Origin of the sequence: Burkholderia sp. MSMB1835 (assembly GCF_001526365.1) — a bacterium.
Lineage (GTDB): Bacteria > Pseudomonadota > Gammaproteobacteria > Burkholderiales > Burkholderiaceae > Burkholderia.
Genome location: NZ_LOYP01000014.1, coordinates 1 through 57,671 on the forward strand (window position 1 = coordinate 1; position 57,671 = coordinate 57,671).

At 66.9% G+C, this 57,671-nt stretch carries 47 protein-coding genes and 3 pseudogenes; 24 read left to right on the plus strand and 26 right to left on the minus strand.

Annotated features, from left to right (window positions below):
• Positions 1-77: pseudogene (locus WS96_RS33570) on the minus strand (sel1 repeat family protein); the annotation flags it as partial.
• 357 nt (positions 78-434) lie between these two features.
• Between WS96_RS33570 and WS96_RS06200 the strand changes: the two are divergent.
• From WS96_RS06200 to atsR, 3 genes are all read left to right on the plus strand, one after another.
• Positions 435-1,307 carry a response regulator gene (locus WS96_RS06200; protein WP_034205623.1) on the plus strand — a complete coding sequence of 291 codons (873 nt, stop codon included), beginning with the start codon at positions 435-437 and terminating at the stop codon, positions 1,305-1,307.
• 63 nt (positions 1,308-1,370) lie between these two features.
• Positions 1,371-1,874 (plus strand): molybdopterin-dependent oxidoreductase, encoded by a 504-nt coding sequence (locus WS96_RS06205; RefSeq protein WP_034205624.1) that lies wholly within the window; start codon positions 1,371-1,373, stop codon positions 1,872-1,874.
• Position 1,875: 1 nt separating this feature from the next.
• Complete coding sequence (gene atsR / locus WS96_RS06210) at positions 1,876-3,687, plus strand: hybrid sensor histidine kinase/response regulator AtsR (protein ID WP_059831244.1); 1,812 nt, start codon at positions 1,876-1,878, stop codon at positions 3,685-3,687.
• Positions 3,688-3,723: 36 nt separating this feature from the next.
• Here the strand turns inward: atsR and WS96_RS06215 are convergent, their stop codons facing one another.
• Positions 3,724-4,143, minus strand: a complete 420-nt coding sequence (locus tag WS96_RS06215; RefSeq protein ID WP_059831245.1) for a secondary thiamine-phosphate synthase enzyme YjbQ — start codon at positions 4,141-4,143, stop codon at positions 3,724-3,726.
• Between the two features lie 10 nt (positions 4,144-4,153).
• Positions 4,154-4,480, minus strand: a complete 327-nt coding sequence (locus tag WS96_RS06220; RefSeq protein WP_059793617.1) for a thioredoxin family protein — start codon at positions 4,478-4,480, stop codon at positions 4,154-4,156.
• A gap of 863 nt (positions 4,481-5,343) precedes the next feature.
• On the opposite strand from WS96_RS06220, the gene WS96_RS06225 reads away from it, so the two are divergent.
• The 9 genes and pseudogenes from WS96_RS06225 to WS96_RS06265 all read left to right on the plus strand — a co-directional run bounded on the left by WS96_RS06225 (position 5,344) and on the right by WS96_RS06265 (position 16,601).
• Positions 5,344-6,756, plus strand: coding sequence for an undecaprenyl-phosphate glucose phosphotransferase (locus tag WS96_RS06225; protein WP_059831247.1), 1,413 nt, complete (start codon positions 5,344-5,346; stop codon positions 6,754-6,756).
• A 52-nt stretch (positions 6,757-6,808) separates the two neighbouring features.
• Positions 6,809-7,955: pseudogene (locus tag WS96_RS06230) on the plus strand (polysaccharide biosynthesis/export family protein).
• The gene (locus WS96_RS06235) at positions 7,952-8,449 is read left to right on the plus strand and encodes a low molecular weight protein-tyrosine-phosphatase (protein WP_059831248.1); all 498 of its coding nucleotides are present in this window, start codon (positions 7,952-7,954) and stop codon (positions 8,447-8,449) included. Before WS96_RS06230 ends, WS96_RS06235 begins: the two are co-directional and overlap by 4 nt.
• Positions 8,446-10,743, plus strand: a complete 2,298-nt coding sequence (locus tag WS96_RS06240) for a polysaccharide biosynthesis tyrosine autokinase (protein ID WP_059831250.1) — start codon at positions 8,446-8,448, stop codon at positions 10,741-10,743. Before WS96_RS06235 ends, WS96_RS06240 begins: the two co-directional genes overlap by 4 nt.
• Positions 10,740-11,975 carry a glycosyltransferase gene (locus WS96_RS06245; RefSeq protein WP_059831252.1) on the plus strand — a complete coding sequence of 412 codons (1,236 nt, stop codon included), beginning with the start codon at positions 10,740-10,742 and terminating at the stop codon, positions 11,973-11,975. Before WS96_RS06240 ends, WS96_RS06245 begins: the two co-directional genes overlap by 4 nt.
• A complete protein-coding gene (locus WS96_RS06250; protein WP_059831253.1) occupies positions 11,972-13,129 on the plus strand; it encodes a polysaccharide pyruvyl transferase family protein in 1,158 nt (385 codons plus the stop codon). The genes WS96_RS06245 and WS96_RS06250 overlap by 4 nt, the downstream gene beginning before the upstream one ends.
• A gap of 16 nt (positions 13,130-13,145) precedes the next feature.
• Positions 13,146-14,423 carry a polysaccharide biosynthesis protein gene (locus WS96_RS06255; RefSeq protein WP_059831341.1) on the plus strand — a complete coding sequence of 426 codons (1,278 nt, stop codon included), beginning with the start codon at positions 13,146-13,148 and terminating at the stop codon, positions 14,421-14,423.
• On the plus strand, positions 14,413-15,567 hold the full coding sequence (locus WS96_RS06260) for a hypothetical protein (RefSeq protein ID WP_257127944.1): 1,155 nt from the start codon (positions 14,413-14,415) through the stop codon (positions 15,565-15,567). The genes WS96_RS06255 and WS96_RS06260 overlap by 11 nt, the downstream gene beginning before the upstream one ends.
• On the plus strand, positions 15,564-16,601 hold the full coding sequence (locus tag WS96_RS06265; RefSeq protein ID WP_059831255.1) for an acyltransferase family protein: 1,038 nt from the start codon (positions 15,564-15,566) through the stop codon (positions 16,599-16,601). Before WS96_RS06260 ends, WS96_RS06265 begins: the two co-directional genes overlap by 4 nt.
• A 476-nt stretch (positions 16,602-17,077) precedes the next feature.
• Here the strand turns inward: WS96_RS06265 and WS96_RS06270 are convergent, their stop codons facing one another.
• From WS96_RS06270 to WS96_RS06325, 11 genes are all read right to left on the minus strand, one after another.
• The gene (locus tag WS96_RS06270; RefSeq protein WP_257127945.1) at positions 17,078-17,737 is read right to left on the minus strand and encodes a hypothetical protein; all 660 of its coding nucleotides are present in this window, start codon (positions 17,735-17,737) and stop codon (positions 17,078-17,080) included.
• A 149-nt stretch (positions 17,738-17,886) separates the two neighbouring features.
• Positions 17,887-18,858 carry a hypothetical protein gene (locus tag WS96_RS33575; protein WP_156443590.1) on the minus strand — a complete coding sequence of 324 codons (972 nt, stop codon included), beginning with the start codon at positions 18,856-18,858 and terminating at the stop codon, positions 17,887-17,889.
• 69 nt (positions 18,859-18,927) lie between these two features.
• Positions 18,928-19,473 (minus strand): hypothetical protein, encoded by a 546-nt coding sequence (locus WS96_RS06280; RefSeq protein WP_059831258.1) that lies wholly within the window; start codon positions 19,471-19,473, stop codon positions 18,928-18,930.
• Between the two features lie 103 nt (positions 19,474-19,576).
• Positions 19,577-20,056, minus strand: coding sequence for a hypothetical protein (locus WS96_RS06285; RefSeq protein WP_059831347.1), 480 nt, complete (start codon positions 20,054-20,056; stop codon positions 19,577-19,579).
• Positions 20,056-20,742 (minus strand): pilus assembly protein, encoded by a 687-nt coding sequence (locus WS96_RS06290; protein ID WP_156443592.1) that lies wholly within the window; start codon positions 20,740-20,742, stop codon positions 20,056-20,058. Before WS96_RS06290 ends, WS96_RS06285 begins: the two co-directional genes overlap by 1 nt.
• Positions 20,739-22,907, minus strand: a complete 2,169-nt coding sequence (locus WS96_RS06295) for a TcfC E-set like domain-containing protein (RefSeq protein WP_059831259.1) — start codon at positions 22,905-22,907, stop codon at positions 20,739-20,741. The genes WS96_RS06290 and WS96_RS06295 overlap by 4 nt, the downstream gene beginning before the upstream one ends.
• A 229-nt stretch (positions 22,908-23,136) precedes the next feature.
• Positions 23,137-23,664 (minus strand): CS1 type fimbrial major subunit, encoded by a 528-nt coding sequence (locus WS96_RS06300; protein WP_059831261.1) that lies wholly within the window; start codon positions 23,662-23,664, stop codon positions 23,137-23,139.
• A 684-nt stretch (positions 23,665-24,348) separates the two neighbouring features.
• Complete coding sequence (locus tag WS96_RS06310) at positions 24,349-27,444, minus strand: hybrid sensor histidine kinase/response regulator (protein ID WP_059831264.1); 3,096 nt, start codon at positions 27,442-27,444, stop codon at positions 24,349-24,351.
• A 69-nt stretch (positions 27,445-27,513) separates the two neighbouring features.
• Complete coding sequence (locus WS96_RS06315; RefSeq protein ID WP_059831266.1) at positions 27,514-28,188, minus strand: response regulator; 675 nt, start codon at positions 28,186-28,188, stop codon at positions 27,514-27,516.
• A gap of 357 nt (positions 28,189-28,545) precedes the next feature.
• Positions 28,546-28,734, minus strand: a complete 189-nt coding sequence (locus WS96_RS06320) for a hypothetical protein (protein WP_179949009.1) — start codon at positions 28,732-28,734, stop codon at positions 28,546-28,548.
• Between the two features lie 119 nt (positions 28,735-28,853).
• A complete protein-coding gene (locus WS96_RS06325; RefSeq protein WP_059831267.1) occupies positions 28,854-31,931 on the minus strand; it encodes an ATP-binding protein in 3,078 nt (1,025 codons plus the stop codon).
• Between the two features lie 368 nt (positions 31,932-32,299).
• Between WS96_RS06325 and WS96_RS06330 the strand changes: the two genes are divergently transcribed.
• The 3 genes and pseudogenes from WS96_RS06330 to WS96_RS06335 all read left to right on the plus strand — a co-directional run bounded on the left by WS96_RS06330 (position 32,300) and on the right by WS96_RS06335 (position 33,569).
• Positions 32,300-32,632: a DUF2322 family protein gene (locus tag WS96_RS06330; protein ID WP_059831349.1), complete on the plus strand. Its 333-nt coding sequence runs from the start codon at positions 32,300-32,302 to the stop codon at positions 32,630-32,632.
• Between the two features lie 42 nt (positions 32,633-32,674).
• Positions 32,675-32,827, plus strand: a pseudogene (locus WS96_RS31955) ((2Fe-2S)-binding protein); the annotation flags it as partial.
• 109 nt (positions 32,828-32,936) lie between these two features.
• Positions 32,937-33,569 (plus strand): LysE family translocator, encoded by a 633-nt coding sequence (locus tag WS96_RS06335; protein WP_059831269.1) that lies wholly within the window; start codon positions 32,937-32,939, stop codon positions 33,567-33,569.
• Positions 33,570-33,858: 289 nt separating this feature from the next.
• Here the strand turns inward: WS96_RS06335 and WS96_RS06340 are convergent, their stop codons facing one another.
• Together WS96_RS06340 and WS96_RS06345 are read right to left on the minus strand one after the other, a co-directional pair.
• Complete coding sequence (locus tag WS96_RS06340) at positions 33,859-34,428, minus strand: hypothetical protein (protein ID WP_034205640.1); 570 nt, start codon at positions 34,426-34,428, stop codon at positions 33,859-33,861.
• A 218-nt stretch (positions 34,429-34,646) separates the two neighbouring features.
• Positions 34,647-35,105, minus strand: a complete 459-nt coding sequence (locus WS96_RS06345) for an Lrp/AsnC family transcriptional regulator (protein ID WP_006486309.1) — start codon at positions 35,103-35,105, stop codon at positions 34,647-34,649.
• A gap of 124 nt (positions 35,106-35,229) precedes the next feature.
• Here WS96_RS06345 and WS96_RS06350 point away from each other — a divergent pair, with 124 nt between their 5' ends.
• The 3 genes from WS96_RS06350 to surE all read left to right on the plus strand — a co-directional run bounded on the left by WS96_RS06350 (position 35,230) and on the right by surE (position 37,232).
• Positions 35,230-35,964: an AzlC family ABC transporter permease gene (locus tag WS96_RS06350; RefSeq protein WP_059831270.1), complete on the plus strand. Its 735-nt coding sequence runs from the start codon at positions 35,230-35,232 to the stop codon at positions 35,962-35,964.
• Positions 35,957-36,265 (plus strand): AzlD family protein, encoded by a 309-nt coding sequence (locus WS96_RS06355; RefSeq protein ID WP_059831272.1) that lies wholly within the window; start codon positions 35,957-35,959, stop codon positions 36,263-36,265. Before WS96_RS06350 ends, WS96_RS06355 begins: the two co-directional genes overlap by 8 nt.
• Positions 36,266-36,452: 187 nt before the next feature.
• Positions 36,453-37,232 (plus strand): 5'/3'-nucleotidase SurE, encoded by a 780-nt coding sequence (surE, locus tag WS96_RS06360; protein ID WP_059831273.1) that lies wholly within the window; start codon positions 36,453-36,455, stop codon positions 37,230-37,232.
• A 115-nt stretch (positions 37,233-37,347) separates the two neighbouring features.
• Here surE and WS96_RS06365 read toward each other — a convergent pair whose 3' ends face one another.
• The 6 genes from WS96_RS06365 to WS96_RS06390 all read right to left on the minus strand — a co-directional run bounded on the left by WS96_RS06365 (position 37,348) and on the right by WS96_RS06390 (position 42,054).
• Positions 37,348-38,169 carry an SDR family NAD(P)-dependent oxidoreductase gene (locus tag WS96_RS06365; protein ID WP_059831275.1) on the minus strand — a complete coding sequence of 274 codons (822 nt, stop codon included), beginning with the start codon at positions 38,167-38,169 and terminating at the stop codon, positions 37,348-37,350.
• A 74-nt stretch (positions 38,170-38,243) separates the two neighbouring features.
• Positions 38,244-38,612, minus strand: a complete 369-nt coding sequence (locus WS96_RS06370; RefSeq protein WP_059831277.1) for a hypothetical protein — start codon at positions 38,610-38,612, stop codon at positions 38,244-38,246.
• A 56-nt stretch (positions 38,613-38,668) separates the two neighbouring features.
• On the minus strand, positions 38,669-39,136 hold the full coding sequence (locus WS96_RS06375) for a cupin domain-containing protein (protein WP_059831278.1): 468 nt from the start codon (positions 39,134-39,136) through the stop codon (positions 38,669-38,671).
• Between the two features lie 186 nt (positions 39,137-39,322).
• On the minus strand, positions 39,323-40,675 hold the full coding sequence (locus WS96_RS06380; protein WP_059831279.1) for a pyridoxal phosphate-dependent decarboxylase family protein: 1,353 nt from the start codon (positions 40,673-40,675) through the stop codon (positions 39,323-39,325).
• A gap of 20 nt (positions 40,676-40,695) precedes the next feature.
• Positions 40,696-40,995 (minus strand): ArsR/SmtB family transcription factor, encoded by a 300-nt coding sequence (locus tag WS96_RS06385; RefSeq protein WP_059831281.1) that lies wholly within the window; start codon positions 40,993-40,995, stop codon positions 40,696-40,698.
• Positions 40,996-41,172: 177 nt separating this feature from the next.
• Complete coding sequence (locus WS96_RS06390) at positions 41,173-42,054, minus strand: LysR family transcriptional regulator (protein ID WP_059831283.1); 882 nt, start codon at positions 42,052-42,054, stop codon at positions 41,173-41,175.
• A 127-nt stretch (positions 42,055-42,181) separates the two neighbouring features.
• Here WS96_RS06390 and WS96_RS06395 point away from each other — a divergent pair, with 127 nt between their 5' ends.
• A complete protein-coding gene (locus WS96_RS06395) occupies positions 42,182-43,219 on the plus strand; it encodes an aldo/keto reductase (protein WP_059831284.1) in 1,038 nt (345 codons plus the stop codon).
• On the opposite strand, the gene WS96_RS06400 is transcribed toward WS96_RS06395, so the two are convergent.
• Together WS96_RS06400 and WS96_RS06405 are read right to left on the minus strand one after the other, a co-directional pair.
• Positions 43,197-44,918 carry an ABC transporter ATP-binding protein gene (locus WS96_RS06400; RefSeq protein WP_059831286.1) on the minus strand — a complete coding sequence of 574 codons (1,722 nt, stop codon included), beginning with the start codon at positions 44,916-44,918 and terminating at the stop codon, positions 43,197-43,199. The two genes, WS96_RS06395 and WS96_RS06400, sit on opposite strands and share 23 nt — an antisense overlap.
• Before the next feature lie 149 nt (positions 44,919-45,067).
• Positions 45,068-45,793, minus strand: coding sequence for a class I SAM-dependent methyltransferase (locus WS96_RS06405; RefSeq protein WP_059831288.1), 726 nt, complete (start codon positions 45,791-45,793; stop codon positions 45,068-45,070).
• A gap of 194 nt (positions 45,794-45,987) precedes the next feature.
• Here WS96_RS06405 and WS96_RS06410 point away from each other — a divergent pair, with 194 nt between their 5' ends.
• Positions 45,988-46,992: a hypothetical protein gene (locus WS96_RS06410; protein ID WP_059831289.1), complete on the plus strand. Its 1,005-nt coding sequence runs from the start codon at positions 45,988-45,990 to the stop codon at positions 46,990-46,992.
• Positions 46,993-47,534: 542 nt separating this feature from the next.
• On the plus strand, positions 47,535-48,344 hold the full coding sequence (locus tag WS96_RS06415; RefSeq protein ID WP_059831291.1) for a TlpA disulfide reductase family protein: 810 nt from the start codon (positions 47,535-47,537) through the stop codon (positions 48,342-48,344).
• A 265-nt stretch (positions 48,345-48,609) separates the two neighbouring features.
• Here the strand turns inward: WS96_RS06415 and WS96_RS06420 are convergent, their stop codons facing one another.
• Positions 48,610-49,620, minus strand: coding sequence for a hypothetical protein (locus WS96_RS06420; RefSeq protein ID WP_156443593.1), 1,011 nt, complete (start codon positions 49,618-49,620; stop codon positions 48,610-48,612).
• A gap of 720 nt (positions 49,621-50,340) precedes the next feature.
• A complete protein-coding gene (locus WS96_RS34750; protein WP_059831294.1) occupies positions 50,341-54,513 on the minus strand; it encodes an ESPR-type extended signal peptide-containing protein in 4,173 nt (1,390 codons plus the stop codon).
• Positions 54,514-54,703: 190 nt separating this feature from the next.
• On the opposite strand from WS96_RS34750, the gene WS96_RS06430 reads away from it, so the two are divergent.
• Genes WS96_RS06430 through WS96_RS06440 form a run of 3 tightly spaced genes read left to right on the plus strand, consistent with a single transcriptional unit; the run spans position 54,704 to position 57,625 of the window.
• Positions 54,704-55,558, plus strand: coding sequence for an ion transporter (locus WS96_RS06430; RefSeq protein ID WP_059831296.1), 855 nt, complete (start codon positions 54,704-54,706; stop codon positions 55,556-55,558).
• Between the two features lie 13 nt (positions 55,559-55,571).
• Positions 55,572-57,005 (plus strand): sensor histidine kinase, encoded by a 1,434-nt coding sequence (locus WS96_RS06435; protein ID WP_059831298.1) that lies wholly within the window; start codon positions 55,572-55,574, stop codon positions 57,003-57,005.
• On the plus strand, positions 57,002-57,625 hold the full coding sequence (locus WS96_RS06440) for a response regulator transcription factor (protein ID WP_059831299.1): 624 nt from the start codon (positions 57,002-57,004) through the stop codon (positions 57,623-57,625). The genes WS96_RS06435 and WS96_RS06440 overlap by 4 nt, the downstream gene beginning before the upstream one ends.
• The last annotated feature ends 46 nt before the right edge of the window (positions 57,626-57,671 follow it).

Below are 57,671 nucleotides of genomic sequence, written 5' to 3' on the forward strand. Positions count from 1 at the left end.
CCGGCGGTGACCGACGGATCCTGCGCGCACGCGGCCAACAGCAACAGCAGCCCCGGTGCGAGTAAACGGCGATACATTGGTACTTTCCTCAAGTTTTATTGGCGCCGCAATTCTTCGCGCTATCCCATCCCCGCGAGCGCTTACCCGGTTGCGTGCGGCGCAGCGGATACAATCCGCCCACGCCGACACGCTGCCAAGGCTCTCTCAGGCTCTCTCTTCGAATCGTTCGGTCACTGCTTCAGTGTTGCCGCTTGTCGCTGCTCCGACTGTGCCGGTATCGATCTCCAAACATGACGCAACAAACAATAGTGACGTGGTGAGCAATAATAATGGAGAAAAATGGCATGTCAAGGCCATTCGCGTGTTTGAAGTTTGCGTAGCGCGTCAGCTTTGATATGCTCTTCCTCGCCAAAACCCCTGGAGACCCCATCGAGATGTCCACCACCGAGCAGGCCAACGTCGATCTCATCACCGCCAACAAGGTGCGCGATCTCCTGAACCGGAACGGCATTCCGCCGCGAAGTCACAACACGACGATCGCGAACGTGCTCGGTCTGAGCTTCTCGGTCGTCACGCGCAAGATGAAAGGCCTGATCCCGTGGAACCTGTCGCAGTTGCAGGACATCGCGACGCACTTCGGCGTGCCGCCCGCGATCCTGCTCGACGACAAGGGCACGCAGCCGGCCGCGGCGGAGATGATCGACGCGACGTTCGTGATCGAGTCGAAGCGCTTGCGCTGCCGCGCCGCGATCTCGACGAAGGCCACCAGCCAGATCGAAACGGACTTCGTCGCGCTGCAATGGCAGGGCGAATGGATCGTCACCGAACGCCAGCACGCGCGCGAGGGCCGCACGTATCCGGTCGACGTGATCGAGCTGCGCTCGGCGCAGCCGAACGTGTATGCGGCGCGGATCGCCGTGGTCGACGATTCGCACGACGTCGCCGAAACGGTCTGCGAATATTTCATCGAGAAAGGCGTGAACGCCATTCCGTACTTCGACGGCGCGAGCTTCCGCAAGGCGCTGGAAGTCGAGGATTTCGACGGCTACATCCTCGACTGGATGCTCGGCGACCAGACGGCCGCCGAACTCGTGCGCGGCATCCGCTCGAGCGAGAACAGCGGCGCGCCGATCTTCCTGCTGACCGGCAAGATCTCGACCGGCGAAGCGAGCGAGGACGAGATCGCGCACATCGTGTCGCACTACAACGCGCGCTGCGAAGAAAAGCCGGTGCGCCTGCCGATCCTGTTCGCGGAAGTCGCCCGCGAACTGAAACTCACGCTGCCGGCCGCGGCGGCCACGAACTGAGAACCGGAAACCGACGCTGGGACGACAACCGGCTACACCAACCACCAGACCGAGGGGAAAGACATGCGCATTTCAACCATCTGGACCAAAAGCCTGCTGACGGCCTGCCTGCTCGGGATGGCCGCCGCGGCATGGGCCGCTTCGTCGTTCACGTTCACCGTCGACGGCAAGATCGGCAAGAGCAACCAGCAGGGGAAAATGACCTACGTGTTTTCCGAGCAGGCGCTGATGGCGCTGCCGCAGCATACGATCGTCACGTCGACGAGCTGGACGCCGAAGGCGACCTTCACCGGCCCGCGCCTGTCCGACGTGCTGAAGACGGTCGGCGCGCACGGCACGCAAATCGAATTCCGCTGCATCGACGAATACACGTTCACGATTCCCGTGTCCGACGCCGACAAGTACGGCGTGATCCTCGCGCGGACGATGAACGGCAAGGTGCTCGGCAACGACAACTACGGCCCGCTGTGGATCATGTATCCGCGCGACCAGTATCCCGACGAGCTGAAAACGCCGCTCGGCGAAGCCAAGTTCGCATGGCAGATCATCGGTCTGACCGTGAAGTGAAATGACGCGGCGGCGATGGAAAAATAGAAAAATCATCCTGGTCCTCGGCTCGCTGTGGATCATGGGGTTCGCCGCGTGGGCGTTCCTGCTGTGGGATCTTCTCGCCACCTCGGTCAACGAGGGCGTGCTCGAGGGGCCGCGCGAAGGCGTGTTCTGGACCGCCGCGCAGTACCGCAACGTCTACACGCGCTTCGACCGGCAATTGATTCTGTACGCGACGCACGAGGACGAAGACTTCGATCACGTCCAGATGCAGCTCGACAGCCTGTCGGTGTCGTTCGGATTCCTGCAGCGGCCGTCCGAAGTGTCCGAATACTGGCTGCGCATCCCGCGCGCGCGCAACGAGATCGACGCGCTCGGCGAATTCATGACGCGCCTGAAGCGCGAGGTGCCGCTGCTGCGCGATTCGCCGCAGCAGGCGCGGCAGGTGATCGACGAAGTCACTGCGTACTGGCCGAAGGTCAACGGTCTCGCGAACTACTTCCGCGCGATCGAAATGGCGCAGCGCGATTTCACGTTCCATCAATTGAAGGACAAGCAGCGCGCGATCCTGATCCTCGGCATCGTGCTCGGCGTGATCCTGTGCGCGCTGTTCCTGCTGCTGTTCTATACGATGCGCACGCGCGACGACCTGCTCGAACGGCAAAAAGCGGCGCTCGATGCGGAACGCAAGGCGTCCGACCGCGCGTTCGAGATGATCGAGGCGAAGAACGCATTCCTCGGGATGGTCAGCCACGAACTGCGCACGCCGCTGCAGGCGATCTGCGGATCGATCGAGATCCTGCTCGCGCGAGCGCAGTCCGACGCGAACCTGAAGACGATCCGGCGGCTGCAGAATTCGGCGCTGTCGCTCGAAGCGCTCGTCAAGGACCTCACCGACTACATCAAGCTGCGCTCGACGAAGCGCATCGCCGAACTGGATACCGTCGGCGTCGCGCCGCTGCTGGCCGAAGTGCTCGAACCGCTGCGCGAGAAGATCGTGGCGAAACGGATCGCGGTCACGCAGCTCGTCGAGCCGCCCGGCCTCGCGATCCGCTCCGATCGCAAGCTGCTGCGGCAAGTGCTGTCGAACCTGATCGAGAACTCGGTCAAGTACACGGTCGGCGGCTCGATCACGGTGGCGATCACGCTTGCCGACGCGCCGGCCGGCAGACAGGTGAGGATCGTCGTGCGCGACACCGGCGCCGGCATCGCGAAGCAGCATCTGCCGAAAATTTTCGAGCCGTTCTATCGCGCGAACGACGCGGTCGGACTGCACGTGGACGGAATCGGCATGGGGCTCGCGGTCGTGCGCGAAATCGTGACGACGCTGCGCGGCCATGTGGACGTGCGCAGCGTGGTCGGCGAAGGCAGCGAGTTCGTCGTGACGCTGCCCGTCGAAGTACCCGGCGTCGATACGGGCGCGGGCGGCAGCGCGGCCGACATGCCCGTGCCGGCGCACCTCGGGCGGCGCGCGCTGGTGGTCGACGACAACGACAACGCGCGCGAAACGCTCGGCGCGATGCTGTCGGCGCTCGGCATCGAGGCCGATCTGTGCGGCACCGGGCAGGAAGGCGTCGCGCGCTTCGGTACGGGCCGCTACGACCTCGTCGTGCTCGATCTCGAACTGCCGGATCTGAGCGGATTCGACGTGGCGCGGCGCATCCGCGCGGTGGCGGAACCGGACGACGACGGCCGGCATCCGGCGATCCTCGGCGTCAGCGCGTATGAATCGGCAGCGCTGCGCGAGGACCAGCGGGTGTTCGACGCATTCCTGCCGAAGCCGGTCCACCTGCGCGAACTCGGCGCGCTCGTCGAGAAGCTGCTCGCCTGAGCCGCGCCAACGCGGCATCGCGCGTTCCCTGCTCGTCTACTCGCCGATCAGATGCAGCACGACGTCGCGCCGGTGCGCCGCGCGCCGATGCTCGAACAGATAGATCCCCTGCCACGTGCCGAGCACCATGCGCCCGTGCTCGACCGGAATCGACAGCTGCACCTGCGTGAGCGCCGTGCGCAGATGCGCGGGCATGTCGTCGGCGCCTTCGGTGTCGTGCTCGTAGCGCGTGTCGTCCTCGGGCGCGAGCGTCGCGAAATAGCGTTCGATATCGCGCTGCACCGACGGATCCGCATTCTCCTGGATCAGCAGCGACGCCGACGTATGGCGGCAGAACACGGTGAGCAGGCCGGTGCGGATCGCCTGCTGGTCGACGAACGCTCGTACCTGCGGCGTGATTTCGACGAGGCCGCTGCCGCGCGTATCGACGCCGACGTGCGTGACGGCCTGTTGCATTGCCATGACCTCAGCCCAGCGCGGCGAAGCCTTCGGCTTCGATCTGCTTCGCGTCGGCGGGGCGCACGACCCGCGCGACTTCGACCCCATCGCGCAGGAATACCAGTGTCGGCCACAGCTTCACGCCGAACGAGCGACCGAGCGGACGGCCGGGGCCGTCCTCGATCTTCAGGTGCCGCACGGCAGGATGCTCGGAGAACGACGCCGTGATCGCGGGCTGCGCGCCTGCGCAGATCCCGCACCAGTTCGCGCCGAATTCGATGACGGTTGCGCCGCTCAATGCGTCGACTTCCGCGCGGGTCGGCGCGTTGGCGGTGTAGCGTTGCTCGGTGTCCATCAGTCCCTCGTGTACGTTGGCGGAACGTGACTGCGCGCGCCAGCCCGATGCAGGCGCGCGCAGCCTTCGATTTCCTACTGTAGCGGAAAAAATCGCGCGCTGCCGGGCGGTCCGGCGCAGGATCGGCGTGCCTTTGCGCACCTGTCGGAACGACGCGACTCGGAGTGCCGCGCCGTCGCGACGGGATCGGCATGCGAACCGTTCCCGCCAGCGAAGGACTCGACCATGAATGCGCCGCACTGCATCGCCGAACCGAATCGGCTTCGGCAACGCAAAGCCGTGTCGGCATCAAAGGCATCCGACCTGTAAAAGCGCACGGAAATCACAGGCCCCTGCATCGCGACATACAGGCCGGCCGGAGCGGAGATTGTCCGTATCGAGACGCATCGCTTTGCGACCTGACGCTGATCCACCCTGTGCGCCGCCCATCCCGCGCCGCGTCCCGCATCGCGCGTCGCTGTACTCGCACGCCCCGTCACGCCTGGCGCCCGCTTGCGACGTCACGAATTGGCTGCATCAAAAAATGACGATGCGGGCCCATCGCCGATCATTCGTACATGTACCAAACCATCCAACTCCCATTTAGTAGACGTTCTATTTAAATCGGTACCCCACTTACCGAAAATTGACCCGGTCGATTCGATCGCAACGTTTTGCAAGCATTCGTGCCACGCAAACGCGATCCGAAAGCACCGGCGCAATGCGTCCGACCGACAGCAAGTCAAGCAGCGCTCCCGTCCATCGATTGCCAATTCCGCGCAATGAAGCCGTCGCATCCGGTATTCACCGGATGGGCCGCCTTGCGTGCGGAATCGGGATGGCGGCCGGCGCAGGGCCAAACAGAACGATAGCAACAGGGGTATATGGATACGTCTTTCGAAGGGCGACGCTGGCAGGCGTCGCAGAACGCGGGCGGCTCGATCGCGAGGGCATCCGACGTCGTGCTGATTTCGGCCGGCGCACTGGTCGCGGCGCTGGCCTTGCCCGAGCCCGACACCGGCGGAGCGGCCGAACTCGCGAACGTCGCCTGCGCCGCAACGTTCGCGCTGGTGCTGTTTCCTGCATTCCGTCTCAATCACCTGTCGCTCGGCCGTTCGACATACCGCACCGCCGCCGTCACCGCTTTCGCGTGGCTGCTCGCCCAGGCGAGCGCCGCGCTCGTGATGCGGGCCCTCCTCCCCGCGCTGAACGTTTCGCCCTACTGGCATCTGCTGTGGACCGCGACGAGCGGCGTCGCGCTCGTTGCGTCGCGGCTCGTCGCCCGCACGACGCTCGAGCGGATCGCGCGCGCTCGGGACGGCGACCGCCTCGTCGCCATCGTCGGCGCGGGCACGCATCGCGACGCACTGCTCGAGCGCATCGGCGAGTTGCCGTCGGCCGGCTTTCGCGCGGCCGCGACGCTCGACTTCGGCGGCGTGCCCCGCGAGCACGGCATCGACGTGCCGTCCTTTCGGTCGCTCGACGCATTCGCGCGGCATGTCCGCGCGCACGCGATTCCCGAAATCTGGCTTGCGTTGCCGATCGACGAAGCCCGCACGGTGATGGCCGTGCTCGACACGTTCCGCGACGATCTCGTCAACATCCGGCTCGTGCCGGACATCGGCCGGCTCGCGATGTTCGACGGCCAACTGATCGATCTGGTCGGCACGCCGGCGATCAACTTGGTCGCTTCGCCGCTGTCGTCCCGCGCGCTGCTGCAGAAGGCCGTGTTCGACCGGCTGTTCGCGGCCGCGGTCCTGATCGCCACCGCGCCGCTGTTGCTTGCGATCGCGCTGGCGGTCCGGCTTTCGTCGAAAGGCCCCGTCCTGTTCCGGCAGCAGCGCCAGGGCGCCAACGGCAAGACGTTCACGATCATCAAGTTCCGCACGATGCGGCTCCACGACGACCACGACGCCGTGCGGCAGGCGACGCGCGACGATCCGCGCATCACGCGCGTGGGGGCATTCCTGCGCCGTACCAGCCTCGACGAGATGCCGCAGTTCATCAACGTGCTGCGCGGCGAGATGTCCGTCGTCGGGCCGCGCCCGCATGCGCTCGAACACGACGACCTGTACCGGAAGGTCGTCGACGGCTACATCCATCGCTATCGCGTCAAGCCGGGCATTACCGGCTGGGCGCAGATCCACGGCCTGCGCGGTGAAACCGAACGCGTCGAGAAGATGCGGCGCCGCGTCGAAGCCGACCTCTACTACCTGCGCAACTGGTCGTTCGCACTCGACATGCGCATCGTCATGGCCACCGTCCTGCGCGGCTGGACCCACAGCAACGCGTACTGATACGCACGCGGCGCCCGCTTCCCCGGTTGCCGGCACACGATAAGGAAACCTCATGAAAACCGCACTGAACGCGCAGAGCGGCTTCGCGCATCCCGCCGTCGCGCGCCGGCTGCTCACCGCCACGCTCTGCATCGCGCTGTCGGCCTGCGCGTTCGCGCCCGGCATGCGCATGAGCACGGCGCCCGGCGCGGCCGACGGCACGGCTGCCGACGGCGCGCCGCCGTTCCGGATGACCCGGATCGACGCCGGCCTGATCCGGCAACTCGCCGCACAAGCGCGCGAGCAGCACATCCGGCCGGACCAGCTCGCCGCGCCGGCCGGCCCATACCGGATCGGCATCGGCGACGTACTGCAGGTCACCGTCTGGGATCACCCCGAGCTGGCCGTCGCAAGGCGCGGCGCCGCAGGGCACCCCGCGCGCGGCCGATCCGGTCGCCGGCTTCGTCGTCGATCCGCGCGGCAACCTGTCGTTTCCGTTCGCGGGCGACGTACCGGTTGCGGGGCTGACGACCGAGGCCGCGCAGGCGCGGATAGCCGGCGCGCTGTCGCGCGTCTATCGCGATCCGCAGGTGACGCTGCGCGTCGCGTCGTTCCGCTCGCAGCAGGTCTATATCGACGGCGAGGTTCGTACGCCCGGCAACCAGCCCGTCAACGACGTGCCGATGACGCTCTACGAAGCGCTCGGTCGCGCAGGCGGCCTGAGCCCGGCCGCCGACCAGAGCCGGATGACGCTCGTGCGCGACGGCCGCAGCTATCCGCTCGACCTGAGCCGGATGCTGCGCGACGGCCGCAACCCGGCCGACGTCGTACTCGCCGCAGGCGATCTGCTTCACGTGCCGTCCCGTAGCGACTACGGCGTATACGTGATGGGCGAAGTCAACAAGCCGGCGCTCGCGGCACCGCTGCGCGACGGCCGGCTGACGCTGTCCGACGCGTTGTCGCAGGCCGGCAGCGTGAACGCCGCCACGGCCGACGCGGCCCAGATGTTCGTGATCCGCGGCGCCGGCACGGACACCCCGCAGGTGTTCCACCTCGACGCGCGCTCGCCGGTGTCGATGGTGCTCGCCAACGAGTTCGAGCTGCAGCCGAAGGACATCGTCTATGTCGACGGCAACGGTCTCGTGCGCTTCAGCCGCGTGCTCAGCCTGCTGCTGCCGGGCGTCAACACCAGCGCGACCGCCGCGCTCGCCGTCAAATGAAGCCGGTCGCCACCCTGCTCGTCGTGTGCATCGGCAACCTCTGCCGCAGCCCGATGGCCGAGGCCCTGTTTCGTGCGCGGTTACCGGGTGTCGACGTGCAGTCGGCCGGCATCGGCGCGCACGACGGCCAGCCCGCCGATCCGCATGCGGTTCGGTTGATGCGCGCACGCGGCCTCGACATCGCCGCGCATCGCGCACGCCGCCTGCCGACGGGGCTCGCGGCGCGCGCCGATCTGATCCTGACGATGGACCTCGCGCAGAAACGCTGGCTCGAGCAGTGTCAGCCGGCGCTGCGCGGCCGCGTGTTCCGGCTCGGCCTGCCCAATTCTTCGACCGGCCTTCCGTCCGGTTTCGACGTGCCGGATCCGTATCTCGGCACGCGTGCGGCGTTCGAGCACAGCTTGCGGCTCATCGAGCGCGGCGTCGACGCATGGTGCACGCGCATCGTGCCGCCGCCTCCCCCTACTTCTCCGCTTTCGGAATCGAATCGATGACATCCACACCTCTTCACGAGCGGTCGCACGATCGCGACACGGAGCTCGATCTCGCCGGCGCGATCGACGTGCTCGTCGCCCAGCGCTGGCTGATCGCCGCCGTCACCGCGGCGTGCGTCGGCGCGGGGTCGCTGTACGCGTTCCTCGCGCCTCGGCAATACCAGGCCGACATCATGGTGCAGGTCGAGGACAGCGGCGACACCTCCGCCGCCAAGAGCGTCCTCGGCGACGTATCGTCGTTGTTCGACGTCAAGTCGAGCGCGTCGGCCGAAGCGCAAATTCTGGCGTCGCGGCTCGTCGTCACGCGCGCGGTCGACGAATTGCGCAGCTACATCGTCGTGCAGCCGAAGCGCTTCCCCCTCGTCGGCGAGTTCGCGTCGCGCTTCAATGCCGGCGTTGCGCGCCCCGGCGTGTTCGGTCTGGGCGGCTACGCATGGGCGAAAGAGTCGGCCGAACTCGTGCGCTTCGACGTGCCGAAATCGTTCGAAGGCGAACGCTTCGAACTGTCGATGCTCGACGCCGGCCGCTACCGGCTCGCGGGTGCTGCGTTACCGGCGCCCGTCGTCGGCACGATCGGCCAGCCGCACACCTTCGGCACGGCCGACGGCCCGGTCGCGATCGACGTCGCGCGCATCGACGCGCTTCCCGGCACGCGCTTCACGCTCGTGCGCGAATCGCGCGCCGAAACGATCGACACGCTGCGCCGCGGGCTCGACGTCCAGGAAAAGATCAAGCAGTCGGGCGTGATCGTCGCCACGCTGCGCGGGACCGACCCGCAGCGCGTGCAGGCCCAGCTTCAGGCGGTCGCGAATCACTACATCCGCCAACATATCGAGCGCAAGTCCGCCGACGCGGCGCAGTCGCTCGCGTTCCTCAACGCGCAGTTGCCGGTCCTGAAGAAGCAGCTTCAGGACGCCGAGCAGCGCTATACGAACCTGCGCAACGCGAACGGCACGATCGATCTCGACGCGGAAGCCAAACTGCTGCTGCAGCAATCGGCCGACACGGCCACCCGGCGGCTCGAATTGCAGCAAAAGCGCGACGAGATGGCGTCGCGCTTCGCGCCAGGCCATCCCGACATGGTCGCGCTCGATGCGCAGCTCGCCACGCTCGCGCGCGAGCAACGGGCGTTCGAACACCGCGTGCGCGGCTTGCCGGACCTGCAGCAGGAGGCCTTGCGGCTGATGCTCGACGTGAAAGTCGACACCGATCTCTATACGGCCCTGCTCGCCAACGCGCAGCAGCTCGAACTGGTCAGGGCCGGCAAGACCGGCAGCGTGCGCATCGTCGACATGCCGATCGTGCCGGAAGACGCCGTCCGGCCGAACCGGCCGGTCGTGATCGCGGCGGCCGCATTGGCCGGGCTCGTGCTCGGCGTCGCGCTGGCGTTCGTGCGCGACCACCTGTACGGCGGCGTACGCGATGCCGACGAGATCGAGCGGCATCTCGGCATCGACGTCTACGCGACCGTCCCCGCCTCGGCGGGTCAGCGCCGCGTCGCCCGGCGCAGCGCCCAGCGCCTGCCGGCGCCCCACCTGCTGAGCGCGCGCGATCCGCACGACCCGGCGATCGAAAGCCTGCGCAGCCTGCATACCGCGCTGCGCTTCGCGATGCAGGACGCGCGCAACAACGTGCTGCTGGTGACGGGCCCCGTGCCCGACGCGGGCAAGTCGTTCGTCGCGGCGAATTTCGCGGCGCTGCTGGCCGCCGGCGGCGAACGCGTGCTGCTCGTCGACGGCGATCTTCGCAAGGGCTATCTGCACGAATCGCTGGGGATGCCGCGCGAATCCGGGTTCGCCGAACTGCTGTCCGGCGACGTGACGCCGGAGGACGCGATTCGCCGCAACGTGCTGCCGAATCTCGATTTCATCGCGACCGGCGCGATGCCCGAGCACCCGGCTCAATGGCTCGCCGACGCGCGCGTCGAGGCGCTGCTCGATGGCTTGTCCGCACGTTACGACCGCGTCGTGATCGACGCGGCGCCGATTCTCGCCGTCAGCGACGCAGTCGCGCTCGGCCGCCACGCGGGCACCGTGCTGCTCGTCGCCCGCGCGGCCTCGACGCGTATCGCCGAGCTCGGCGAGGCCGCGCGTCGCCTCGCGCACAACGGCGTCGCGGCAAGCGGCGTGGTGCTCAACGGCGTGGACCCGCGCACGACGCGCTACGGCTCGCGCTACGGCGCGTACCGCTATGCGCAGTACCGCTATGCGCCGTCGCGCAGTCGCGCCGCATGGCCGGGCCGACGCGCGCTGCAGGCACTCGCCGCGCGGTTGCGGCGCGGGGGTGAGCGATGAGCGACATCCATCGCGTCGACCACGCGGCAGCCCGCGACGCCCGTCATGCGCCGGCGCCGCGCGCCGCCGAAACCCGCACGACCGGCGCGCCGCGCCTGCGCATCGCGCTCGTCGCGGAAGCGGCAGGCGGCGGCGTGGCCACCCACCTTTCCGATCTGATCGACGGGCTGAGCGCGGTTCACGGCATCGAAGTGCACCTGATCGTGCCCGACGGCCCGCGCTTCGACGACAAAACCCTCGACGCGCGCGTGCTGTCCCGTTGCGCGAGCGTGCATCGCGTGCCGATGCAACGGCACGTCGGCTGGCGCGATGCGCTCGCGGTTGTCCGGCTGTACCGCTGCCTGCTGCGGATCCGGCCGGACATCGTGCACAGCCACAGCTCGAAGGCGGGGGCGATCGCGCGCTTATGCATCGGCCCGTGGCGTCAGGTCTACACGCCGCATGCCGTCTATACGCTCAATCCGTCGCTGAACGGTCTGCAGCGCCGTTTCTACGGCACGATCGAGCAGATGCTCGGCCGGCTGCGCACGCACCGGATCATCGCCGTATCGGAGGACGAGGCACGGCATCTTCGCGACGCGCTCGGCATTCCCGCACACCGCGTCAAGACGATCGCCAACGGCGTCAGGCCGCCCGACACGATGCCGCGACACGACGCGCGGCAAGCGCTCGGCCTGCGGGACGACGCGATCGTCGTCGGTTTCGTCGGGCGCTTCGACCACCAGAAGGGCGTCGACCGGCTCGTGCGGATTGCGCGTGCCGTCCATCGCCAGTGCAACCGCGACGTGCAATTCGTCGCAATCGGCCCCGGCGACTTCAACGCGGCAGCCGGCCCCGAGGCCGAGTATTGGCCGCCGAACCTTCACGTCGCGGGCGTCGTCGAGCATGCGAGCCGCTACTTCTCCGCATTCGACCTGTTCGCGCTGCCGAGCCGCTACGAAGGCTTCCCGTACGTCTGCCTCGAAGCGATGGCGGCCGGCGTGCCGATCGTCGCGTCGCAGGTCGCGGGCGCGGCCGAACTGATCCGCGCCAGCGAGATCGGGGTAGTCGTGCCGAACGACGACGACACGACCGATTTCAAGCACGCCGTCGTCGCGCTCGCACGCGACGCCGCGTTGCGCAGCGCGATGCGCGCGCGCTGCGTGCCGGCCGCCCGGTGCCATTCCGCGGACGCGATGGTGCGCCGCACCCTCGATCTCTATCGCAGCCTCGTTCCCAAGGAGACCTCATGACCTCGTCCACCCACGTGGCGCTGCTGCACGCGTACAGCGCCCGCAATTCCGGGGACGGCCTGCTGGTCGATCTCTCCATCGGACTGCTGAAGGAAGCGTTCGGCGACGCGACCCGCGTATCGATCGTCGCCGCCGATCCGGGATCGTTCCCCGCCTATGCCGACGTGCGCGCGGCGCCCGTGCTCGCGGAACACGGCACGCGCCGCCTGAGCGGCGCGGCGCGCGCCGCGTTGCCGGTTGCCGCGAACGCGCGGCTGGCCGACTTGCGCCGCCTGCTCGCGGGCGTCGACCTGATTGCCGGCGTCGGCGGCGGCTATCTGCGCGCGCGCGGTCCCGTCGAAGCGCTCAAGCTCGAGGCCGGCCACCTGCTGCAGATGCGCGCGGCGCACGCGTCGGGCAAACCGACCGTGTACCTGCCGCAAAGCATCGGGCCCGCGCGGCACGCGGCGCCGGTCGGCGCGCACCTGCAGCGCCTGCTCGCCTCGTTCGACCGTGTGTTCGTGCGCGACGACCGGTCGGCCGCCTTCCTCGCCGCCAATCCGAACACGCGGCGCGCGCCCGATCTCGCCGTGCTCGACTTCGAGCATCGCCGCGACACGATCCTGACCCGCGCCGCCGCGCGAAGCCACGACGAGGTTCGCCATGTCGCGTTCGTACTGCGCCGCGCCCCGGAATGGAGCCGCGCGCAACGGATGCGTTACGCGCAGTCGATCGCGCGGCTCGTCGCGCAGATCGGTGCGGCCTGCCGGATCAGCTTCGCGGTGCAGAGCACGGGGCGCGGCAACGACGACATCGCGTACTACCGCAGCATCGGCATCCGCGACACGCTCGTTCCGCTCAGGACGCTGCTCGACACGGACACGCCGGACCGCGTGATTTCGGTGCGTCTGCACGGCGCGCTCGAATCGGTGCTGCATGGCGTGCCCGCGTTCCATCTCAGCTACGAACGCAAGGGCTTCGGCGCCTACGCGGATCTGCGGCTCGGCGACTGGGTCGTCAACGGCGCCGACTTCGATCCGGACGCCGTCGCGCGCACCGTGCTCGCGCCCGAAGCGGCGGCGTCGTTCTGGCAGACCGCGCAAACCGGGTTCGCACACATCCGCACCGGTCGCGCACGCGTGATCGATGCGCTGCGCGCGGCCCGCGCCGCCTGACCTCGGCGGAATCCACATGCTCATTCGACTTCTGCTCCGTTTCTCCTCGCTCGGCCTGAAATTCGGGCTCGCGATCGTCGTCGCGCGCACGCTCGGCTTCGACGCGTTGGCCGCCTACGGGCTCGCGGTCGCCGCGTCCGTGATCGCGTCGAAGGTGCTCGGGCTCGGTTTCAGCGCCGAACTCAACCGGCAGTTGAGCGCACGCGATCCGCTTCCCGCCGTCGGTACGGCGCGCAGGCTGTGCGGCGTGTTCGCCGGCCTTTATCTATTGGCGGTGCTGGCGCTCGGCGCGGCGGGCGGCAGCGCCGCGCACGCGCTCGGCGTCCCGACGTCGCTCCTGTGGGGCATGCTGCTCGTCGTGCTGTCCGAGCACGCCGCATTCGAAGCCAACGCGTGGCTGTTCTCGCTGCACCGCTCCCGTGCGGGCTCGTTGCTGCTGTTCGGCCGCACCGGCGCATGGGCCGCCGTCGCCAGCGGCGGGCTGCTCGCCGGCATCCTGCATTCGATCGAGGCGGTCTTCGCACTGTGGTTCGCGAGCAATGTGCTGGTCGTCGCCGTGTGCTGGCGCAGTCTCGCCGCGCTCGCGCGTCGTGCGCCGCATGCGGCGCAGGCCCATCGCGCGCCGGCGGGACGCGAACTGTTCGCGGTGTGGCGGCACGGCCTGCCGTTCTATCTGGCCGGCGTGCTCCTGGCATCGCTGCAATACGCGGAACGCTTCATCGCCGGCGGCCTTGCAAGCGCCGATGCGCTCGGCCGCTACGTGTTCGCCTGGTCGATCGCGAGCGCCGTGCAGACGATCGCATTCGCGACGGTCGCCGTCACGGCCGGGCCCGGTTTCGTGAAAACGCTCGCCGTCGACCCAGCCGCTTTCGGCCCGCAATTGCGTCGCGCGATAGCGGCGGCCGTCGGTGTCACAGTGATCGCCGCCATCGCGATTCTCGTCGTGCACGGCCCGTTGTTCCGGTTCGCGCACGAGCGGGCCGGCGCGCGCGAGGTCGCCGTATTGGCCGTGCTGCTAGTGTCGTTCGCGCTGCGCTCGGCCGGCGACGTGTTGTGGACGGCCGCCATCGCGCTACGCGTGGGGCTGGTCGTCACGCTGTCGATGGCCGCCGTCGCCGCCGCGTGGGCGCCGCTCGCGTGGCTGCTGATCGGGCGTTCGGGCACGACAGGCGCGGCGCTCGCCCATCTGGCAGCCAGTGCCGGCATCGTTGCGGCACTCGCGCTGATCGTCGTGCGCGGCGCGAGAACGCACGCCGCCGTGCCGCTCGGGGAGGGGTTGTCCGATGCTGCGTAGTCTTCTCCTCGCAGGGCCGGCGCTCAGCCGCGGGCTGATCCGCGCGATCGCCGCCGCAACCGTGCTCGTCTACTGGGGCATTTATGCAAAGGCGGGCGCCTTCCTGCCGGAATTCGTCTTCCGCGACGCGGAGAAGATCCAGAGCCAGATCGGCGGCTCGGGCACCTACGACGGCACGTCGTTCGACGCGGTCGCCCGGTTCTACGCGATGCTCGGCGAAACCGGCACGCACCTGTTCGTCGCGACGATCGGCGCGCTGTGCATCTGGCGGGTGATCGGCCACGGCACGCGAGTCGGATCGATGGCCGCCTGTCTCGTGCTGCTCGCGCCGTGCGTGTTCTTCAACCTGTTCGTCGCGAGCAAGGACACGATCGTCGTCCTGATGGCGATCGCGCTGGCCGGCATCGCGCAACGGCGGCAGTTCGCCGTGACGCTCGCCGCCGCCGTGATGCTCTACGCCGGCTACGCGGCGCTCGTGCGCAGCTATTTCGCGCTGATCCTCGCGATCGCGCTGGTCGCGTGGGTGTTCAGGCATGTGTCGTGGCGCGGCAAGGTCTGGCTGGCGCTGGCGATCCCCGCCGCACTGTTCGTGTTGCCGAACGATGCGTACTACCTGCTGCAGCACCCGCGCGACATGGCGGCCGATTACCTCGCATACGGCTCGCCGTTCGGCGCGCGCACCAGCTTCCGCAATCCGATGGAGCCGGTCTCGTTCGCGGCCTTCTGCGCGAACTATCTGTACGGGATGTTCCGGCTGAACCTGCCGGCGCTGTTCATGCCGGGGCCGAAGGAGATCGTGATGCAGGCGTTCGTCTGGATCGCGCTCGCGTCGGTATGGCGCCGCACGCGCGGCGTGAGTCGCTCGTATGAACTGCTCGCTTGCCTCGTGATCGGGCACGTCGCCGTGTCGATGCTGTTCGAGCCCGATCTCGGCAGCTACACGCGCCATCTGTCGAGCGTGGCGCTGTTCTGTGCGATGCAGTTCGCGGGACGCGTGGGGCGTGGCCGGGAAGCAAGTCGCGCAGCGAACGACACGCACGCGTCGCACATTCGCCATGCCCGTGCCGGGGGCCGCGACTATCGGCCGGGCCCCGCCCGCCACGGCGTCGCCGAGCGCCGGCGCCCGTTTTGGAAACACACATGAACACGCTCGGTCAGCGCAATCCCTTCTTTCGGAACATTCAGTGCGCGCGGGCGTTCGCGGCGCTCGCGGTGGTCGGCTATCACATGGGCATCCTGCCGGCCGGACAGGCCGGTGTGGATCTCTTCTTCGTGATCAGCGGCTTCATCATGTCCTGTGTCGCGCCGTGCGAAGGCCGCGCATTCTTTCGCAAGCGGCTGATCCGCATCGTGCCGCTCTATTGGCTGACGACGCTCGGCGTCTTCGCGATCGCGACCTGGCGGCCGCAGTGGCTGAACACGACGACGGCCAGCGCCGCCTATCTCGTCAAGTCGCTGCTGTTCATTCCGTACGTGAAGGACAACGGCCACTGGGGCCCGTTGAACCTGAACGGCTGGACGCTCGAATATGAGATGCTGTTCTACGTCGTCGTGGCGGGTGCGCTCGTACTGGTGTGCGCACGGTACGCGACCGCGCTCGCCGCGGCGCTGCTTGCGCTGTTTTGCGCGTATGTCGCGGCGATGGGCACGTCGAGCGCTGTCGCCGATCATCTCGGGCAGCCGTTCGTGCTCGAGTTCGGCCTCGGCGTGCTCGCCTACTGGTTGCTGGAAACCGGAATCGGCCACCGCGTCGGGCCGCGCGTGTGGACAGCGCTCGCCGTCGTCGGGCTCGCGACGATGGCGCTGCTCCCCGTCTGGCACGGCACGCCGGCGGGGTTCGCCCGCGCCGCATGGTGGGGTGGCGCTGCGTGCGTGCTAGTGGTCGCGCTGATCGCGCTCGATCTGCACGGCTGGACGATCAAAAGCCGCGCTCTGGCCGCGCTCGGAGCCGCCAGCTATTCGATCTACCTGATCCATCCGTATGTGATCGGCTTCGCCGCGAAGCTCATGGGGTTGCGCGCAGCGTTCGATACGCCGGGTGGTATCGGCGCAAGTGCCGCGATCCTGCTCGCCGTCGGCGTATCGGGTTACGGATGTCATGTCTGGATTGAAAAGCCGATGCTGGCGACGCTGAATCGAACGCGACGGCTGCCGGGACGTTTGCCGAAATCGTCGTGATTGCAATGGCACGTGGGAATCGACGGCAGGCGGCAACGCTGCATCGCGCGACCTGCGAATCGACCGGCAACATCTGTACGCCGACGACGGACTGCCTGCGATCGTCGCGCCGGCTTCGCGGGACATTCCCGGCACGCACGACCCGCGCCCGGTTCAACACGCCCGATCATGAATCGGATCATATGGCGCAACGCCGGCGAAGCAGAAAAGGACCTGGCCGACATCGGCCGGGTCGACAAGTTTTCACACGAGATCTGAAAGACAGCGAGATCGACGGGCGAACTGCAACAGCACGTCGCACCCTGTTTCAGTTGGGCGCGCAACATCGTGGATTACGCCGAAGACAGGCCTGCTCGACGGACTTGCACCGCATGGCCAGCGCTGCCGACACAGCATGGTTCAATGCGGTTGAACCGGACTCGGGAATTTACCTTCCGAAGTGCCGCCGCTCGTCGACATCGAGCGACTATGCCGGTCTACCCGCCGCGACACGACGGCCGCCCGGGAATCGTCACGATATGCCCGCTCACGGCGAGCGGCACGCCCGGATAGACGTTGAAGGCATCCAGATCGCGCCCGTCCGCACGGGCGCCCGTTACGCGATAGCGCACGTTTCCGGTCGCCGTCAGACTCGCGCCGCTCGCGTCACACTCGACGGACAACCCTTCGCGCGGCGTGGCCGGCAACTGGCGAACCAGCGTACTGAAGGCGAGATTCACGGCGACGCTCGCGGACGACCTCTTCTGCTCCGCGCCTAGCACCTTCACCACCGGCCTGACATCGAGCCGATATACCGCTTCCGTGTCGACCGGGCGCAGCGGCTTGAGCGTGAGCGTCTTCGTTTGCCCAGGCGCGAGACTCATGCGAAACGGAAACGCATAGAGCGCCGGCCGCGTCTCGTCGCCTACGGGCTCGAGCCGCTCGTCTTCCAGCGGCATACCGGGATTCAGCAGGCGCGACAGCGAAATGACGACATATTCGGGACGATCGCCGTTGTTGACGATACGAACCGTCTCCGCCTTCGCACCGACCGTTGTCTCTTTCGGCATCACGTCGATGGCAGCGACCGATGGCACGGCGATGAAAAGGCTCGACACGAGGCATGCCGAGGGAAGGAAGGAAGAAAGTGATCTCATGATGAGGTGCCGGTCAATGAGCGCCGTGGGCCGCCGGTTGCTCCCGGCCACCCTGGAGCGATTCGAGCGGCGCGAACGACCGATTCGTTTAGTTCGCGCCGCTTCGAGCCGGAACGGCGCAACGCCGTGGGGACAGCCGATGAGCACGGCTATGATCGCGTAGTGACGGTAAACGTCAACACATCGAAGTAATCTCCGTCGAGTGCCCGCTCATCCACCGAAGTCTCGAAAGTCGGAGTGAAGCATGTGCGTCCGTTCGACGTGAACGTAGACGCGATATTGCCGACATTCGGCAGCGACAGCGTGCGCGTACCGCCGTCCAGCGTGACGCGATAGCTGATGGTTTGCGTCGGATCCGAGACATTCGCGAGTCGATAACGGTTACCGTTGCGGCCGTTGGCATTGTCCGCGTCGATGACGAACGACATCCCGACACCCAGCTCCGGGTAGGTGAAACAGAGCTGATCGACTGGGCGCGAAAGCGTTTTGGATGAATCGCCGCGTGGCAATTCACCGAGATCCCAATCCGGCGCCGTCACGCCGAGCGCGAACGGAGGCGGCGGCGGTACCGTTGGATCGACCACCGTGCAGGTACCGTCGAGAGCATCGCGGGCAAGATAGGCTGCACCGTTGATCTCGCCAACGTCGTCACCGGACGTATAGTTTCCCGCTCGAATCGCGATGGCCGGCCACGCTCCAATCGCCGCATTAATGACGACTGCCTCGACTCTTACGACCATCGCATCCTGATTCTTCCATGCAGTATCACTGGCGCCGCCGTTGTACATGAAATAGCCATCTCCGATAAACACGCCATTGCTGATAGTGCCATCCATGGAGACGCTCTGGGTCACGCGGCGGGTAGTATTGGGTGTACCGGATTTGTCATAGCCATAAACCAAGATTCCGCGCGACGCGAACTTGGCAATGCCCGTGTGGCCTGCGGCCGCCTTGTAAGCGATCGTTACGCCGACCCGACTCGTGCCATCGCCGTTGTCAACCCATGAGCAACTGCTATAGCCACTGCTCAGATTATCCAGTATGAGTATGTAGGCGTGCGCATTTCCGACGTGAGCGAAAAAGCACAATGCCAGCACCGCGTTGATTAGCTTTCGATACATTCTTCACCTCGATTCTTCACCAATCCACTCACCTCCGATATCCGTTTCGTGCTGCAAAACGGCACGGCATCATGGCTTCCTGGTCACCGGTTCGAACGTCATCGACAACACACCGCCATAGGTGCCGGTCGTGCTCCTGAAATCGCCCTCGGGCGGATAGGCCGAAATCGCCAGCGTGTAGAAGCCGACCGAATTCTCACCAGGCAAGGACGAAGCCGGGTTTTGAAAAAGCGTGCTCCGGTCGACCGACAGAATTTTCTGCTCGCCGCCCTCGTTGCCCATCGTCACCTTCGGCTCGCGAAACACCTGGGCAGCGTCGGACTGGTTGCGGATGACGAGCGGCTCGTCGATGCGAACCTGGAACGTTCCGCTCGTCGACACAACGCGCAGACGCGCCTGGACTTCATAGGGCGTATCCCACCCGCCAAGTTGCTGCATCTCCAGGTTGGAGAACCATCCACCCTTGTCGTCCGTCACTTCGAGCACATCCGTCTTGACCACGTGTGCCGTCACCTTACTCTGCGCCTTACCGTTCAACTTCAAGGGGTACGCCAGCGCGACGGCGGGCACGCACGACACGACGACCAGCCATCGGCGGAATGCGGATATGTTCACTGAATCTCCTGCGAGTTAAGTGCGGCAGCGATGTCCGGACAACGCTGCCACCGTTTTCCTTGAGGCGGGATCGGCCGGACCGATGCGCGGGTGCATCGCGGCGTCATTTCGACAACCGGTCGGCACCGAGCTGGTAGATCACCACGCCATAGCCCAGGTTGACGAATATCGGCGTGGGCGCTGCTTCGTGCGATGACGCGTCGACGGCAATTTGCGTCTTCTGCCGGAACGTCACGCGCCAGACCTGCGATTGCGCCGGCGTGGCCAGTTCCCTCACGATCATGCGATACCGCTGACCAGGCGCCAGCACGAGCCGATTCGGAAGCACCAACAAACCCGGTGCCGCAACGTCCGCCACCGGCACGAGACGCTCGGGCCTGTCGCCGGGATTCGCGACGAGATCCTGTTCGACGTTCAGATAGAGCGGCGTATCGCCGCTGTTTTCGACGATCAGTTCGCCGCCAGGCCGATCCGGCGCCAGCGTCATCTCCGTGCGGGACAACTTCAGCACGCCGGCGGCCATGCTGCCGGTGCAATACAGCGCCGCCAGCATGCCGGGCACCCACCGCCACGCGCGATTCATCACGGGCATTCGAGCACCGCAGGTTCGCCGTCGACACGCAACGACATCCGCTTGACCGCGAAATGCTGCGGTGTGCCCGGGAACACGGCGACGGTCTGCGGTGACGCTTCCTTGCCGATCGTCACCTCGTTGAAGATCTGACGGACGTTGCCGGTGTTTTCCAGCGTCAGCCCGCCGCGCTCGCAACGATGGGTCCAGCCCGCGCGCTGCTTGCCGGGCGGCGGCATGTGCCGCACCAGCACACCGTAGCCGATCGCGACGGACATCGGCGCGGTGATCTTGTCCTTCGGCGCGTCATCGACCTTCAGCGATCTGACCGGCACGATGTACAGCCGATACAGTGCTTCCTGCTCCGGTTCCGCCAGCGACTTCAGGACGATCGCCCGCGTCTGACCCGCGCCGAGCGTCAGCTTGTCCGGGCTGGCCAGCATGCCCGGATGCGCGAGATCGCCGAGGTCGACCTTCTTTTCCGGGGTCATGCCCGGATTCTCGACCTTCTGCACCGAAATGTTCAGGTACAGCGGCGCGTCTCCCATGTTCTTGACGGTGACCTTCTGCTCGTGAGCATTGAACAGCTTGGTCGTCGCGGGCATCACCATCAGCTCGCCTTCGGCGCGGGCCGGCGAAATCGCGGCCGTCAGCAGCCCGCACAGCACGGGCAACGCGGTTCTCCAGTTCATCTTCATTCCGTGACCTCTTCAGTATTTGCGAGCGCCACCGCGTCGCAGCGGAAGGAACTGCCTTTGGCATCCTTCAGGTCGCAGCTGTAGCGGCGGCCACTGTCGTCCACAGTGATCCGTTTCATCATCTTTTTGGTGACGACCGAAAAAAGCCCGTTTCGGTGCACCGTGTCGCCGGTTTCGACGATCGTTCCGCTGACGGGTTTGCCGTCGGCATCCGCGAGGAAACCGCTGTAGATCATGCTGATTTCGACGCGCGCCTTGGCTGCATAGACCTGCCCCGGATGCGCGCGCACGATGTTCGCCGGCACCTCGATATTCATGTCGAGATCGTCGCTGCTGCTCAGCACGCGCGCGAACGCGACGTCGCTGTATGCGTTCAGCGGCACCGCATACGTGCTGTCGCCGGCGACCGGGCTGCCCTCGACGGTGAAGCCGTAGCGCATGCCGGCCAGGTCCGGCGTCTTCAGCAGCATCGCGCTGCCGCTCGAGCTATAACGCCCGAACGCGACGCCGTCCTTGCTCGCCGCCACCATCCCGCGATAGTTGAAATCCACGTTGCTGGCGGCGCTGCTGCGACCGACATTCAGCGATGCGTCGCCGCGCGTGCCGGAACGGCTGCCATATACATTGACCGCGTAGTCACCGCCCACGCGGCTCGCCGTCATCCCGACGGTGCTCGTGCCGAAGCCGTCCTGGAAATCCTTGCGAACGTCGCCGCTCAATTGCACCTGCCCGCCGGAGTACGCGGCGTTGAAGTTCGACTGCACTTTGTCCAGCGTCATGGTCATGTTGAAATACACGCCATAGCCGTTGCTGCCGCGCTGAAAACCGCCCTTCTGCACGCCGAGTGCAAAGGTGCTCCACAGGCCGTTCGGCCGATAGTTCCAGCGCACTTCCGCCTGGTGCGTCGCACCCGCGTTCGACTGCCGGTAGTTGTAGCCGACGATCGCGCGGCGCACGTTCCGGCTATACGAGACGGCCGTGCTCGGCTGCCCGCGATAGAAGCGCGACACGTCGGTATTCTGGTAGCGGCTCGCCGTCAGCACCCCCAGCGCGTCGCTCGCCAGCGAAATATTCACGTAGCCGCCCACGCCGCGCTCGCCGGCCAGCACGCCGAGGGTCGGGGTGACGTCGACGCCCGCGATCTGCGTCGGACGCGTCGCATTCACTTCCGTCGCCCAATCTCCGCCGTGCCCCGCGAGCATCGACGTGTTCAGATAGAACTGCTTCAGGTTCCGGCTCATTCCGGCTTCGACGAGCAGCCCGCCGTTGTCCATCTCCTTGCCGGCCGTCAGGTGCCATGCGTTGCCGCCCCCTGCCGCGCTGAAGTTCAGGTTGTTGATCTCGCGCGTTTCGCGGCTGATCAGGTTGCCGTTGCGGTCGACGAGACGCACTTCCACCGGGTAATAGCCGCCGGGCAGATCGGCGTAGCTGATCTCGTTGCGGCCGATCACCGCCGGACGCTTCGTGATCAGACGGCCGTCGCGGTAAAACTCGTAATTGCCTTCCGCGGTCGCATAAAGAATCAGCGAACCCGCGTTGTTGTTGACCTGCAGGTGCGTCTGGCTGCCAACCGTCACGAACTGGTCGAAGCTCGGCGACAGCAACGTGCTGACCGACCCCGACGCATAGTCGATGCTGTTCTGCTTGCCGATCCGCACATACGTGTCCGCGAAATTCTTCTGCACGTGATATGACGACAGGCCATGCGTGCTACCGCGGTAATGGCGCGACTCGGTCCGGTTCGCATACCAGTTCAGATAGCCGAAACTCTGCGACGGCAAGCCGATCCAGGTATTGCCGTTGATGTTCGCCGTCCGGTAACCGTCGGACGCGGCGCGCAAGTCGACCGACTGATTGTTGACGATGCCGAGGCTCGTCGGCGGCGCGATATAGTCGTCGCGCGTATCGCGAATCGAGATCGACCGCTTCATTTTGTCGACGGTCACGTAATAACCGTCGATCTCGACGTCACATCCCTTGCTGCAACGCTTGTAGTCCAGTTTGGAAACGACCTTCGTTAAGGTATCGATATCCTCCGGAGAAATGCCGTTTTCCTTGTACCGATCCGCATCGAACGTGAGGGCCGCCTTCTCCGGCGAGTACCCGATAACCCCCGGGAGCGTTCGCCCGTTGAAGGTGGCCACGTAATTCGCGCCGTCGTCCATCTCCACCGCGCTGAATCCATCCGGAACGCCGTACGATACCTTCAGTTCTGCGAATGAGTGCGATGAAACAAAAAGAAACGCACCCAGCCACAGCTGGTTGAATCGAAAGGGAACTTTATCGGCGAGCACGTTATTTTTTTCAAGGAGGGGTATAAGAAATGGACATGCTCAGCGTCTTCACGCTGCGTGGGGAAAGGAAGCCCCGCTTGGGGGCCTCCGCACGGACTGCTTACGGGTTCGACGAAGCGACCGGCTCGAACAGCATGACGAGATCGCCGCTGTAGCTGCCGTTGGTCGACACGGTGCCAGCCTGGGTAGGCGCGTCGACGCCGATCTTCAGGTTGTGGATTTCATCGAAGCCACCGTTGCCCGTGACCGTCTGCGTGATCTTCTGCACCGCGCCGAACTTGACTTCGTTGTCGCCCGCGCTGCTGGTCAACGAGACCGTCGGGTTCTTCATTTCGTAGTAGCCGCTCGACATCTTCAGCGGCTGCGCCAGCGAAATGTTGAAGTCGGGATTCTTCGACCAAACGCGGATCGGCAGCGTCTTCGAGAACTTCGTCTGCGTGTAGTCGTTGGCATCGAGTTCTTCGGTGCCGTACCACGTCGAACCGTCCGGCTTCGACACGAAGATGGCATCGTTGATCTGCGCGGTCAGCGTGATCTTCTTCGATACCGAATCGGCTTGTGCCGTGTGCGCGACGCCGAACAGTGCGCCGGTAATGCTCATCGCCAGAACGAGTTTGCTGAGTTTCATAGAATGATCTCGATTTAAAATTTGATAGACGAATTGATATGCCGCATTTAAATTGGCATTCGACGCGTGGAACATAATTTCCACTGACGATATTTTCGTTGAGACGTGTCCTGTCATAAATAGGACAATCTTCAATCTACGACCCCAAAATATTCGTACGAGTACGAATTCTATAGATCCACAAGCACAACAAAATGATTGTCAAATGTTTTTAAAACATTTCTCCGAGGCGGGCGATACAGGTTTGATCGAACACTCGGACTTCCGTCGCCGCGAACGGTCGAACGAGCCGAACGAACATCCGGGAACGCGACGTTGGAGCAAGGTCGAAGGGAAATAATCGAGCGCGGAGCAGCGTCCGACACATCGCGCGATGGCACGCGTACGCACGGATCGCGTGCGTCAGGATCACGAAGCAGGATCCAGGCTCTCGGGAAATTGCACGGACGTCGTACAGCGTCCTGAAACACATCGGCGAACCGCCGAGGGTTCCGGCAAGCATGGAGGGCCGCCGGTGCCGGACGATGGAGGGCGTGAAGCGAGCGGCGCGTTGAAGCAGCCCGGCCGACACGGCCGTGCCGCGGTATTCGGTTTTGGCGTGCGACCACTTTCCAGCCGACGCCATTCGGCAACCTGGAAGTGCGGCCGCGTCAACCCGCGATGGCGCGGCAGCTCATTCGAGAATCAAACGGCTCCGTGCGATTCGTGCGGCCCGGCGCCGGACAACCGCTCCAACGCGTCGCCGATCGCCGCCTCGAGCGCGGGCCAAGCCGCCTTCATCGCATCGATGCCGCCTTCGGCGACGGCCCGTTCGGCCTGCGCGCACGCATCGCTCGCGTCGACGTCGCCTGCGAGCGCAAAACCGCCGCGCATCGAATGCAGCTCGACTTTCACCTGATCGATATCGCCGCCCGACAGCGCATCGCCGATCACCGCCAGCGAATACCGCGTTGCGTTGCGCAACGTCTCGCGAATCTCGTCCGATATCACAGGCCGCGCATCGCCTGGCGCGTCCTCGTACGATGGCGCGCCGCCCAGCGAGCCGGCGTCAGCGTCGGCACCTGCAGGCACACCCGCACCCACACCCGCCCGATCGAGCGCCGTGTGCCGGCGCAGCACCGCGTCGAGCGCCGAGATGGACAGCGGCTTGAGCACGACCTCCGCGACGCCAACCTGCGCGCACCGCCGCCGGTCCTCTTCGGTCGCGTGTGCGGTCATCGCGATCACCGGCACCTTCGCGCCCTGCTCGCGCAGGAAATTGGCAAGCGCGAAACCGTCGAGTTCCGGCATGCCGAGATCGGTCAGCACGACGTCGAACGGCTGCGTGAAGAACGCGCGCATCGCCTCGATACCGTTCGTGACGAGCGTCGCGTTCCAGTGCAGCGCGTCGAGCTGATCCCGCAATAGTGCGCGACTCGCCGGATGATCTTCCGCCACCAGCACGCGCAGCGGCGGTGCCGCGTCGTCGCGAAGCCGCCCGAAGCCGGCCGATGCCGTGTCGTCCCGCTCGTCGAACGCCGCACGCCAGCCCGGCAGCGCGTCCGCCAGCGGCAGCGTCGCCGTGAATGTCGTGCCGGCGCCCGGACGGCTTTCGACGGCCAGCTCGCCCCGCATCAAGCGCGCGATGCGCCGGCACAGCGGCAATCCCAGCCCCGTGCCGCCGAAGCGGCGATAGATCGACGGGTCGGTCTGGATATACACGTCGAACAAGGTCGGCAGGCTTTCCGCCGGAATGCCGATTCCCGTATCGCGCACGGCGATCTCGATGCAGCGCGTGTCGCCCGCGCGGGCGCCGGGGCCGGGGCCGGCTTCGATCGTCACGCCGCCATGCTCGGTGAACTTGATCGCGTTGCTGACGAGATTCGACACGAGCTGGCGCACGCGCGTCGGGTCGCCTACATAGCCGTCGGCCAGTTCCGGCGCGATCCGGCATTCGAGCGTCAGACGCTTCGCGTCCGCGAGCGGGCGGAAGATCGCCGCGACATCGCGCAGCACGGCACGCAGGTCGAACGCAATGGCTTCGAGCGCCATCTGATTGGATTCGGCCTTCGACAGGTCGAGCACGTCGTTGATCATGCGCAGCAATGCATCCGACGACGACATGACCGTCTGCAGGCGTCGCCGTTGGTCGGCCGGCAGTTGCGCGCGCTCCATCAGCTCGAGATTGCCGACGATCGCGTTCAGCGGCGTGCGGATCTCGTGGCTCATCGTCGCGAGAAAAGTCGACTTCGCCTTGTTCGCATCGTCCGCCGCCTCGCGCGCCTCGCGCAACTTGTGCTCGACCTGCTTGCTCGCGGTGATGTCGGTCAGCGTGCAGAGCAGCACATCGACGCCGCGATAGCGAGTACGGACGATATGTGCGGCGAGATAGGTCGTGCCGCCGCCGGCAAGCTCGACCGACAGCTCGTGCGTCAGCACGCGCGGTGCCCGGCCGCCCGCGATACCGTCTCGCCAGGCCTGCCAGATGCGCTTGCCGAGCGACGGCGCCGCGCCGGTATCGCCGTATGCCTGGGCGGCATCGTTGCGCGCCATCGTCTCGCCGTTGGCGAGCGACAGCAGCATGATTCCGGCCGGCGCCGTGCGGATCAACGTACGGTTCAGCGCCTCGCTCTCGATCAGCCGGATTGCGCGACGGTTCGCGGGACGCAACGCACGATGGTCGAACAGCGCGATCGCACTCCACAGCAGCACGAGCGCGATCAGCGCCGTGCCGACCGTGGCCCCCGCCGGTACCGCGATCGCCGCGACGATGCTGCGCCATGAGAATGTCCCCATCAGCACCAGGTCGGATTCCGGCATGCGATCGCTGACCACGAAGCGGGCACCGACGCGACGCGCCGCCGCATGATCGCCGAACGGCTCGCGCGCACGGTCGAGCGCCTGCGCGATCAGGCTGGAATCGGGCTGCGCGCCGGCCAGCACGTTGCCGTCGCGCGCGACCAGCGCATACGCCTCGTCGACCGCCTGTGTCGCCAACATGTCGTCGATCCGCGCGCGGCCGTTGATGATGGCCCAGGCAACCGGCTTCCCGTCGGCGTCGTACAACAGCCGGACGAAGCGCAGCACCCGGCGCCCCAGCAGCGGATCGACCCGGCTCTCGAGCACGACGCCGTCCTGGGCCGTCATGCCCGGCTTCTCCGGCACGATACGCGCGCGTGAAGGCAGCAGTTCGCCGATCAGGAGCTCCAGCGAATGGCCCGCCGGCAGTGCGAGCGCCCGTTCGACGAGAACCGGATCGAACACGCCGAGCAGATCACCGTACAGGCTGACCAGATAGCCGGACAGGCCGACATCGACGGGAACCTGCGACGCAATCGCATCGAATTGCTGGACGATCAGTGCAAGGTACGGCGAATAGAGGCGAGCCGGATTCTCCGGCGAGAGATTGGCCATGCCGACGGCCGCCGCCTTGCCGAACCGGTAGCGGACGAGCTTGCCATGGCCCGCGACGAATTCGCGCATCACCTCCGGAGACGCTCGCGTATCGGCACGCCACAGGGCCTGGGATTGATTGACGTATTGACCCAGCAGGAGTTGCGTCGAGCGCAGCTCGGCATGCAGCTCGGCCTCGCGTTTCAGAAACGTCCCGCGCATCTGGGTGAAATAGTCCAGCACTTCGAGCCGCACGACGAGCGCCGCGCACACCAGGATGAACACGGTGATCGCCGCGCCGCTGCCGTACAGCAACGATTGCTGCTGGCGCCGAACCCGTTCCGGATCGAATGGCTTGCGACCCGGCGCGGTGGCATGAGCGACGAGTCTTTTCAGTTTTTCAGGCATGTTATGAGAATCTCGTCTGCCCCGCACGGGGCGATGCGCGATCGATGGCCGCTCGCCGCGACACGTGCGCTACCCGGCCTGCGGCGGCCCGTCGCCGTTCGACACATCCACGATCTTGCCCTCACTGGCATAGCGGATCAGGTCCGCATCGCGGACGATACCGAGCTTCTTCATCGCGCTCGACTTCTGCGAACTGATCGTCTGCTTGCTCCGGTGAAGCTGAACAGCGATCTCGCCGACCGTCAGGCCGGCGCCGTACAGCCGCACGACCTCGATTTCGCGGGCCGTCAACGCGCGTGTGCCCACGGACGTCTCGGTGCCCTCGAGCAATTGCTTGAAGAACGGCGACAGATAATTCGCGCCGACATAAGCGGCGTGAACCGCCCCCACCAGATGCGAAATCGCGTCGGATTTGCTGAGGATGCATCCGACGCCCTGCCGCTGAATCGCATGCAGCACGCTCGGATTGTCGATCATCGTGATCGTCACCAGATGAAGCGCCGGATAGCGACGCTGCAGAAACGACAACAACGCGAGACCGTCGCCGTACTTGCCGCCCGGCATCACGTAGTCGACGACGAGCACGTCGGCCTGCTGTTCGTCGAGCATCGCCACCAGGTCGGTCGAATTCGAGACAGTGCCAAGCAGCTTGATCGTGCTGCTGCCCGCGAGTGCCTGCGACATCCCGAGTGCGGACGAAGGATGATCGTCCGCCACCATCACTCGCACAAAAAATTCATCCATCTCTATTCTTCTCCCGATACACGCGGCCCGACGTGCCATGTTGTGCGACGCGCCGGAATTCGAATCGATCTCGCAACGCGGCCGCATCGCGAGGTTCGGCGAACCGGGCGGTGCGCAGCATAATTTTAAGATAATAGCCGGAGTCCGCATCGCCGCGATGCAATCGGGTGTGACCACCTGCACCGCCCCATCCGCGCCCAGGGTCGATACAACCGCGGGCGCGCCGGCTCTCCACCCCGATCCGGCATGGCAGGGCGACGACAGGCACTACCTCGATCCGACGCCCACGCCCACCCGATCGGCGGCGCCCCCACGCCACCGATCCATCCCGTCCTGCAACGCGGCCCGGGTCGCTGCCTAACGTTTGACCACGGATTTGTCCGGTTCGCCCGACCCGTCGTCCGCGACGTGCTGCCATTCGGTGATGGCCCGCCGTCTCTGCGACGGCGACATCATCATGAATTCGTTCAGCCTCGTGAGGAAATCCCGTCGGGATTTCTCCGGCAGCGTCGCGAATCCAAGCAGCAGCCCGAACACCTTTCCCATATAGCGCACGGCCTTACCCTTCCTTCTTCAGTCGAAATCACGCGGCACCGGTGCGATGCGGCGTGTCTGCCTTCCCCGTTTGACGCCGACGGTCTGCGCCGCCGTGACGTCCCGTTCTCTTATCTTCCCGGCCAATGCGCCGCTGCCGCGGCCATCGCACCCGATGCCTGCCGCTCGTCCGCCGCGCCGGGAGGAAAGTCGATCCCGCGCCGTCGCGCGATGCGTGCGAGACCGCGACGCAGATCGGCCAGCGTCACCGGCTTGGTCAACACGCATTCGACGTTCGATGCCGCGTAACGCCGCGCGTCGTCGGGCGCGAGGTGCGATGCCACGACGATCATGTCGCACGCGAGCCCGCGCGCACGGACGGTTTCCGCCAGTTCGCGGGCCGGCATGTCGGGCAGGTCGGCACCGAGCAGCAGCACGTCCCACGAACCGTCCGCGAGCGTATCGATCGCGGTGCCGCCGGACGCCACGCACCGGACCACGCAGCCGAGCACGTCCAACTGCTCGCGGAAAAGCGACCCGTTGACGGATGCATCGTCGGCGACCAGCACCCGCGGCGCTCGTATGCCGGTGCCGGGCGCCGCTGGCGCGCCTGCATCGGTGGCGCGGCGCGGCCCGCGCGTCGACTCGGCAATGGCGGTACGCGCCTGCGCGATCGCCGTACGCAGCCCGTTCAGCGAATAGCTCGACACGCGGATCGTCCGGCCCGCGACGGCCGGCTGCAGCGGGCCGTCCGGCGTCGCCAGCACGACCGGCGTGCCGCCGCCCAGGCTGTCGAGCTCCTCCCGCCGCCATTGGTCGGAATCGCCGAAGAGCACGATCGCGTGAGCACGCGCGAGGCACCCGGCGGCAATTCCGATCGGACTCGGATGCATCGCGACGTCGAAACCCCACGCACGCAGATGCGGAAAGGCGAATGCGCGCCACGCATCCTCCGGTGACACGACGATCAGCGTCCGGCCCGCGCCGAAGCCGGCCCCGCAGGGGGGCGCGATACCCATGCGCAGCGGCAAGCGCACGGTAAACAGGCTGCCGACACCCGGCGCGCTGTCGACGGAAATCGTCCCGCCCATCGCCGCGACCAGCCGATCGCACAGCGCGAGGCCGAGGCCGGTGCCGCCGTAGCGCCGCGTGATCGATGCGTCGACCTGCGAGAACGGCTTGAATAGCCTGGCTTGCTGCGCAGGCTCGATGCCGATGCCCGTATCCTCGATGCCGATCGAGAGTTCGGGCACGCCGCACACGTTCCGTCCGACCGCGACGCGCGCGACGATGCGGCCCTCGCCCGTGAACTTGATCGCGTTGCTCAACAGGTTGTCGACCACCTGCGCGAGCCGCGTCGGGTCGCCGCGCATCCGCTGATTTCCGCTCGCGTCGATATCGGCGAACAACGGTAACCCTTTCGCCTTTGCAACCGACGCGAATGCCGCCAGCTCGCGCTCGATCACCGCGATCACGTCGAACTCGATCGATTCGACCGACATCGCGCCGGCTTCGATCTTCGAGAAATCGAGAATGTCGCTGACGATCGCAAGCAAGCCCCGGGCCGATGCGCGCAGCGTCTGCACGCGGCTCTGCTGCGATGCGTCGAGCGCCGTGCGCTCGAGCAACTCGAGGTTGCCGAGAATCACGTTCAGCGGCGTGCGAATTTCATGGCTCGTCGCGGCGAGAAACGACGACTTGGCCGCATTCGCCGAATCGGCCGCGCGCACGGCCTCCTCGAGCTGATGCACGAGCCGGCGCTGCGCGGTCGTATCGGCGAAGGCCGCGATCAGCACGTCCTCGCCCTGGTAACGCGCGCCGTGCGCAATGATCTCCAGATGCAGCGGCGCCTCGCCGTGCTCGTCGAGCACGAGCTCGTTCATCATCGTCCCGCCGGCGCCGCCGTTCGCGACGAACGTGTCGTAGCGGTCGAGCAGTTGCGCGCACAGCGCATCGTGATCGCCGCCGTGCGGGCGCAGCATTTGCGTCAGCGTGTCGCTCGCGAGCATCACGCGCCGGTCGGACAGCGACACCAGCGCGATGCCGACCGGCGCCATCGCGATCACGCTGCGGCACAGCGCCTCGCTGTCGAACACGCGCGCCGAACGCGCGTAGACCGGCACCAGCACACGCCGGTGAAATCGCACGAGTAACACCCACATCACGGCAATCGCGACGAGCGTCGCCGCCATCAACGCGCCGGCCTGCACGCCGATGCCGGCCGCGACGTCCGCCCACGAAAGCACGTAGGCGATGGTCCAGCCGGTCGTCGCGAGCCGGCTGCGGAACACGATCGCGCCGTCGCGGAAAAGCGGCTCGCCGGACGCCTGGCTCCCCTGCGCGACGTCGAGCTTCAGCAGGCGCTCGGTCAGCGCGCCGGTGCGCTCGACGCCGGGATCGACCGCGATCAGCCGGTTGTCCTGCGACGCGATGAAGAACGCACCGGCCAACGCGCGGCCGGGCAGCCACGACAGCAGGTAGTCCGGTGCGTATTCGGTGACCAGCACCGCGAACGGCTGGCCGCCGGCGCGCGCTTCGGCGGCGATCCGCACGCGCACCTGCCCGGTGACGGGATTCTCGTAGGGCGGCAGCCAGCGGACGTTCGGCCGACCGTCGTTCGCCGCCGCCGGCTGCCCGTCGAAATCGACGCGCAGCGCCGCGAGCACGTGCGCTCGCGCATCGGCCGAGGCGAGCGCGGGATTGTCGCGCGACAGATGCGGCACCAAGCCGAACATGCCCGTGCGCGTGCTGTAGTGGTAGCCCTCGAGCGTGCGCCCGCGATTGATCGAGCTCGCCGCGCAGATGCGCGACAGCATGAACGACAGCGCGAGGTAACGCGCGACCTCGTCGCGCTGCGCGGTTTGCCCCGGCACGCCGACCACGAGCGACGGATACGGCTTGATCGCGAACTGCTGATCGTTCGCGAAAAACGTATTCACGACGTCGGCAGGCGCCGCGCCGATCTCGCGCCAGATGAGTTGCGTGTTCGTGACGCCGTTGCGGAACGACGTCTCGGCCACCTGCACCTCGTCGACGGCCTCCTCCACGCCGTTCAGGAAATTGCGCCGCTCGCCGTCCAGATAGCCGTAGACGATCGACGTGATCCCGAGCCCGCAGGCGATCAGGATCAGGATCGTGACGACGATGCCGCCCCCGAACACCGAAATGCTCTGGTAGCGGCGAATGGACTGAAGCGTGGTGTATGGCATGGGTCGGCGCGACGTCTCCGGCAATGCGTTCCGGGGGCGAATTCGCCCCCGGGACGGACGTCACGATGGAAACATTCGGGATAGTGATGTCCCGATCATGCCAAACGACACGGCGAAAATCAGTCTTGGATTATCCTTTTAGTACACGTCTGATTTGTTCTAAAACTTGTTTTGAACTCGAACGAATCATCGTGTTGCGATCTTCGTTGCAAGCCTTGGCCGGCCGGGCCGATGCCGGCAGCCGATCGTCGTATGCTTGACCGGCTGCAAAATCCCCGCTGCAGGCCGAGTGCGCCCTGGCCGATCGGATAACATACGGTCGGTTACCTTCGACCCATGATCCAACCCCAACCGACCGAGTGCTTCAAGTGATTCGACCGACCCCCGTATTCAAGGACAACCTCGCGCAACTGCCGGCCATCGACGGCATCGCGCACATCGATCTCGTCGGCGCGAACGGCGACGTGGTCGCGACCATCGAGAACCAGCCGGGCAAGCAGGGCTCGCTCGCGGTGTACCACTATCTGAAGCAGGCATTCGGATCCCTCGACGCGAAAGCGGCCGAACACGGCCTCGCGGTGTTCGCCGAGCATACGGCCGACGCGCGCAATCGTCCGGGCGCGCACCCGAACGTCGATCGTCTGCTGGCGATCGTCGCCGGCGGCGAAGCGCTGCGCATCGACGTCGTCGCGAAAGGCTGAGCGACGCGGCGGCCGGCACGCCGCCACTTCCTGCCGCGAGGGCGCGAGATCCGGGCGACGCTGTCGGCCCGTCCCGCCAATGCGACGTCGGCGGAACGGTTGGCCGGGTTGCAGGCGCAACTGAAGTGGGGCACGCAGTGCGGGTCGTGCGTGCCCGAACTGCGGCAGACGATCGCCGAAGCCGCACCGTCGTAGCGGGCGGCTCCGGTGAGGCGCCGGCCGTCCCGCGCGTCGCGGTTGACTGCCCGCGACGGCGTTCCTAAACTGATCTCCCTTTCACGCCTCGTCGGCGAAAGGGTTTCCCGTGATCGATCTCTCCACGCTCGTGCTGTTCTCCGGCGCGTGTCTCGCGCTGACCGCCACGCCCGGCCCCGACATGCTGCTGATCGCGTCCCGCAGCGTGAGCCAGGGCCGCCGCGCCGGCTTCGCGACGCTCGCGGGCATTCAGGCCGGCACCTACTGCCATGCGCTCGCGGCGGCGCTCGGGCTGTCGCAGCTCTTCGTCGCGGTGCCGCTCGCGTATGACGTCGTGCGCTTCGCGGGCGCCGCGTATCTGCTGTATCTCGCGTGGAAAACCTTCCGTTCGGATGCGACCGCGCTGTCGCCCGCCGCGTCGCAACGTCGCCATTCGACCGCGGCGATCTTTCGCCAAGGGCTGACGACCAACCTGCTGAACCCGAAGATGGCGCTGTTCGTCCTCGCGCTGTTTCCGCAGTTCGTGCGGCCCGATCACGGCTCGGTCGCCGTGCAGATTCTCGTGCTGGCGACCGTGCTCAACCTGATCGGGATCGTCGTGAACGGCGCGGTGATTCTCTCCGCGAGCCGGCTGAGCCGGCGGATCGGCGCACGCCGCCGTCCGTCGAAGGTGCCGCAATATCTGCTCGGCACGGTGTTCGTCGGCCTCGCCGCGCGGCTCGCGGTGGCGGGGCGCAACTGATCGTCTCTCCTTCCGACGTGTACGGACACGCCTGATATCCATTCGGACAACGGGTCGAATCAGGGTCGACGGAAAACAATCAGGCTCGTACACGATCAACGAAGCACCGGAGCAATGCCCGCATTCCGGTGCATCCCGTCCATCTGCCACGCTGCCTTCGCCATCCGAGCGACAGTGCTTATCGAAACGCTGCGCGAGTACGCCGCCGCTTGCGGCAAAAAGCTCGTGATCTCTTTCGCCTGAATCGCCCCGACACCCGGACACGCATCAGCCGGCCTCCAGCGGCACTTCAGCGCGTCGCCCCCAGCGCGACGCGCAGCCGCTCCATCAACTGCGTGTAATGCCGCAGCACGTCGTCCCTGGGCACGACATTCGCGGTCGAGAAACGCTCGGACCACGCCGGCTTCCATTCATACGAACCGTGCACGCTGCGGTCGCCGTCGGGCGCGTGGATCAGCGAGCGGATCCGCGCGTCGCGGCCGGGCCCCGTATGCATCTCGAACAGCGCATGGATGAACGTGTGATACGCGTCGTACACGTCGTCGTCGAACAGGTAGCGGTAGATGTGGAACGTGCGGTCGAGGTCGCGCTTCGCGCGGATCACGTCGTCCGGCGAGATATCCTTCCAGTAGCCGATCCACGTGTAGAAGCACAGCAGCGCATTGAGCTGCGGCGCGACCGTGTCGTACAGCGCGAGCCGCTTCTCAATCAGCCGCTGGTTGGTCCACTGCACGAGTTCGAGCCGCTTCAGCCGGCGCGCGACGAGCCAGCCGAGACACGCGACCGACAACGGCGTCAGCACGCCGAGCACGAGCTTGACGATTTCCAGCGAATTCCACGGCGTATTGAATGGCTGCATGTAAGGCTCGACAGGAAGAAACGCATTCGCTCCGACGCATGACCGGCGCGCCGCGCCGTCCGGCCGATCGCGTCGGCATTGACCGTTAGTTGCTTGCACATCGAACGATGCGCGGCACACGGGCCATCCGTGCGACGCGACGCACGCCATCAGTTTATCCGGCGATCGTCACCGCGCGATGACGGCTCGTCGACGCGCCGCCGCGCGGCCGCCCCGCTTCAGGTCGGTAGCGCCGACGTGAGCTTGACCTTCTGCATCGGAATGTCGGTCTTCACGCTGAGCACGCCGGGAATGCGCGTCAGGTATTCCATCTGGAAGCGCCGGTAATCGTCGATGTCGGCCGCGACGACGCGCAGCAGGAAATCGCAGTCGCCGGCCATCAGGTGGCATTCTACGACCTCCGGCATCTGCTGGACGGCCTCGGCGAAACGGTTCACCGATTCCGCGTCCTGCCCCTTCAGCCATACGCGCGTGAAGATCGTCAGCCCCTTGCCGACCTTCGCCGGATTCAGCACGGCCACGTATTTCTCGATCACGCCGGCTTCCTCGAGAAGCCGCACGCGCCGCAGGCACGGCGACGGCGACAACCCGACCTCGTGCGCCAGCTCCACGTTCTGCATGCGGCCGTCGCGCTGCAGCGCGCTCAGGATCCGGCGGTCGATAGCGTCAAGCTTCATTTGGCATCCGATTCCAAAAAATTCACGCATCCAGCGTTCGATGCCAAATTCTGCGAAATATCTGGCGACAACGCAACCCGATTCGAGTCAAAAAAGCAGACAATCCTCCCCCGAAGGAGGAGTGATGAGCAGTAGCGTTTCAACGTCGTCCGGGCTTCGCGACAAGCCCGCGTATCTTGCCGAGATGGGTCGCGGATTGCGCGCGGCGCTGCCCGTCATGCTGGGTTTCGTGCCGTTCGCGCTCGTGCTGGGCGCACAGGCGGCGCAAAAAGGGCTGAGCCTGTTCGAGGTGCCGATGATGACGGGCCTGAACTTCGGCGGCGGCTCCGAGTTCGCGGCGATCCATCTGTGGACGTCGCCGCCGCACATCGCGCTGATCGTCGCGATGTCGTTCCTCGTGAATTCGCGCCACATCCTGATGGGCGCCGCGTTCGCGCCGTATATCCGGCGCCTGCCGCGCCGCCGCGCCTTCCTCGCGCTGTTCTTCATGTGCGACGAGAGCTGGGCGATGTCGCTCGCCGACGCGCGCTCGCGCTCGGCCGCGCACATCAGCGTCCCCTACTACGCGGGCGTATGCTCGGGGCTCTACCTGACGTGGATCTCGATGACCACGCTCGGCGCGGCGGTCGGCCCGACGATCGGCAACGTCGAACAATACGGCTTCGACATGGCGTTCACGGCCGTGTTTCTGGTGCTGCTGCGCGGCATGTGGAAAGGCGTGCGCGCGAGCCGCCCATGGTTCGTGAGCCTCGTCGTCGCGGCGGCCACCCATCTCGCGCTGCCCGGCGCGTGGTACGTCCCGGCCGGCGCATGCGCGGGACTGATCGCCGCGCTGCTGTGGGAGCCGCGCGATGCCTGAGCTTCCGGATTTCGGCACGGTCGCGACGATCGTGCTGATGGCGTCGACCACCTACCTGTCGCGCATCCTCGGCTACGTGCTGCTGCGCAACCGCACGCTGAGCCCGCGGATGGCGTCGGTCATGGAGAACGTGCCGGGCTGCGTGCTGATCTCGGTGATCGCGCCGGCCTTCGTGTCGACGCGCCCGGCCGACCTGCTCGCGCTCGCGATCACGCTCGTCGCGGCGACGCGCCTGTCGATCCTGCCGACCGTCGTCGTCGGCGTCGTGTCGGCCGGCCTGCTGCGCCATCTGATCGGTTGAGCGATTCCCGCCGGCCACGCCTGCAACCCATTCGACGACACGACGAACGGGCACGCAATGCGCCCGTTTCGCGTCCGCGCCGACCGGCCCCCCGGGCGCGACACGACGATCCTCGCGCCGGAGTGCTAGCCTTGTGGCTTGCGCCACGCCACACTCCCCCTCATTGTCCTTCGCGAGGATCGTCCCGATGCCAGAAACCCGCCCGCTGTTCGACCGTGTCCTGCTCACCAACGACGACGGATTCGACGCCCCCGGCCTTGAAATACTCGAACAGGTCGCCACGCAACTCGCGCGCGAAGTGTGGATCGTCGCGCCGGCCGAAGACCAGAGCGGCACGTCGCACTCGCTGAGCCTGCACGAACCGCTGCGCGTGCATCGCAAGGGCGAGCGCCGCTTCGCGGTGCGCGGCACGCCCGGCGATTGCGTCGCGATCGCGGTCAGCCACCTGATGAAGGGGGCGCGGCCCGACGTCGTGCTGTCCGGCGTGAATCGCGGCGCGAACCTCGGCACCGAAACGGTGTTTTCCGGCACGGTCGGCGCGGCGATGACGAGCATGCTGGTCGGCGTGCCGGCCATCGCGCTGAGCCAGGCGTTCGTCGATCGCAACGCAGTGCCGTGGAACACGGCGCTCGCGCATGCGCCGGACGTCATCCGCCGGCTCGCCGCCGCCGGCTGGGACAGCGACGCGTGCGTCAACGTGAATTTCCCGGCGCGACCGGCCGAGGACGTGCGCGGCCTGAAGGTGACGAGCCAGGGCGCCGGCACGCTGCAGGGCGTCGAGATCGTGTCGGGACGCGATCCGCGCGACATCGAATATCACTGGCTGAAGCTCGCGCGTGCACCGCGCGACGACGATGCGAATTCGGAAACGGTCGCGCTGGGCGAAGGGTATATCGCGGTCACGCCGCTGAAGTTCGAGCGCACGCACGAGCAGGCGCTCGCGCGGCTGCGGTCGAACCTCGGCTGATCGCGCGCGCCTTCGAACGGCCCGGCGGTCTCGCGACATGCAATGCCCGCGCTGGCGCGCCGCCGTATCGCCGCATCACCGCATCACCGCATCACCGCATCACCGCATCACCGTATCACGTCAGATTCAACCCGCCGTCGAGCATCACGATCTCGCCCGTCACGTAATCGGATGCGACGAGCATCGCGACCGTCTGGGCGATATCGTCCGGCGTCGCCGCGCGGCGCATCGGCGCGCGCTCGCGCCAGAGCTGCTGCGCGTCCGTCCAGTCGGCGGTCAGCGGCGTATCGACGAGCCCCGGCGCGACCGCGTTGACGCGAATCGCCGGCGCGAGCGTACGCGCGAGCAGCCGCGTCGTGTGATTGAGCGCGGCCTTCGCGGCCGCATACGGAATCGACGCGCCCTTCGGCCGCCCCCCCGCATGCGAACTGACGTTCACGACGCACCCGGCCCGCCCGTGCGACGCCGCCTCGCGCAATGCAGCCTCCGCTTCGGCCACCAGCCGAAACGGCGCGATCACGTTGATCTCGTGCATCTCGCGCCACACGTCGGGCGTGGCGGCCGCGAGGTCGTCATGCGGAATCACGCGGCTGATGCCCGCATTGTTGACGAGCACGTCGAGCCGCCCGTGCACGGCGAGCGCGTCGCGGATCAGCCGCACGCGCTCCGCATCGTCCGCGAGATCGGCCTGCACGTAGACCGCGCCGAGTTCGCGCGCCATCGCATGCCCGGCGTCGGCCGAGCGGCGCGAATGCAGGATCACGGCGTAGCCGTCGGCTGCCAGGCGGCGGGCGATGGCCGCACCGATTCCCGACGTCGAGCCGGTGACGAGCGCGACCGGTCGGTGCACGCGCGACGCGCGCGGCTCGGCGGCGGCTTCGGTTTCGGGGGCGGTTTCGGCAAGCGGGGAAGACATCGGCGGAAGCGGCGCGTCCATGGCGTGAACCCTGTCGGTGGCGTTCCCGCATCATAAGCGCGACGGGGCCGCGAGCAGCAAATTCGTCGTCTGGATCACTGCCAACGGTACATGAGCCAGAACACGAAGCCCGCGACGGCCCCCAGGCCCACGAACGCAAGAAACCCGAAAACGACCGCCAGGCCGCCTTTGAAAACATCGTCATCCCGGAGGGCGGTGTAAATGAAATAGACGGCAATCCACGTCAACAACCCCGTGACGCTGCCGCACAGGCACGATGAAAACACGGACACGCGCCAGTATTTCATGACCAGCAGATATTGCGGGATCCCAAACGCTGCGGTACCGAGGTACGCGATCGGAACGGAATATTTGAGCGACCCGGGATCGTGGGTCAAACGCGACCACACCAGGCCGGGCACGAGCGCGGCGAGCGCAAAAGCAGGAAAAGGAATCTGACTCATCGAGGTAGGCGGCCCGCTGCTGCAACCCTTCTCCGGAGATGACGTGCCATCGGCCGTCACCGTTGCTTCGGCAGCTCGACATATCCCTCGAGCTCGCCCGCGATATACAGCCGCTTGCCGATGCGCGGGTATTCGCACACGTCGTGTTCGAGCCGCTGCCCGCCGACGAGCAACTGCAGCGGCGCATCGCCGGTGTTCTGCACCGTATGCGCTTCGCCGCCGCGCGGAAATCCCAGAAAATCGCCGGGACCGATGTCACTGGCGCGCTCGCCGATCGTCACCGTGCCGGTGCCGGACAGCACGTACACGAATTCCTCTTCGTACAGGTGACGGTGATATTCGGCCGATTCGTGGCCGGGCATCAACGTGAGCAGATGAACGCCGAATTGCGTCAGGCCGGTCAAGTCGCTGAGTCGTCGCTTCAGACGAACGGCATTGGGATTGAGCGAATGCACCTCGCGCGTCGGTTCCATCTTCGCGATATCGGCGGCCTTCAGCAGTTCCCGGGGAAAGGGAGTCGACATGGGGATCTCTCGCAAGCGTGAATGCTTCGGTTGAACGCACGGCGCCGGCGCGGCCCGGTGCAGCGGCTATTGTCCGACATTTTCGCGCTTGCAGACGTATCGCAAGCCCCGCAGGCCGCGTCGCACTTCATCGCATGCGATGAAGTTGCGTACGCAACCATTTCGACAGCGGACGACGCGCGACGCTCAACCCACGTGTACGCCGCGCAGCTTCGTCAGCAGCGCGACGAGACGATCGACGTGCGCATCCTCGGTGCGCCACGACGACACACTGATCCGGAACGCCGGCCGCCCCTGCCACACGGTCGTGCCGAACCACACGTCGCCCGACGCCTGCGCGGCTTCGACGATCGCCGCCGTTTCCTCGTCGGTGCCGGCGCGCGCGAGCACCTGGTTCAGCACGACACGATTCAGCACGTCGTAGCCGGCCGCACGCAGGCCGTCCGCGACGCGTGCCGCCTGTGCGCAATGCCGTTCGACCATCGTCGCCACGCCGGCGCGGCCGAGCGAGCGCAGCGCGGCCCACACGGGAATGCCGCGCGCGCGCCGCGAGAATTCGAGGTTCAGGTTCTTCTGCGCATCCTGCGCGCCGCTCAGGTAGACGGCGTCGCTGTTCATCGCGGTGGCGAGCGCGGCCGCATCGCGACAGATCACCATCGCGCCGTCGTACGGCGTGTTGAGCCATTTGTGGCCGTCGGTCGTCCAGCTGTCGGCGCCGTCGATGCCGTCCGTCAGCGCGCGCTTCGACGACGCCCGCGCCCACAGGCCGAACGCGCCGTCCACGTGCACCCACGCGCCGGCCGCCTTCGCGGGCGGAATCAATGCCGCGAACGGATCGAATTCGCCGGTGTTCACTTCGCCGGCCTGCACGCAGAGAATGGTCATGTCATCGAGCGGCGGCAACTGCGCCGGGTCGATCCGGCCATGCGCATCGACCGGCGCGACGACGATGCGCTTCATCCCGAAGCCGAGTACGCGCAGCGCCTTCTTCACCGTGATGTGCGCGAGCGCGGAGATCACGACTTTCACTTCCGGCGCGCCGACCAGCCCATCCTCGTCGATATCCCAGCCCTTGCGCGCGAGCAGCGCGCGCCGCGCGGCCACCAGCGCGACGAGCGTACACGCCGTCGCGCTCGTGCCGAAGCCGACCGCGCTGCCCTCGGGCAACCCGAGCGCATCGACGACCCAACGCGCGGCCTGGCGCTCGAGCGTCGCCGCCACCGGCGAATTCGCATACGACGACGCGCATTGGTCCCACGCGAGCATCAGCCGCTCGGCCGCCGCCGCGGCCGGCAGCGTCGCGCCGATCACGAAGCCGAAGTAGTTCGGGCCGTTCGATGCGACCGTCGCGGGCGTGCCGTACTCGTCCAGCAGGCGCAGCACGTCGTCGGCCGGGCGGCCCGCGTCGGGCAGCGGTTCGTCGAACGCGGCGAGACCGGCCAGCGCGGCCGCGTCGGGAAACGCGCGCCGCTCGTTCGTCGCGGCCAGATACGCGTGCGCGCGCCGATCGGCGTCGGCCAGCAATGCAAGTTCGTCCATGTCGGTTGCCTCGGGCAGGGTCAGAGTTTCGAGAGATCGCGGCCGAGCCGCTGCAGCGCGCCGTCGATCCGCTTGTAGTACGTGAACTTGCCGACGCGGGTCGCCTGCACGAGCCCGGCATCCGCGAGGATGCGCATGTGGCGCGTGGTCGTGGCCGGCGCGATGCCGAGCTTCTCGGTGATGTACGTGCAGCACACGCCGAGTTCGTCGACGTCGCCATGCGGTTGCGGCGGGAAATGCTTGTGCGGCTGCTTGAGCCAGCGCAGCACGGCGAGACGGCTTTCGTTAGCCAAGGCGCTGATGCGGGTGACGTCGTCCATGAGGTGCGGTTTCGTTTTACGTTTTGAATATTAGCTAAATGACGAAATATGGGCAACGGGTCTGAACGGTGGTTTCGGCCCGCGATGCCGCGCGCCGTTGCGCCCCCTCGCGCATTCGATGCGATCGCAGCGAGACCGGCGCCGCAACGTCTCGCAGGCCGCGCGGGCCACGTGCTTTCACGCCAGCGCCTGCGCGAGTCTATCGATCAACGCCCGCACGCGCCGCGGCTGCGCGACGCTCCCCGGATAGACGATCTGCAGATCCACGTCGCCCGGCGAGAACGCCTCGAGCACCTCGACGAGCGCACCCGACGCCAGATCCCGCTCGACGTCGACCAGCGACTTCAGCGCGATGCCGTGCGCCGCGATGCACCACGCGCGCACGAGCGCCCCGTCGTTGGCGACGCGCCGCCCGCGCACCGCCACGCGCTTCAACGCGCCATCGATATTGAACGGCCATTCGGCATACAGCTCCTGGCCGAAGCGCATCACGATGCAGTCGTGCTGGCCGAGCTCGTCCGGATGCATCGGCCTGCCATGCGCGGCGAGATACGCAGGCGACGCACACACCACGCGCCGCGCCCGGCCGAGCGAACGGCTGCGCAGCGAACTGTCCGCCAGCGTGCCGCGGCGGATCGCGAAATCGAGCCCCTGCCCGACGAGGTCGACATACCCGTCGCCGAGATGCAGATCGACCGTCACGCCCGGATGTTCGGCCAGGAACGCGTCGACGACGGGCACGACGCGCTCGCGCCCGAGATCGGCCGGCGCACTCAGCCGCACCGGCCCCGACAGCGTCTGCACGCCCAGCCGCACACGGCTTTCGAGCTCGTCGGCCTCGGCCAGCAGGCGCCGCGCGCCCTCCACCAGCGTGCGCCCCTCGTCGGTCAGGCTGATCGCGCGCGTCGTGCGCGTGAGCAGCGCCGCGCCGTAGTGGCGCTCGAGCGCCGTCAGCCGCTCGGACACCGTGGCCGGCGACAGGCCGACCTCGCGGCCGGCCGCGGCCAGCCCGCCCTTTTCCACGATGCGCAGGAACAGCGCGAGGTTGTCGAGCAGCATTGTTCGCTCCTTCCGAAGGATATTTTCGTCATCTTCGGGATTATCGGGAAAAGGCGCAAACGATACATTGGTCGCCTGACGATCGACGCGCGGCCGCGCCGCGCTCACACGACGAGAGAAAACGCCCATGGAATACCGTACGCTCGGCCGCTCCGGCCTCAAGGTCCCCGTCCTGAGCTTCGGCGCCGGCACGTTCGGCGGCACCGGCCCGCTGTTCGGTGCATGGGGCAATACCGGCGTCGACGAAGCGCGCCGCCTGATCGACATCTGCCTCGAAGCCGGCGTCAACCTGTTCGACACGGCCGACGTGTACTCCGACGGTGCGTCCGAGCGCGTGCTCGGCGCCGCGCTCAAGGGGCGCCGCGACCAGGTGCTGATCTCGACCAAGACCGGCCTGCCGACCGGCGACGGCCCGAACGACGCGGGCACGTCGCGCGCGCGGCTGGTCCGCGCCGTCGACGACGCGCTGCGCCGTCTCGACACCGACTACGTCGACCTGCTGCAACTGCACGCGTTCGACGCCCGCACGCCGGTCGAGGAAGTGATGTCGACGCTCGACGATCTGGTGCGCGCAGGCAAGCTCCGCTATATCGGCGCGTCGAACTTCGCCGGCTGGCAGATCATGAAGTCGCTCGCGGTGGCCGACCGGCACGGCTGGTCGCGCTACGTGGCGAACCAGGTCTACTACTCGCTCGTCGGCCGCGACTACGAGTGGGACCTGATGCCGCTCGGCGCCGACCAGGGCCTCGGGGCACTCGTGTGGAGCCCGCTCGGCTGGGGCCGGCTCACCGGCAAGATCCGGCGCAATGCGCCGCTGCCCGAAGGCAGCCGGCTGCATCAAACGGCCGGCTACGGGCCGCCGGTCGACGACGAACGACTGTACGACGTGGTCGATGCGCTCGACGCGATCGCGGAGGAAACCGGCAAGACGGTGCCGCAGATCGCGCTGAACTGGCTGCTGCAGCGCCCGACCGTGTCGTCGGTGATCGTCGGTGCGCGCAACGAGGAACAGTTGCGGCAGAATCTCGGCGCGGTCGGCTGGGCGCTGACCGATGCGCAGGTCGCGACGCTCGATGCGGCGAGCGCGGTGGAAGCGCCTTATCCGTACTTTCCGTATCGCCGGCAGGAAGCGTTCGCGCGGCTCAATCCGCCGATGCGGGGGTAAGTGGCGACGGCGCGATCGAGATAGCCGCGTCGCGCGACGCCGGCACCTCCGCGCCGCCGAGCCGCACGACCGTGTCGGTCGCGCCGATAACCGAGTGCCGGTGCGTGATCGCGATCACGGTCACGTCACGAGCCAGCAGCCGCACGTGCTCCATGATGTCGCGCTCCGTCGCTTCGTCGAGCGCGGAACTCGCCTCATCGAGAAACAGCACGGTCGGCTCGCCGTACAGCGCACGCGCGATCGCGATGCGCTGGCGCTCGCCGCCCGACAACTTCAGCCCGCGTTCGCCCACGGTGGTCCGAAAACCGTCCGGCAACCCTTCGATGAACGGCAGGATCGTCGCTTTCGCGGCCGCCTCGCGCAAGCGCCGCTCGTCGCGCGGCCGGCCGAGCAGGATGTTGTCCTCCAGGCTTTCGTTCAGCAGCACGACATCCTGCGGCACGACGGCGACCGCGCCGTACCAGTCGGCGCGGTCGATCGCCGCGAGATCGACGCCGTCGACCAGAATGCGCCCGGCGGTCGGCTCGATCGACTTCAGCGCCAGCTTGAACACCGTGGATTTCCCCGCGCCCGTTTCGCCGACGACGAACGTGATCGCGCCGCGCTCGGCGACGAAGTCGACATCGGTCACGCCGCGGCCGTTGCCGTACGCATAGCCGACGCGGTCGAACACCACGCGCCCTTCGCGCGGCACGAACGCCGACGCATGCGACACCTGCCGCTCCTCGGGTGCCGCCCACATCGCCGCGAACGGCACGAGCGTCGCCCGGGCGCGCGCGATTTCGTCGATGGCCCGCGCGATCATGTCGAACGGCTGGTTGAGCTGCAACAGCAGCGTGTTGAACAGCACGATGTCGCCGATCGACAGCATGCCGGCCGCGTGACGCGGCAGAAGCAGCCAGAACGTCACGGCGAACTGGATCGCGAGGCCGAAGCCCAGCAGCGCGAGATAGCCGACGTGCCGCGCCACGTACGCACGCCAGTTGTCCCGCACGATCCGCGCCTTGTCCGCGAAACGCTCGTTCATCCAGCGATGGCTCCCAAAATGCCGGAGCGTCTCCATCGCGTTGATCGCGCCGCCGACGAACCGTGCATTCTCCTGTCCGGCCTCGACCGCACGATCGAGGAACGCACGCGAGCGGCGCGCGGACACGACTGCGATCGCCACCGCGACCATGCCGTACGCGGCGGCGATCGCCACCACCTCGAAATTGATGAGCGCGCCGAGCGTCACGAGCGTCAGCACGATCTGCAGCACGCCGGGAATCAGGCCCATGAGCCCGAGTTGCACGAGCACCGCCAGCGACGAACGCCCGCGCGCGTTCGCGTTCTGTATTTCCGCCGGATTGTGTTCGACGAAGAAGGCCGTGGTCTTCTTCAGGATGCGCGCGAAGAAGCGCGTGCTCAGGACGAAACCCAGATTTTCCGCGCTCATGAACGCCAGGTACTGCACCACGCGTTGCAACGCGCTCGAGACGCCCAGCAGGACGGCATAGAGCAGGAAGCCGGGGAGCAGCGCGCCGAGCGCGCCGCGATGCGACAGCGCATCGATCAGGCGCGAGAACAGATAGGGCGCGGCAACGGCGCTCGTACTCGACAGCACGACGACCACCGCCACCGCCAGCAACATCCAGCGATCGGCTTTCCAGTAGGCCAGCAGGACCTCGGTGATCGGATTCGGCGCGTGGTGTGCGTTCATGGCGCGAAGAACCGGGCGCGGTGCGGCCCGGATGGCGACAGGCGGGCAAAAAGTCTAACAGAATCGTGCTGGCCTCCGCGGTAGCCCCAGAGATACAAATTTTTCGTTTTGGCTAATTTCTGTGTCTCTGGGGCTACAATTTCAACGTGTCACCCCACCGGCCGCGCCTTGATCCACAGAAACAGCGGCACGCGCGCCCACTGCTTCAGTTGATCCGTATCCGCGCGATCGGGCGGCGGCTCGCGCAGCGACACGATCGCGAACCCGGCCGCTTCCAGCGCCTCCATGTACGCCTGCAGCGACAGCGACCAGCCCGCGAAGTGCATCGACAGCCCGTCGCGCGTTTCCACGCCGTCGAAATGCTCGCGCCCGAAATAGCTGCCCGTCAGCACGAACGGCGCATCGGGCTGCGGCCCGGCGAAGCCGCCGCGATCGCGGAACGGATGCACGAGCGAGATGAACAGCGTGCCGCCGGGCTTCAGCACGCGGCGCGCCTCGTTCAGCGCGCCCTGCATGTCGTCGAGATCCATCAGCACGTTGTACGCCATCACGAGATCGAAGCGCGCCGGATCGAACGGCAGCGACGCCGCGTCGGCCAGCCGATAGCGATGCGCGGAATCCGCGCGACGCGCGGCGTCGAGCATCGCGGGCACCGCGTCGCTCGCGGTCACGTCGTAACCGAGCGCCTTCAGTTCGCGGCTCACGCGGCCTTCGCCGCAACCGATCTCCAGCGCGGCGCCGGTGCCGCGGCCGATGTACGCGGCCAGCCCCTCGCGGTACTTCCAGAACGCATCGTGGCCCGGTTTGCCGGCCCAGTCGATCCATTGGGCGGCGACGCGCGTCCAGTGCGCGGTGATGGGTTTCGTGTCGGTCATGCGTGCTCCCGCCCGGTATCCGTCGTTGGCTCAGGATGCGCATGGTAAGCCGAAGCGGCGCACAACGTGCACCGATTACCCCGTTTGGCCAGTTTCCGTTTCCGGTCGCGACGTTCTACAGTGGCGAGAACACCACCCGCGCCGCCGCGCCTCGCCCACGCTCGACGATGCGCACCCGATTCCGAGGAAAACCCATGCCGAGTATCTTCGCCGCGCCTGCCGATGCCCCGCCAAGCCCCGTTGCGGAAGAAACGCGCATGGTGCACGACGTCGCGACGCTGAAGCTGTCCGATTACCGCTCGGCGGACGGCGCGTCGTGGGTCATCTCGACCATCACGCCGGCCTCGGACAGCGGCGCGAGCGTCACGGGCACGACGTATTTCGACACCGCGAAAGGCCGGACCGTGGCGGTACCCGACGCGCGCCGCCGCTATGCGAATCGCGGCACGTGGCAGGTCGTCGCGAGTTCGAGCCCATCGGTGCCCGCCACCGGCCGCTACGACTGGCTCACGCTCGCGTGGTTGCCGATCAACCGGCGGCCGCTGCCGCAAACGCCCGAGCATTTGTATTCGCCGTTCATTCGCGGCGGCACGATCGTCTATCGGTGGAACCCGGCCGCGGAAGGCGGCGAGCAGTTCGGCAACGTGCGGATGATCTTTCCCGAGTGGACGCAGCAGGTGGCCGACGCGTTGCGGTCCGCGCCTGCTGCGGTGCAGGACGGTGCGTCGCCGCCCCCGCCACCGGCGCTCGATCGCGTGAAAGCGGAAACGAACCCGATGACCGCCGTGCTCGATTTCGGCGACGCGCTGCGCGAGGAGCCGGTCGAACGGATCGTCGCACGGTTGCCTGCACTGCTACGGGTGCAGGACCGGCATGAACTCTCGGCGCTCGTGTTCCTGTGCCTGTCCGCGGCACGCGATGAAGACCGGCCGCGCTTCGTCGAAACGATCAACGCGACGATCGCGGCAACCGACGACCGCGCACGCCTGCTGGCGATCGCGTATGGCGCGTTCGCCGCTGGGCGGACGCAACCGGTTCCATTCCGCGACAGGACGCTCGATATGCTCATCGACGACGTATTCGGTGCGCTGAAACAGCGGACGGCGGCACTCGGTGTGCCGGTCGCGCAGGGGACGCCGTGGTACGAATTCTTTACCGCGTATCGGCTTGGTGGAGCGCGTTCGAGCAACGTCCGGTAACGACGGACCTCGCGCGCGAACGAAACGAACGGCGAACGAGCTGCGAGCGTGCGGCGGCCATCTTCCGCATCGTTCGCGTCGCGCGCGAGTGAATGCCCTGTGCTCGCATCTGGCAGCGTTCCTATTCCGTTGAATCAGCCGATATGCACCGGGGCGCGGCCGCGCCCACCGACCGCCACAAGGCATTCACGCGCGCGCGCATAACGATGAAAAAGCGGCCGCTCGCGAGCGGAGCGGCCGTCAAGGAGAGATCCCTAAACGGGATACCGGCGGACACCACACCAGACCGGCCTGCGTATTGTCGATCAACGGTATGCCGCTGACCATCGGACCGGTCCGATTCGCTGCATGGTGGCGCGAACGTCACGCAGCCCCGAGCGACCCGCGCGCGTATCACGAGCGGCAACACGCCGTTACGTTCTCGAAGGGAACCCCTGGCGCCGGCAACCGGTCGAAACGCCGCACGACCGTCGACGGCTTCGTCGCCGCGACGGACGATCCCGTCTCCTGCCCCGCTCGATCACGTCCATTTTTCCTCTCTCATGCTGAGCATCGGTCCATTCTCGATCCGCGTCGTCGCGGTAGCCGTCGCCGCGCTGCTGGCGTGGCTCGTCGCGCGCTTCATCCAGCACCGTCCTCCCGACGGGCATCACAAGAGCGCACCGAGTCTGATCCTCGATGTGTTGCTGTTCGGGTTGATTGCCGCACGAGTCGGCTATGTCGCGCAATGGTGGCCGGACTATGCGACGTCGCCGCGTGCGATCGTCGCGCTCGGTGATGGCGGCTTCGACGCGCGCATCGGTATCGCAGCCGCGTTGGCGTTCGCGGGCTGGCGCCTGCGCCGCTTGCCCGCGCTGCGTCGGCCCGTGCTGGCCGGCATCATCGCGGGCCTCGGGGCGTGGGGCATCGCGCAAGGCACGCTGGCGACATTGCAGCGCAGCGCGCCGCCGCTTGCCTCGATGCCGCTCCAGGCACTCGATTCGACGCCCGTATTGCCGGCAGGCTTCGTCGGCAAGCCGGTCGTCGTGAACCTGTGGGCGACGTGGTGCGCGCCGTGCCGCCGCGAGATGCCGATCCTCGAACAGGCGCAGCGCGACCACCAGGGCATCACGGTGCTGATGCTCAACCAGGGCGAAAACGCGCAAGCCGTGCGCGCGTTCCTCGAGCAGCAGGGCCTGCGCTTCGATCACGTGCTGCTCGATCCTTCGCTGCACGCGATGCACGCGTATGGCTCGCGCGGGTTGCCGACCACGTTGTTCTTCGACGCGAAAGGCGAACTCGTCGAATCGCACATGGGCGAGCTGACCGCTGCGCGGCTGAAGGACGTCGTCGCGCAACGTTTCGGCCCTTGACGAGCGCCCGCAGTCGAGCGAATTGCGCCGTGCGAACCGGGTGGCTCCAGATGCGATCACGGACAATATCTGGCGGCCTTCCCGCACCGAAGCCGCGAGTAATGCACGCCTGAACAGCCGCTGAAAACCGGCTGCGACGCCCTCGTCAAGTGCTCGACGTACGCCTATTGCGTGCCGGAACGCGCGATGAACCGCGATCGGATCACCAGGCCATGCATCCTACTGGCATGCTGCCCCGGTATGCCATCCACATGCGCGCGCCGACTTATGCCAACGCAGTCTGCAATGTGTAATACGTCCCGAACATGAGTGCCATACTGCCCACAAAACGACCGATGTTTCCGAATCGGCGGAAGGTCGCGCCGGTTTCGTTACGGCTAGACAGCAATACGATCAGCGAGGCCGCGAACATGCAATGGCCAATTGCATCGACCATGCCGAACGGAATGACGGCAATCCCGAAAAAGAACAGCAGCACCGCGCAACTGCCTTTTGCCGACAGACGCCCCGCGATGAGCAGATAGGCACAGACGAACTCGACAAAGCCAGCGCTCCAAAGGAAGAAGGTCTGATCGAGCCCGAAGCTCAAATACGGGTATTCGTCGAACAGTTGGTGAAAACCGCTCGGATACGCGAATTTCTCGATGGCGCCCCAGAGCAGCGAAAATGCCGTCGCAAATCGCAGTACCGCCAACGCCCGATTGACGCGCTCACCGCGAGACAACGACACAAGAATCAGGAAAGCGGCGATTCCGATGAAGATCACGTAGTCGAGCATATGGAACATGCCGTACTGACTCACGCCCATTGCATACAGCACGATGATTCCCACGCCCCCGAGCCAGGCCGACGCTTCGAACAGCACCAACGCGGCGATGGTGTAGTGCAGTACGGGAACGAGCGGGGAAGCGGATGCGAGCTCAGGCGTCAGGAGCACATCGAGACCCGCCAGTTGCAACGAGACGAAGAACACCGCCGCCGCCGCGCGCATGAAACGGCTCGCGTAGCGTTCGCCGGCATGCTCGAGCCGCGCGATGCTCGACGGCATCGTGAGCCTGCGATCGATTGCGATCACGATCAGCACGGCGGCCAAGCTTGCCGCAAACAACGTCAGGAACAACGTGGAGGTTGCAAGCTCGCTCAAAGCGAGCGGCGAGGCTGTTACGTCGTACTCGCTGAACCACTTGACGTGGCCGTGCGCCGAAAGAGGAATAGCGGCAATCAGCGGTACCAGCAGGAGGCCCAATGTTGCAGGCCGGATTTTTTCAAGAGTCATGTCGGTTCTCGTTCTGTCGTGGTGAGGCGTTCCTTCCGGCATCCTGCGGACAACGCACAAAGCAATGGCGGGATACGTACCGGGCGACCGGCGCCTGCGGAGCGAGCTCGTCTCGTGCCGGTCGCGAAACATCAATATTGAAGATTGGGTGTTCGTACGGACATCGGACTGCATGACGACAATTCGCCGCGGATGTAGGCCTGATCCGATTCCAGGCGCGACGCCCCTGTTTGCCGCCGCATTCGCGATCACGACCGCCGCTTCCCGGATGCGGTGGCAGCCACTCCGCTCACCGCTGCCGGCCGTCCCTCGACACATGTGTCGCTCGTGTCGATCGGGCCATCGCGCCCTGTCGAGCCGCGGTCCGGCACCGCGCATACGTTCGTTTCGCCGAGTACGCCATTCGGACCTTCAACCGCGCTGCCACGAAGCCGATCGCCACGAGCCTGCGGCAGCTTTGGCCGGCTTGGCATGCTCGGAGTCCCGGCGGCCGGCATCGCACACGCCCCGAATCAGCCGTTGATGGCACTCGTCACATACGTGCGTCGCCAAGCGAAGCGAAGCGATTTGAACCTGCGAGTCGAAATCGCGAATTCGTCGAATCGCACATGGCCGAGCCGGACGCTTCGTAGCCGAAAACACCGGGACAACGCATCACCCGTGGCGCAAGTCGGCTGACGGACAGCGGCACGGCGCCGCCGCCCGTCAGATGCGTGTCGCTTACCAGTAGAATCCGCCACCCACGACCGCGCCTACCGTACCGCGGCTGCTCGTGTTCGCCGAGGCCTTGATCGTCCACTTGCCGTCGCGCGTCATGTACGACACACCGAGCGCCGAGCCGTATTCGCCGCCGTACGTGCTGCCGGCCACTGCAACGAAGGTCCGGCCGGGCTGCGTCGACTGCGGCAGGCCGGCGACGGCCATTGCCGCCGCTACGCCGCCCATCGCATCCTGGCGCGCGCTGTGCGCGGCGTTGTTCATCTGCTGCACGTTCACCGCATCGGTCGGTGCGGTACCGGCCGCGACGTTCGTGATCTGCCGCTCCGCCCCTGCGCTGCCGACCGATACCGCGTTGTCGCGATCCGCGGTCGAGCCCGCGCCGAGCGCGACCGAATTGTTCCCCGCCGCGTTCGCGTTCTGGCCGATGGCCGTGCTGCCGCTACCCGATGCGTTCGAGCCCTGCCCCAGCGACGTGCTGTTTTCGCCCGATGCCATCGAGCCTTGCCCGATCGCCGTGCTGCCACCAGCCGTCGCGCTCGCGCTGTTGCCGATCGCCGTGCTGTTGCTGCCCGCCGCGTCGGCGCCCGCGCCGAGCTGAACGCTGCCCGCACCGCTGCCGGACGGGTCGAAATCGCCCGAACCGTTGCCCGGGCCGCCGGGCACCCCACCGGCTTCCAGGTCGGACACGCGGTCGCCGAGGCCCGCGAACCGGTTCTCGAAATCCTGCCGCATGTCGTACAACTGGCCACCGTTCACCGCGTCCATGCTGCCCGACGCGATCAGGCCCGGCGCGACGTTGCGCAGAACCGTGCCGTGCGTGCCGCCAAGCGTTGCGCTGGCAAGCGACAGATCGTCGTACACCACCGCGCCGAGTTCCTTGCCGTCCTTGTCGACCAGCCCGGATGCCTTCAGCTGGGCGAGCGTCACGGCTTCGTCGTCGTTCACGCCGTTCGCGACGCCCGACAGCGTGCGCGCACCGTTCGTGCCGGCGAAGTTCACCGATGCGCCGCCCGAGTTCGCGGCGACCGAGATCGCGCCCGTCGCCGGATCCTGCCGGACGAGGCCGACCTGGCCCGTGGCGAGCTGGTTGTTGATGTTCGTGATCTCCGTGCGGTTGTCCGCGATGTCCGACGCGTTCTGCGCGATGGCCTCGTTGGTCGCGTGGAGCTGATCGCCCGTGACGGCGTCGCGGCTGCCTGCCGCGACATCGCCGTTCGCGAGACCCGTGAGCTTGCGCTCGCCGGCCGTGCCCGCGAAGTTCACCGCCGCGCCGTCCGTGCCCGCGCCGACCGTCAGGTCCGCGCCCGCCGCCGCCTGCTTGACCAGACCGATCGAACCGTTGTTCATCTCGCTGCGAATCTGCGTGATCGACGTTTCGTTGTTCGTCACGCGCTGATCGAGATGGGTCACGTCGACGGCGACCGCATGCAGTTGATCGCCGGTGACGGCATCGGTGCTGCCTGCCTCGACGTCGCCGTTCGCAAGGCCCGTGAGCTTGCGCTCGCCGGCCGTGCCCGCGAAGTTCACCGCCGCGCCGTCCGTGCCCGCGCCGACCGTCAGGTCCGCGCCTGCCGCTGCCTGCTTGACCAGACCGATCGAGCCGTTGTTCATCTCGCTGCGAATCTGCGTGATCGACGTTTCGTTGTTCGTCACGCGCTGATCGAGATGCGTCACGTCGACGGCAACCGCATGCAGTTGATCGCCGGTAACGGCATCGGTGCTGCCTGCCGCGACGTCGCCGTTCGCGAGCCCAGTCAGCTTGCGCTCGCCGGCCGTGCCCGCGAAGTTCACCGCCGCGCCGTCCGTGTTCGCGCCGACCGTCAGATCCGCGCCTGCCGCCGCTTGCTGCACCAGGCCGATCGTGCCGCCCGACAGCTCGGCGAGCTGATCGTTGATCAACGTGATGTCCGACGTGTTCTTCGCGATATGCGTTTCGTTCTGCGTGACACGACCGTCGATGTTCGTCACCTGCGTGCCGAGGTTCGACACGTCGCTGCCCAGATCGGCGATGTCGGTCGTGTTCTTCGCGATATGCGTCTCGTTCTGCGTGACACGACCGTCGATGTTCGTCACCTGCGTGCCGAGGTTCGACACGTCGCTGCCCAGATCGGCGATGTCGGTCGCGTTCTTCGCGATATGCGTTTCGTTCTGTGTCACGCGACCGTCGATGTTCGTCACCTGCGTGCCGAGGTTCGACACGTCGCTGCCCAGATCGGCGATGTCCGACGCATTCTTCGCGACGTCGCGATTCGTGGCGAACAACTGGCCGCCCGTGACGGCGTCGGTGCTGCCTGCCGTGATATCGCCGTTCGCAACACCCGTCAGCTTGCGTTCGCCCGTCGTGCCGGCGAAGTTCACCGCCGCGCCGTCCGTGTTCGCGCCGACCGTGATATTCGCACCGGCTGCGGCCTGCTGGACGAGCCCCGTCGTCCCGCTGCCGATCTGGTCCGCGAGCTTCGCGATATCGCTTTCGTTGGTCGTCACGCGGCCGTCGAGATTCGTCACCACGTCGCCGACGTTATCGAACTTCTGCTTGCCGCCATTGCCGTCGCCTACCGTGAAGCTCGGCGCCGAAATCGAGCCGTCTGCGTTGACGCCCGCGCCCGCGCCGATCGCATCGGCGACGCCCTTCAGCTGGCCGACGTTGACGGCATCGGTATCTTCCGTGCCCGCGGCCATGTTGGTGATCTGGCGCTGCAGCGTCGCGGAACCGACGGACACCGTAGCGTCGCGATCCGCGACCGAGCGGATGCCGAGCGCGACGGATTGGTCGCCCGACGCGGTTGCTCCGACTCCGATGGCCGACGAGAAGTGCCCCGCTGCCGTTGCGCCCTTGCCCAGTGCCAGGCTGGATTCGCCGGATGCTTCCGCGTCCACGCCCAGCGCGGTGGCGTTATTGCCGGTCGCCGCCGCACGATGGCCGACCACGACCGAGTACGTACCGATTGCCGTCGCGGCACCGCCGATCGCAATGGAGTCCGCCACGGCCTGCGCGGGCGCCGCCATCGTGTTGATCTTCACGTAGTCGTCGGTCACGGCTGCGTTCAGCTTGCTGTTGATGTTCGTGATGTCGGCCGCGTGCGTCGCGATATCGCTCTTTGCGCTCGTCAGCTCGCCGTCGAGTGCGCCGAGCGCATCGCCGACGGTGTACTGCGTGCCGCCGTTCGCGAGCCCGTACGTCGGGCCGGTCACGGCGCCCGTTTTCGGATCGATTGCTGCGTCGCCGCCGAGTGCGTTCACGACCGGTGCAAGTTGGGACACGTTCACGGCGTCGGTGTCCTGCGTGCCGGCGGCCATGTTGGTGATCTGTCGTTGCAGCGTCGACGAACCGACCGAAATGGTGTCGTTGCGCGTCGCGTTCGAATTCGTACCGAGCGCCATGGCGTTCGTCACGTTCGCGTCGACGGTCGCATGATTGCCGATCGCAACGGAATTGGTGGCGCCCGCCGAGACGCCGGCTTGCGTGCCAAGTGCAACGCCGCCCGTGGCCAGTACCGACGTCTGGTTGCCTAACGCGGTGCTGTAGTCGCTGGTTGCGGTGGCAAGGCGGCCGAGCGCCACGACACCGGTGCCCGTCGCGGTCGCGGAAGAACCGATCGCCAGCACCGACGTGCCGCTCGCGGTCGAATCGTTACCGATGGCGGTCGCGGAAGTGCCGCCGAGCGCTTTTGCCATACGGCCGAATGCCATCGAACCGTTGCCGGTTGCGGTCGCGGCCGATCCGAACGCCAGAACCGACGTGCCGTTCGCGACCGCTGCATTCCCGATCGCGACGGCGGCCGTACCCGATGCGGTGGCAGCCGTTCCGCCCGTCGTCGCCGGCAATACCTTGATATACGCGTCGTCCAGTGCGGCAGTGGTGCCGATCGAGCCCATGGTGCCGACCGAACCCATGGTGCCCGCCGAACCGATCGATCCGCTGTTCGGCACCGCGCACACGCCCGCTTCGCCGAGCACGCCATGCCGGCCGTCGGCCGTCGTACACGCGTCTGCATCCGTCGGAGCGGCAAAGACGTTCGAAGCGCCCAGACTCAGTGCGACGGCCGCCAGCGCGATCGCGCTGCGCACCAGCGTGCGCTGACCGCCGGATTTCTTCCGGCCCGTTGCAAGCTCGGAAACGGCGACGTAAGTGCCCGTGGCCGTATTGAAGAGAGTGCGATGTGCTTTGTTCATGGTGACTCCAAAGATGGTTTGATCCGTTGGAAATCACTGTATTTTTTCGGCGCTTTCGGTTCGATCAGACCAGTCCTAAAGCAATATGGCCCCATGGTCGGATACCGGCTCGGCGCCTGCGCGGCGCCCGTCGGACCGAATCAGACTGGTCCGATTGGATTGAGGTCATACGGCTCGTAGACTCCGACGCGTGAACCTTTCGACCGCCCCCCTTCGCCGGACGGTGCTCGCCGCGATCCGCGACGCCGCCCGTCATCCCCGCTTCGTTCGCGGACTCGACATCGCCGTGCTCGCGCTGATCGTCGCGAGCGTGTTCGTCGTGATGGCCGACAGCGTCCAGGAGCTGCATGCGTCTTACGGAAAAGCGCTGTACGCAGCCGAGTGGGCGTTCACGCTGCTGTTCACCGTCGAATACGCGGTGCGGCTCCTCACCGCGCCGAAGCCTGCCGCCTACGCGCGCAGCTTCTTCGGCATCGTCGATCTCGTGTCGATCCTGCCGACCTATCTCGCCTTCTTCTTTCCGGGCCTGCATGCGCTGATCGACGTGCGCCTGCTCAGGCTGCTGCGCGTGTTCCGCATTCTCGGACTGGCAATCTACCTGGAAGAAGGCCAGATGCTGATCCGCGCGCTCGCGCGTGCGCGGCGCAAGATCTTCGTGTTCATCGGCGGCATGTTCGTGATCGTCGTGATCCTCGGCACGGTGATCTTCCTCGTCGAAGGTCCCGAGAACGGCATCACGAGCATTCCCGTCGGCGTGTACTGGGCCGCCGTGACGATGAGCACCACGGGCTACGGCGACCTGACGCCGCACACGCCGCTCGGCCGGCTGATCACGTCATGCGCGATCCTGCTTGGTTACGGCATCATCGCGTTCCCGACCGGCATCATGGGCGCCGAACTCGTGGCGACGGCACTCGAGCGCGGTCGTGCCCAACGGGCCGCGTCCGGCGGCACCGACACGACGACCTGCCCGCATTGCGGCGCATGCGTGTCGACACCCGGCGATACGATCGCCTCGGCGACGCATCGCACGTCGAACCGGTGATCGCCGCCGCATCATGAGAATTTCCACTCGCGTCGTGGCGCTGTCGGGCTGGCTTGCGTTGAGCCTCTCCGGTACCGCGCTCGTGCTGTCGCGCTCGGTGTCCGACGCGCACGACCGTTTTTTCCAGGACACCAGCATCGCGATCCGCGTGCTCGGCCAGAAAGCGGCCCAGCAGGAAGCGATCCTCGCCACGCTCGGCGCCACGCCGTTGCGCGCCGTGCCGCCGCACATGCTCGATGACCTGCGCGAACGCATGCCGCAACTCACGGGGCTCGCGCGCTGGCGGCCCGGCATCGGGTGGCACTCGGTCAACGGCGCCGCGCCCGGCATGCCGCCGCCATTGAACACAGCAGCAAAACCCTATGCGCTCGAATTCGAGGCCGACGGTCGCTACTGGCTCGTCGCCGCGACAGGGTGGGCCGTGCGCATCGACCCGCGCACGATGCTCCAGCCCGGCGACTGGCCCGCGTCGCTGACGTCCGTCACGCTGCAATTGCAGGGGCGCCGGTTCGAGGTGCTGAACCGGCCGCCGGCCGCCGCGCCGCTCGGCTGGCCGATGACGCTCGACAAGCGCCTGCCGACCCAGCCCCAGGCGCTGACACTGCACGCGACGCGCACACTGACCGTCGACGATCTGCCGTGGCTGCCGATCGCGCTGTGGAACACCGTCGCGATCCTGCTCGTTGCAGGCGTGCTCGGCGCGTGGCGGCTGCGCGATGCGCAGCGCCGCGAACATGCGCGCGCGCGGCTCGACCGCTTCGGCCGCCTCGATACGCTCGGCGAAATGGCGGCCGGCATCGCGCACGAACTGAACCAGCCGCTGATGGCCATCGTCACGCACACGCGCGCCGCCGAGCGGTTGCTCGATCTCCCGGCCGAACGCGACAACGTCCGGCGTGCGCTGCAGACGAGCGTCGCGCAAGCCAAGCGCGCTGCGTCGATTCTCGACCGGCTGCGCGTCGCCGCGACGTCGGCGCACGGCGGCGAGCGCCGTGCGCTCGATCCGGACGCGATCGTATCCGCGCTGCAGCTTCTGTACCGCGACGAACTGGCGCGTGCGCAGATATCGCTCGGCTGGCACAACGCGACACCCGGCGCGCGGCCATTTGCCGATCCCGTCGCCGTGGAACAGATCCTGCACAACCTGATCCAGAACGCGCGCGACGCGCTGTCAGGTGCGCCGCACGGCACGATCCGCGTGAGCGGCGAGCGAACCGGACGGCACTACCGCTTCAGCGTGATCGACGACGGCCCCGGCATACCGCCCGATACGCTGCCGCGCCTCTTCGAGCCGTTCTTCACCACACGCGGCCACGGGCTCGGCCTCGGGCTGCCGCTCTGCGACACGCTCGCGCAGCGCCAGAACGGCGCACTGGAAATTCACAACCGGCCGTCGGGCGGCGTCGAGGCAATCTTGTCGCTGCCGCTCGCGGAGGTCCGGCCATGACGACGCCCGCCCCGACCGTCGTCGCGATCGTCGACGACGACGAAGCCGTGCGCGACGGCCTCGCGCTGCTGCTGCGCACCGTCGGCCTATCGAGCCGCTGCTACGCGGACGCACACACGTTCCTCGACGACGCGCTCGACGCTGCGCTCGGCTGCGTGCTGCTCGACATCCGCATGCCGGGTATGAGCGGGCTCGACGCGCTCGACCGTCTGCGCGAGCAGCGCGACTTGCCGGTCATCGTCCTTACCGGGCATGGCAACGTCGACGCATGCCGCCGCGCGTTCAAGCGCGGCGCCGTCGACTTCCTGCGCAAGCCGACCGACGACGACGAACTGATCGACGTCGTGCAACAGACGCTCCGCCGTCATGCGGAGCGCCGCGCGCGCGCCGACGCCGAACGGCATCGCGTACAGCGCATCGCCGCATTGAGCGGACGCGAACGTCAGGTGCTCGAAGGCATCGTGCGCGGGCTGAGCAACAAGGAGATCGCGCGCGAGCTCGCGCTGTCGCCGCGCACCGTCGAAACCTATCGCGCGATCGCGCTCGACAAGCTGGGCGCGGCCTCGCTCGTCGAGCTGGTGCGCGACTACGCGGCGCTGCTCGGCGCGGCGCCTCCGTAACGCTACGGAGGCGCCATCCGTACGCGAGCGGGTACAGCGCGACCGG

What these genes read in the sequence shown, in the direction of transcription:
- WS96_RS06245 (WP_059831252.1), top strand. Translation starts at nt 10,740, where the DNA reads ATGAGCGACATCCATCGCGTCGACCACGCGGCAGCCCGCGACGCCCGT.
- WS96_RS06415 (WP_059831291.1), top strand. Translation starts at nt 47,535, where the DNA reads ATGCTGAGCATCGGTCCATTCTCGATCCGCGTCGTCGCGGTAGCCGTC.
- WS96_RS06405 (WP_059831288.1), bottom strand. Translation starts at nt 45,793, where the DNA reads ATGACCGACACGAAACCCATCACCGCGCACTGGACGCGCGTCGCCGCC.
- WS96_RS06300 (WP_059831261.1), bottom strand. Translation starts at nt 23,664, where the DNA reads ATGAAACTCAGCAAACTCGTTCTGGCGATGAGCATTACCGGCGCACTG.
- WS96_RS06320 (WP_179949009.1), bottom strand. Translation starts at nt 28,734, where the DNA reads ATGGGAAAGGTGTTCGGGCTGCTGCTTGGATTCGCGACGCTGCCGGAG.
- WS96_RS06270 (WP_257127945.1), bottom strand. Translation starts at nt 17,737, where the DNA reads ATGAGATCACTTTCTTCCTTCCTTCCCTCGGCATGCCTCGTGTCGAGC.
- WS96_RS06265 (WP_059831255.1), top strand. Translation starts at nt 15,564, where the DNA reads ATGAACACGCTCGGTCAGCGCAATCCCTTCTTTCGGAACATTCAGTGC.
- WS96_RS34750 (WP_059831294.1), bottom strand. Translation starts at nt 54,513, where the DNA reads ATGAACAAAGCACATCGCACTCTCTTCAATACGGCCACGGGCACTTAC.
- WS96_RS06260 (WP_257127944.1), top strand. Translation starts at nt 14,413, where the DNA reads ATGCTGCGTAGTCTTCTCCTCGCAGGGCCGGCGCTCAGCCGCGGGCTG.
- WS96_RS06295 (WP_059831259.1), bottom strand. Translation starts at nt 22,907, where the DNA reads ATGGACGACGGCGCGAATTACGTGGCCACCTTCAACGGGCGAACGCTC.
- WS96_RS33575 (WP_156443590.1), bottom strand. Translation starts at nt 18,858, where the DNA reads ATGTATCGAAAGCTAATCAACGCGGTGCTGGCATTGTGCTTTTTCGCT.
- WS96_RS06440 (WP_059831299.1), top strand. Translation starts at nt 57,002, where the DNA reads ATGACGACGCCCGCCCCGACCGTCGTCGCGATCGTCGACGACGACGAA.
- WS96_RS06380 (WP_059831279.1), bottom strand. Translation starts at nt 40,675, where the DNA reads ATGGACGAACTTGCATTGCTGGCCGACGCCGATCGGCGCGCGCACGCG.
- WS96_RS06400 (WP_059831286.1), bottom strand. Translation starts at nt 44,918, where the DNA reads ATGAACGCACACCACGCGCCGAATCCGATCACCGAGGTCCTGCTGGCC.
- WS96_RS06205 (WP_034205624.1), top strand. Translation starts at nt 1,371, where the DNA reads ATGCGCATTTCAACCATCTGGACCAAAAGCCTGCTGACGGCCTGCCTG.
- WS96_RS06235 (WP_059831248.1), top strand. Translation starts at nt 7,952, where the DNA reads ATGAAGCCGGTCGCCACCCTGCTCGTCGTGTGCATCGGCAACCTCTGC.
- WS96_RS06365 (WP_059831275.1), bottom strand. Translation starts at nt 38,169, where the DNA reads ATGGACGCGCCGCTTCCGCCGATGTCTTCCCCGCTTGCCGAAACCGCC.
- WS96_RS06290 (WP_156443592.1), bottom strand. Translation starts at nt 20,742, where the DNA reads ATGAAGATGAACTGGAGAACCGCGTTGCCCGTGCTGTGCGGGCTGCTG.
- WS96_RS06220 (WP_059793617.1), bottom strand. Translation starts at nt 4,480, where the DNA reads ATGGACACCGAGCAACGCTACACCGCCAACGCGCCGACCCGCGCGGAA.
- WS96_RS06310 (WP_059831264.1), bottom strand. Translation starts at nt 27,444, where the DNA reads ATGCCTGAAAAACTGAAAAGACTCGTCGCTCATGCCACCGCGCCGGGT.
- WS96_RS06255 (WP_059831341.1), top strand. Translation starts at nt 13,146, where the DNA reads ATGCTCATTCGACTTCTGCTCCGTTTCTCCTCGCTCGGCCTGAAATTC.
- WS96_RS06215 (WP_059831245.1), bottom strand. Translation starts at nt 4,143, where the DNA reads ATGCAACAGGCCGTCACGCACGTCGGCGTCGATACGCGCGGCAGCGGC.
- WS96_RS06410 (WP_059831289.1), top strand. Translation starts at nt 45,988, where the DNA reads ATGCCGAGTATCTTCGCCGCGCCTGCCGATGCCCCGCCAAGCCCCGTT.
- WS96_RS06385 (WP_059831281.1), bottom strand. Translation starts at nt 40,995, where the DNA reads ATGGACGACGTCACCCGCATCAGCGCCTTGGCTAACGAAAGCCGTCTC.
- WS96_RS06315 (WP_059831266.1), bottom strand. Translation starts at nt 28,188, where the DNA reads ATGGATGAATTTTTTGTGCGAGTGATGGTGGCGGACGATCATCCTTCG.
- WS96_RS06240 (WP_059831250.1), top strand. Translation starts at nt 8,446, where the DNA reads ATGACATCCACACCTCTTCACGAGCGGTCGCACGATCGCGACACGGAG.
- surE (WP_059831273.1), top strand. Translation starts at nt 36,453, where the DNA reads ATGCCAGAAACCCGCCCGCTGTTCGACCGTGTCCTGCTCACCAACGAC.
- WS96_RS06350 (WP_059831270.1), top strand. Translation starts at nt 35,230, where the DNA reads ATGAGCAGTAGCGTTTCAACGTCGTCCGGGCTTCGCGACAAGCCCGCG.
- atsR (WP_059831244.1), top strand. Translation starts at nt 1,876, where the DNA reads ATGACGCGGCGGCGATGGAAAAATAGAAAAATCATCCTGGTCCTCGGC.
- WS96_RS06345 (WP_006486309.1), bottom strand. Translation starts at nt 35,105, where the DNA reads ATGAAGCTTGACGCTATCGACCGCCGGATCCTGAGCGCGCTGCAGCGC.
- WS96_RS06390 (WP_059831283.1), bottom strand. Translation starts at nt 42,054, where the DNA reads ATGCTGCTCGACAACCTCGCGCTGTTCCTGCGCATCGTGGAAAAGGGC.
- WS96_RS06200 (WP_034205623.1), top strand. Translation starts at nt 435, where the DNA reads ATGTCCACCACCGAGCAGGCCAACGTCGATCTCATCACCGCCAACAAG.
- WS96_RS06375 (WP_059831278.1), bottom strand. Translation starts at nt 39,136, where the DNA reads ATGTCGACTCCCTTTCCCCGGGAACTGCTGAAGGCCGCCGATATCGCG.
- WS96_RS06370 (WP_059831277.1), bottom strand. Translation starts at nt 38,612, where the DNA reads ATGAGTCAGATTCCTTTTCCTGCTTTTGCGCTCGCCGCGCTCGTGCCC.
- WS96_RS06225 (WP_059831247.1), top strand. Translation starts at nt 5,344, where the DNA reads ATGGATACGTCTTTCGAAGGGCGACGCTGGCAGGCGTCGCAGAACGCG.
- WS96_RS06355 (WP_059831272.1), top strand. Translation starts at nt 35,957, where the DNA reads ATGCCTGAGCTTCCGGATTTCGGCACGGTCGCGACGATCGTGCTGATG.
- WS96_RS06435 (WP_059831298.1), top strand. Translation starts at nt 55,572, where the DNA reads ATGAGAATTTCCACTCGCGTCGTGGCGCTGTCGGGCTGGCTTGCGTTG.
- WS96_RS06325 (WP_059831267.1), bottom strand. Translation starts at nt 31,931, where the DNA reads ATGCCATACACCACGCTTCAGTCCATTCGCCGCTACCAGAGCATTTCG.
- WS96_RS06420 (WP_156443593.1), bottom strand. Translation starts at nt 49,620, where the DNA reads ATGACTCTTGAAAAAATCCGGCCTGCAACATTGGGCCTCCTGCTGGTA.
- WS96_RS06250 (WP_059831253.1), top strand. Translation starts at nt 11,972, where the DNA reads ATGACCTCGTCCACCCACGTGGCGCTGCTGCACGCGTACAGCGCCCGC.
- WS96_RS06285 (WP_059831347.1), bottom strand. Translation starts at nt 20,056, where the DNA reads ATGAATCGCGCGTGGCGGTGGGTGCCCGGCATGCTGGCGGCGCTGTAT.
- WS96_RS06340 (WP_034205640.1), bottom strand. Translation starts at nt 34,428, where the DNA reads ATGCAGCCATTCAATACGCCGTGGAATTCGCTGGAAATCGTCAAGCTC.
- WS96_RS06395 (WP_059831284.1), top strand. Translation starts at nt 42,182, where the DNA reads ATGGAATACCGTACGCTCGGCCGCTCCGGCCTCAAGGTCCCCGTCCTG.